The organism is Acinetobacter sp. TW_SC_4 (assembly GCF_054861205.1).
In genome coordinates this window covers 1-57671 of sequence record NZ_JBSLRK010000003.1, presented here as the reverse complement: position 1 = coordinate 57671, position 57671 = coordinate 1, and the positions used below count along the sequence as shown (strand labels likewise).

The 57671-nt window shown below is 38.9% G+C and carries 56 protein-coding genes and 7 pseudogenes (1 of these 63 running past the window's edge); 46 read left to right on the top strand and 17 right to left on the bottom strand.

Going from position 1 to position 57671, the window contains the following annotated elements:
* The 3 genes and pseudogenes from ACWM1W_RS16735 to ACWM1W_RS16725 form a co-directional block, all read left to right on the top strand.
* On the top strand, nucleotides 1-1332 hold the 3' portion of the coding sequence (locus tag ACWM1W_RS16735; RefSeq protein WP_461603327.1) for a copper resistance system multicopper oxidase. 522 nt of this gene lie to the left of the window's left edge; the window shows 1332 of its 1854 coding nt (coding positions 523-1854); its start codon lies off the left edge, out of view; its stop codon occupies nucleotides 1330-1332.
* On the top strand, nucleotides 1319-2239 hold the full coding sequence (locus ACWM1W_RS16730; protein WP_004733213.1) for a copper resistance protein B: 921 nt from the start codon (nucleotides 1319-1321) through the stop codon (nucleotides 2237-2239). Before ACWM1W_RS16735 ends, ACWM1W_RS16730 begins: the two co-directional genes overlap by 14 nt.
* Nucleotides 2240-2284: 45 nt before the next feature.
* Nucleotides 2285-2549, top strand: a pseudogene (locus ACWM1W_RS16725) (hypothetical protein); the annotation flags it as partial.
* 53 nt (nucleotides 2550-2602) lie between these two features.
* On the opposite strand, the gene ACWM1W_RS16720 reads toward ACWM1W_RS16725, so the two are convergent.
* Nucleotides 2603-3307 (bottom strand): IS6-like element IS1008 family transposase, encoded by a 705-nt coding sequence (locus ACWM1W_RS16720; RefSeq protein WP_001067783.1) that lies wholly within the window; start codon nucleotides 3305-3307, stop codon nucleotides 2603-2605.
* A 70-nt stretch (nucleotides 3308-3377) separates the two neighbouring features.
* Between ACWM1W_RS16720 and ACWM1W_RS16715 the strand changes: the two genes are divergently transcribed.
* From ACWM1W_RS16715 to ACWM1W_RS16690, 6 genes are all read left to right on the top strand, one after another.
* Complete coding sequence (locus ACWM1W_RS16715; RefSeq protein WP_004282172.1) at nucleotides 3378-3944, top strand: recombinase family protein; 567 nt, start codon at nucleotides 3378-3380, stop codon at nucleotides 3942-3944.
* A 745-nt stretch (nucleotides 3945-4689) separates the two neighbouring features.
* Nucleotides 4690-6609: a multicopper oxidase domain-containing protein gene (locus ACWM1W_RS16710; RefSeq protein ID WP_179994454.1), complete on the top strand. Its 1920-nt coding sequence runs from the start codon at nucleotides 4690-4692 to the stop codon at nucleotides 6607-6609.
* Nucleotides 6596-6934: a hypothetical protein gene (locus tag ACWM1W_RS16705; protein ID WP_004897649.1), complete on the top strand. Its 339-nt coding sequence runs from the start codon at nucleotides 6596-6598 to the stop codon at nucleotides 6932-6934. The genes ACWM1W_RS16710 and ACWM1W_RS16705 overlap by 14 nt, the downstream gene beginning before the upstream one ends.
* Nucleotides 6921-7865 (top strand): copper resistance protein B, encoded by a 945-nt coding sequence (locus ACWM1W_RS16700; RefSeq protein WP_004668309.1) that lies wholly within the window; start codon nucleotides 6921-6923, stop codon nucleotides 7863-7865. The genes ACWM1W_RS16705 and ACWM1W_RS16700 overlap by 14 nt, the downstream gene beginning before the upstream one ends.
* A gap of 179 nt (nucleotides 7866-8044) precedes the next feature.
* Nucleotides 8045-8290, top strand: a complete 246-nt coding sequence (locus ACWM1W_RS16695) for a type II toxin-antitoxin system RelB/DinJ family antitoxin (RefSeq protein ID WP_000246755.1) — start codon at nucleotides 8045-8047, stop codon at nucleotides 8288-8290.
* Nucleotides 8280-8573, top strand: coding sequence for a type II toxin-antitoxin system RelE family toxin (locus ACWM1W_RS16690; RefSeq protein WP_000221358.1), 294 nt, complete (start codon nucleotides 8280-8282; stop codon nucleotides 8571-8573). Before ACWM1W_RS16695 ends, ACWM1W_RS16690 begins: the two co-directional genes overlap by 11 nt.
* 128 nt (nucleotides 8574-8701) lie before the next feature.
* Here the strand turns inward: ACWM1W_RS16690 and ACWM1W_RS16685 are convergent, their stop codons facing one another.
* Complete coding sequence (locus ACWM1W_RS16685) at nucleotides 8702-9031, bottom strand: four-helix bundle copper-binding protein (protein WP_004641881.1); 330 nt, start codon at nucleotides 9029-9031, stop codon at nucleotides 8702-8704.
* 355 nt (nucleotides 9032-9386) lie between these two features.
* Here ACWM1W_RS16685 and ACWM1W_RS16680 point away from each other — a divergent pair, with 355 nt between their 5' ends.
* Together ACWM1W_RS16680 and ACWM1W_RS16675 are read left to right on the top strand one after the other, a co-directional pair.
* A complete protein-coding gene (locus tag ACWM1W_RS16680) occupies nucleotides 9387-9683 on the top strand; it encodes a type II toxin-antitoxin system RelE/ParE family toxin (protein ID WP_180087573.1) in 297 nt (98 codons plus the stop codon).
* A 1-nt stretch (nucleotide 9684) separates the two neighbouring features.
* Nucleotides 9685-9975, top strand: a complete 291-nt coding sequence (locus ACWM1W_RS16675; RefSeq protein WP_060875721.1) for an addiction module antidote protein — start codon at nucleotides 9685-9687, stop codon at nucleotides 9973-9975.
* A gap of 136 nt (nucleotides 9976-10111) precedes the next feature.
* On the opposite strand, the gene ACWM1W_RS16670 is transcribed toward ACWM1W_RS16675, so the two are convergent.
* Complete coding sequence (locus ACWM1W_RS16670; protein WP_005264140.1) at nucleotides 10112-10543, bottom strand: MarR family winged helix-turn-helix transcriptional regulator; 432 nt, start codon at nucleotides 10541-10543, stop codon at nucleotides 10112-10114.
* Nucleotides 10544-10550: 7 nt separating this feature from the next.
* Nucleotides 10551-10979 carry an organic hydroperoxide resistance protein gene (locus ACWM1W_RS16665; RefSeq protein WP_180087572.1) on the bottom strand — a complete coding sequence of 143 codons (429 nt, stop codon included), beginning with the start codon at nucleotides 10977-10979 and terminating at the stop codon, nucleotides 10551-10553.
* Between the two features lie 401 nt (nucleotides 10980-11380).
* Between ACWM1W_RS16665 and ACWM1W_RS16660 the strand changes: the two are divergent.
* The 11 genes and pseudogenes from ACWM1W_RS16660 to ACWM1W_RS16610 all read left to right on the top strand — a co-directional run.
* Nucleotides 11381-11473 (top strand): annotated as a pseudogene (locus ACWM1W_RS16660) (IS5/IS1182 family transposase); the annotation flags it as partial.
* Nucleotides 11474-11532: 59 nt separating this feature from the next.
* Complete coding sequence (locus ACWM1W_RS16655) at nucleotides 11533-11982, top strand: BLUF domain-containing protein (RefSeq protein WP_375726240.1); 450 nt, start codon at nucleotides 11533-11535, stop codon at nucleotides 11980-11982.
* Between the two features lie 207 nt (nucleotides 11983-12189).
* Nucleotides 12190-13524 (top strand): ISNCY family transposase, encoded by a 1335-nt coding sequence (locus tag ACWM1W_RS16650; protein ID WP_461603325.1) that lies wholly within the window; start codon nucleotides 12190-12192, stop codon nucleotides 13522-13524.
* Nucleotides 13525-14155: 631 nt separating this feature from the next.
* A complete protein-coding gene (locus ACWM1W_RS16645) occupies nucleotides 14156-14767 on the top strand; it encodes a recombinase family protein (protein ID WP_284880653.1) in 612 nt (203 codons plus the stop codon).
* Between the two features lie 647 nt (nucleotides 14768-15414).
* Complete coding sequence (gene pqqA, locus ACWM1W_RS16640; RefSeq protein WP_075107140.1) at nucleotides 15415-15489, top strand: pyrroloquinoline quinone precursor peptide PqqA; 75 nt, start codon at nucleotides 15415-15417, stop codon at nucleotides 15487-15489.
* Nucleotides 15490-15559: 70 nt separating this feature from the next.
* A complete protein-coding gene (gene pqqB / locus ACWM1W_RS16635; protein ID WP_004781092.1) occupies nucleotides 15560-16471 on the top strand; it encodes a pyrroloquinoline quinone biosynthesis protein PqqB in 912 nt (303 codons plus the stop codon).
* 9 nt (nucleotides 16472-16480) lie between these two features.
* On the top strand, nucleotides 16481-17239 hold the full coding sequence (pqqC, locus tag ACWM1W_RS16630) for a pyrroloquinoline-quinone synthase PqqC (protein WP_005254635.1): 759 nt from the start codon (nucleotides 16481-16483) through the stop codon (nucleotides 17237-17239).
* Nucleotides 17236-17520 carry a pyrroloquinoline quinone biosynthesis peptide chaperone PqqD gene (gene pqqD / locus ACWM1W_RS16625; protein WP_004781094.1) on the top strand — a complete coding sequence of 95 codons (285 nt, stop codon included), beginning with the start codon at nucleotides 17236-17238 and terminating at the stop codon, nucleotides 17518-17520. Before pqqC ends, pqqD begins: the two co-directional genes overlap by 4 nt.
* The gene (pqqE, locus tag ACWM1W_RS16620) at nucleotides 17517-18668 is read left to right on the top strand and encodes a pyrroloquinoline quinone biosynthesis protein PqqE (protein ID WP_004781095.1); all 1152 of its coding nucleotides are present in this window, start codon (nucleotides 17517-17519) and stop codon (nucleotides 18666-18668) included. Before pqqD ends, pqqE begins: the two co-directional genes overlap by 4 nt.
* Before the next feature lie 17 nt (nucleotides 18669-18685).
* The gene (locus ACWM1W_RS16615; RefSeq protein WP_125279788.1) at nucleotides 18686-19732 is read left to right on the top strand and encodes a dipeptidase; all 1047 of its coding nucleotides are present in this window, start codon (nucleotides 18686-18688) and stop codon (nucleotides 19730-19732) included.
* Between the two features lie 309 nt (nucleotides 19733-20041).
* The gene (locus tag ACWM1W_RS16610; protein ID WP_004282105.1) at nucleotides 20042-20239 is read left to right on the top strand and encodes a hypothetical protein; all 198 of its coding nucleotides are present in this window, start codon (nucleotides 20042-20044) and stop codon (nucleotides 20237-20239) included.
* 66 nt (nucleotides 20240-20305) lie between these two features.
* Here ACWM1W_RS16610 and ACWM1W_RS16605 read toward each other — a convergent pair whose 3' ends face one another.
* Nucleotides 20306-22183, bottom strand: a complete 1878-nt coding sequence (locus tag ACWM1W_RS16605) for a potassium transporter Kup (RefSeq protein WP_125279789.1) — start codon at nucleotides 22181-22183, stop codon at nucleotides 20306-20308.
* 664 nt (nucleotides 22184-22847) lie between these two features.
* On the opposite strand from ACWM1W_RS16605, the gene ACWM1W_RS16600 reads away from it, so the two are divergent.
* Nucleotides 22848-23414, top strand: coding sequence for a recombinase family protein (locus ACWM1W_RS16600; protein WP_213687804.1), 567 nt, complete (start codon nucleotides 22848-22850; stop codon nucleotides 23412-23414).
* A gap of 599 nt (nucleotides 23415-24013) precedes the next feature.
* On the opposite strand, the gene ACWM1W_RS16595 is transcribed toward ACWM1W_RS16600, so the two are convergent.
* A protein-coding gene (locus tag ACWM1W_RS16595; protein ID WP_085064288.1) for an IS5 family transposase occupies nucleotides 24014-24836 on the bottom strand; the annotation gives its coding sequence in 2 pieces (ribosomal slippage) (nucleotides 24014-24454 and nucleotides 24456-24836; 822 coding nt in all).
* 434 nt (nucleotides 24837-25270) lie between these two features.
* Here ACWM1W_RS16595 and ACWM1W_RS16590 point away from each other — a divergent pair.
* Both ACWM1W_RS16590 and ACWM1W_RS16585 read left to right on the top strand, forming a co-directional pair.
* Nucleotides 25271-25410: pseudogene (locus ACWM1W_RS16590) on the top strand (cation diffusion facilitator family transporter); the annotation flags it as partial.
* Between the two features lie 177 nt (nucleotides 25411-25587).
* A complete protein-coding gene (locus tag ACWM1W_RS16585; RefSeq protein WP_004281236.1) occupies nucleotides 25588-26202 on the top strand; it encodes a thiol:disulfide interchange protein DsbA/DsbL in 615 nt (204 codons plus the stop codon).
* A gap of 306 nt (nucleotides 26203-26508) precedes the next feature.
* On the opposite strand, the pseudogene dmeF reads toward ACWM1W_RS16585, so the two are convergent.
* Nucleotides 26509-27447, bottom strand: a pseudogene (gene dmeF / locus ACWM1W_RS16580) (CDF family Co(II)/Ni(II) efflux transporter DmeF); the annotation flags it as partial.
* An 80-nt stretch (nucleotides 27448-27527) separates the two neighbouring features.
* Here dmeF and ACWM1W_RS16575 point away from each other — a divergent pair.
* Nucleotides 27528-27794, top strand: coding sequence for a metal/formaldehyde-sensitive transcriptional repressor (locus ACWM1W_RS16575; RefSeq protein WP_005006352.1), 267 nt, complete (start codon nucleotides 27528-27530; stop codon nucleotides 27792-27794).
* Nucleotides 27795-27838: 44 nt separating this feature from the next.
* Here ACWM1W_RS16575 and ACWM1W_RS16570 read toward each other — a convergent pair whose 3' ends face one another.
* The 7 genes from ACWM1W_RS16570 to ACWM1W_RS16540 form a co-directional block, all read right to left on the bottom strand.
* The gene (locus tag ACWM1W_RS16570; RefSeq protein WP_094148905.1) at nucleotides 27839-27964 is read right to left on the bottom strand and encodes a YHYH domain-containing protein; all 126 of its coding nucleotides are present in this window, start codon (nucleotides 27962-27964) and stop codon (nucleotides 27839-27841) included.
* Between the two features lie 124 nt (nucleotides 27965-28088).
* Nucleotides 28089-30566: a heavy metal translocating P-type ATPase gene (locus ACWM1W_RS16565; RefSeq protein WP_213687777.1), complete on the bottom strand. Its 2478-nt coding sequence runs from the start codon at nucleotides 30564-30566 to the stop codon at nucleotides 28089-28091.
* Between the two features lie 244 nt (nucleotides 30567-30810).
* Nucleotides 30811-31584 carry an IS21-like element ISAba8 family helper ATPase IstB gene (gene istB / locus ACWM1W_RS16560; RefSeq protein ID WP_075167882.1) on the bottom strand — a complete coding sequence of 258 codons (774 nt, stop codon included), beginning with the start codon at nucleotides 31582-31584 and terminating at the stop codon, nucleotides 30811-30813.
* Entirely contained in the window at nucleotides 31584-32603 is a 1020-nt protein-coding gene (istA, locus tag ACWM1W_RS16555; protein ID WP_286716026.1) for an IS21 family transposase, read from the bottom strand. Before istA ends, istB begins: the two co-directional genes overlap by 1 nt.
* Before the next feature lie 100 nt (nucleotides 32604-32703).
* Entirely contained in the window at nucleotides 32704-32898 is a 195-nt protein-coding gene (locus ACWM1W_RS16550; protein WP_004281879.1) for a heavy-metal-associated domain-containing protein, read from the bottom strand.
* A 469-nt stretch (nucleotides 32899-33367) separates the two neighbouring features.
* Nucleotides 33368-34249, bottom strand: coding sequence for a copper resistance D family protein (locus tag ACWM1W_RS16545; protein WP_253139180.1), 882 nt, complete (start codon nucleotides 34247-34249; stop codon nucleotides 33368-33370).
* A 64-nt stretch (nucleotides 34250-34313) separates the two neighbouring features.
* The gene (locus ACWM1W_RS16540; RefSeq protein ID WP_004681441.1) at nucleotides 34314-34694 is read right to left on the bottom strand and encodes a copper resistance CopC family protein; all 381 of its coding nucleotides are present in this window, start codon (nucleotides 34692-34694) and stop codon (nucleotides 34314-34316) included.
* Nucleotides 34695-35045: 351 nt separating this feature from the next.
* Between ACWM1W_RS16540 and ACWM1W_RS16535 the strand changes: the two genes are divergently transcribed.
* The 13 genes and pseudogenes from ACWM1W_RS16535 to ACWM1W_RS16475 all read left to right on the top strand — a co-directional run bounded on the left by ACWM1W_RS16535 (nucleotide 35046) and on the right by ACWM1W_RS16475 (nucleotide 45616).
* Nucleotides 35046-35288: a DUF2789 family protein gene (locus ACWM1W_RS16535; protein ID WP_004281876.1), complete on the top strand. Its 243-nt coding sequence runs from the start codon at nucleotides 35046-35048 to the stop codon at nucleotides 35286-35288.
* Nucleotides 35289-35879: 591 nt separating this feature from the next.
* Entirely contained in the window at nucleotides 35880-36311 is a 432-nt protein-coding gene (locus ACWM1W_RS16530) for a hypothetical protein (RefSeq protein WP_004695737.1), read from the top strand.
* Nucleotides 36312-36337: 26 nt separating this feature from the next.
* On the top strand, nucleotides 36338-36586 hold the full coding sequence (locus ACWM1W_RS16525; protein ID WP_004695740.1) for a DUF2933 domain-containing protein: 249 nt from the start codon (nucleotides 36338-36340) through the stop codon (nucleotides 36584-36586).
* Nucleotides 36587-36606: 20 nt separating this feature from the next.
* Complete coding sequence (locus ACWM1W_RS16520; RefSeq protein ID WP_004281871.1) at nucleotides 36607-37257, top strand: methyltransferase family protein; 651 nt, start codon at nucleotides 36607-36609, stop codon at nucleotides 37255-37257.
* A gap of 11 nt (nucleotides 37258-37268) precedes the next feature.
* A complete protein-coding gene (locus tag ACWM1W_RS16515; protein WP_375726238.1) occupies nucleotides 37269-39644 on the top strand; it encodes a heavy metal translocating P-type ATPase in 2376 nt (791 codons plus the stop codon).
* A pseudogene (locus ACWM1W_RS16510) lies at nucleotides 39641-40786 on the top strand (MgtC/SapB family protein); the annotation flags it as partial. The gene ACWM1W_RS16515 and the pseudogene ACWM1W_RS16510, both read left to right, overlap by 4 nt.
* A gap of 64 nt (nucleotides 40787-40850) precedes the next feature.
* Nucleotides 40851-41555 carry an IS6-like element IS1008 family transposase gene (locus tag ACWM1W_RS16505; protein WP_001067790.1) on the top strand — a complete coding sequence of 235 codons (705 nt, stop codon included), beginning with the start codon at nucleotides 40851-40853 and terminating at the stop codon, nucleotides 41553-41555.
* Between the two features lie 51 nt (nucleotides 41556-41606).
* Nucleotides 41607-41759 (top strand): annotated as a pseudogene (locus tag ACWM1W_RS16500) (thioredoxin domain-containing protein); the annotation flags it as partial.
* 44 nt (nucleotides 41760-41803) lie between these two features.
* The gene (locus ACWM1W_RS16495) at nucleotides 41804-42127 is read left to right on the top strand and encodes a metalloregulator ArsR/SmtB family transcription factor (RefSeq protein WP_004644742.1); all 324 of its coding nucleotides are present in this window, start codon (nucleotides 41804-41806) and stop codon (nucleotides 42125-42127) included.
* A 4-nt stretch (nucleotides 42128-42131) separates the two neighbouring features.
* The gene (locus ACWM1W_RS16490; protein ID WP_375726186.1) at nucleotides 42132-42605 is read left to right on the top strand and encodes an arsenate reductase ArsC; all 474 of its coding nucleotides are present in this window, start codon (nucleotides 42132-42134) and stop codon (nucleotides 42603-42605) included.
* A gap of 5 nt (nucleotides 42606-42610) precedes the next feature.
* Nucleotides 42611-43651, top strand: a complete 1041-nt coding sequence (gene arsB, locus ACWM1W_RS16485) for an ACR3 family arsenite efflux transporter (protein WP_004644740.1) — start codon at nucleotides 42611-42613, stop codon at nucleotides 43649-43651.
* A 4-nt stretch (nucleotides 43652-43655) separates the two neighbouring features.
* Complete coding sequence (gene arsH / locus ACWM1W_RS16480) at nucleotides 43656-44360, top strand: arsenical resistance protein ArsH (RefSeq protein WP_004644739.1); 705 nt, start codon at nucleotides 43656-43658, stop codon at nucleotides 44358-44360.
* Between the two features lie 167 nt (nucleotides 44361-44527).
* Nucleotides 44528-45616: an ArsO family NAD(P)H-dependent flavin-containing monooxygenase gene (locus ACWM1W_RS16475; protein ID WP_026444402.1), complete on the top strand. Its 1089-nt coding sequence runs from the start codon at nucleotides 44528-44530 to the stop codon at nucleotides 45614-45616.
* A gap of 327 nt (nucleotides 45617-45943) precedes the next feature.
* Here ACWM1W_RS16475 and feoB read toward each other — a convergent pair whose 3' ends face one another.
* From feoB to ACWM1W_RS16460, 3 genes are read right to left on the bottom strand one after another with little or no spacing between them, the layout of a single operon-like run.
* Entirely contained in the window at nucleotides 45944-47773 is a 1830-nt protein-coding gene (gene feoB, locus ACWM1W_RS16470; protein ID WP_316273456.1) for a ferrous iron transporter B, read from the bottom strand.
* A complete protein-coding gene (locus ACWM1W_RS16465) occupies nucleotides 47763-48023 on the bottom strand; it encodes a FeoA family protein (RefSeq protein WP_004665962.1) in 261 nt (86 codons plus the stop codon). The genes feoB and ACWM1W_RS16465 overlap by 11 nt, the downstream gene beginning before the upstream one ends.
* 11 nt (nucleotides 48024-48034) lie before the next feature.
* The gene (locus ACWM1W_RS16460) at nucleotides 48035-49315 is read right to left on the bottom strand and encodes a cation transporter (RefSeq protein ID WP_375726187.1); all 1281 of its coding nucleotides are present in this window, start codon (nucleotides 49313-49315) and stop codon (nucleotides 48035-48037) included.
* 90 nt (nucleotides 49316-49405) lie between these two features.
* Between ACWM1W_RS16460 and cadR the strand changes: the two genes are divergently transcribed.
* The 7 genes and pseudogenes from cadR to ACWM1W_RS16425 all read left to right on the top strand — a co-directional run.
* Nucleotides 49406-49798, top strand: coding sequence for a Cd(II)/Pb(II)-responsive transcriptional regulator (gene cadR, locus ACWM1W_RS16455; RefSeq protein ID WP_004281856.1), 393 nt, complete (start codon nucleotides 49406-49408; stop codon nucleotides 49796-49798).
* A 142-nt stretch (nucleotides 49799-49940) separates the two neighbouring features.
* On the top strand, nucleotides 49941-50351 hold the full coding sequence (locus ACWM1W_RS16450; RefSeq protein WP_005407477.1) for a hypothetical protein: 411 nt from the start codon (nucleotides 49941-49943) through the stop codon (nucleotides 50349-50351).
* A 49-nt stretch (nucleotides 50352-50400) separates the two neighbouring features.
* On the top strand, nucleotides 50401-51768 hold the full coding sequence (locus ACWM1W_RS16445) for a TolC family protein (RefSeq protein ID WP_004281854.1): 1368 nt from the start codon (nucleotides 50401-50403) through the stop codon (nucleotides 51766-51768).
* Nucleotide 51769: 1 nt separating this feature from the next.
* Nucleotides 51770-53005 (top strand): efflux RND transporter periplasmic adaptor subunit, encoded by a 1236-nt coding sequence (locus ACWM1W_RS16440; protein ID WP_004281853.1) that lies wholly within the window; start codon nucleotides 51770-51772, stop codon nucleotides 53003-53005.
* A complete protein-coding gene (locus ACWM1W_RS16435) occupies nucleotides 52995-56153 on the top strand; it encodes an efflux RND transporter permease subunit (RefSeq protein ID WP_005407475.1) in 3159 nt (1052 codons plus the stop codon). The genes ACWM1W_RS16440 and ACWM1W_RS16435 overlap by 11 nt, the downstream gene beginning before the upstream one ends.
* 86 nt (nucleotides 56154-56239) lie before the next feature.
* A complete protein-coding gene (locus ACWM1W_RS16430; RefSeq protein ID WP_004733183.1) occupies nucleotides 56240-57139 on the top strand; it encodes a cation diffusion facilitator family transporter in 900 nt (299 codons plus the stop codon).
* Nucleotides 57140-57296: 157 nt separating this feature from the next.
* Nucleotides 57297-57671: pseudogene (locus ACWM1W_RS16425) on the top strand (IS6-like element IS1006 family transposase); the annotation flags it as partial.

Genomic DNA, 57671 nt, shown 5'->3' with positions numbered 1-57671 from the left:
ATTATGAAAAATCTTAAAAAAGAAGCAGATTACTATCAGAACCGTCGCGAAACAGTATTCGATGTATTAAAACAAGTTAAACGTGATGGATTAAAGGCAACTTGGCAAGACCGCTCTATGTGGAATCAGATGCGGATGTTGAAAACAGATATGTCCGATGTGACTGGTTATACATTTTTAATGAATGGCAAAACACCTCAGCAAAACTGGACCGGTAACTTCAAAGCTGGTGAAAAAGTTCGCCTTCGTTTTATTAATGCTTCCGCTATGTCATTCTTTGATGTACGCATTCCAACCCTAAAAATGACTGTAGTCAGTGCTGATGGTCAACCTGTAAAGCCCGTTCCTGTAGATGAGTTCCGTATTGGTACTGCTGAAACCTATGATGTCATTGTGGAACCAAAACAAGCACATTACCAAATTGAAGCTGAATCTATTGATCGTACCGGTTTTTCAGTGGGAACATTACATGAAGAAAGCAGCCCAGCAGTCAAACAAATTGAGATGCCTAAATCTCGCCCTCGTGCTTTATTAACTATGGAAGATATGGGGATGAGCCATGACATGTCATCTATGAAAGATATGAATCACGATATGTCTTCTATGAAAGGCATGAATCACGATATGTCTTCTATGAAAGGTATGGATCATGATATGTCTTCTATGAAAGGCATGAATCACGATATGTCTTCTATGAAAGGTATGGATCATGATATGTCTTCTATGAAAGGTATGGATCATGATATGCCGATGAATAGCGCTACTGTTAAGGCGGCTTCAGACAAGAATGATAATACCGTATTTGGATGGGCAAATGCTTCAACACCTGAAGGTAATAAAGCATTGCAATATAGTGATTTGCAATCGTTAGATCCTCAAAAAGACACTCGTGCAGCTGAACGTGAAATAGAGATCCGTCTTGGTGGAAACATGGAGCGTTATATTTGGACAATAAATGGTAAAAAATTTAATGAAGCCGACCCACTAGTGGTGAAGTATGGTGAACGTATTCGCTTAAAATTTGTCAATGACAGTATGATGGCTCACCCAATGCACTTACATGGCATGTTTATGCAGCTTGAGAATGGTCAGGATCCAAGCAATATGCCAAACAAACATACGGTAATTGTTCCACCTGGGAAAACGATAACCACTCTACTCACAGCTGATGAGTTAGGTGAGTGGGCTATTCATTGTCACCTGCTTTACCATATGAGTGCAGGAATGATGAATAAACTCATTGTAGCTCAAGTGGAAGATGGTAATTCTACAAAGACTGTTCCTCAGTCCCAAGTAAATGAGAAGGGAGTAAATCCACATGCAAATCACTAAGAATTTCTTCTCAAAAACAGTCTTATCAATTGCATTAATAAGTATATCAAACTTAACTTTTGCTAATAGCAGCACTTCGGAACAAGAAAGTAATATTACAAATGGTATGAGAGTCTTATTACAGGAGTCTGGTGGCTTAAGATATAGCCCCCAAGAATTGTATCCAGAATATTATTCAATGGAAAATGCAAATGGGGGAGATAATATTATTTTGACTGCAAGAAAGACATCAGACGGATCTCACGATGATCATCTTAAAGAACATGGCGGACAAATTTATCAAGTAACAAGACTTGAAAATGCATGGATGGTTGATGAAGACGGTAAGGGCAACCTAGGAACAAAGCTTGAAACTTTGATTGGAACAGATGAAAATCGTCTATTTATTGAAGCCAATTCGGAAAAGTCAGAAAGTAATGATCCAAAATATGCTGTATCAGCACTTTATAGCCGTAACGTAGCCCCATTTTGGGATATACAAGCTGGTGTAAGATATAGCGAAGATAAAAATAGCAGCAACAGTGATCGAGTTGATGGTGTTATTGGTGTATTAGGATTAGCTCCTTATTTCTTTGAAACACAAGCATATCTTTATGGCGGTGAGAATAATTTTTGGGGAGCAAGTTTTGAATTAGAACGTGATTTGCTTTTAACTCAGAAACTTATTACTCAACCTTATATCGAAGCAGATGTAATATTTAGCGATGATTCTAACTATGCTGCAAAATCAGGTTTATCAGAACTTAAAACTGGTATCAAAACCCGATATGAGATTACTAAGCGAATTAAACCTTTCATTGATGTTGCTTACCAATATGAAAAAGGACAGAAAGCCACTTCTATGCAAGAGGCAACAGAGTCTGAAAAGGGATGGAAATATGGTGCAGGTATCGAATTAGTTTTTTAAAATAATATGACTTGGAATCATGAATGGTAGCTTCGGCTACTATTCATGAAATTGTTGTCATTTCCTTTCGAATCTGTAAAACTAAAAAAGCTTAAATTTTGGTCTTATCTCTATGCAGTGGTTAAAAACATGCCTATCGCTGTTTTTATCGTTTGCTATCCTTTTAGTAGGATCGGCTGCTGCTGCTTCGTCTGTACATAAGCGGTGTTTAATGCCATCTGAACAGATGAAATCCATGCAAATGGAAGCATCTCAAAACCAGGATATGATGCATACCGACTGTATGAAAGTTGAAGCAAAGGTCAAAAAAAGGCACTGTTGCAAATAGAGATTTGAGTCGATGAAGTTCCTTTTTAAAAGTGCTTAGAGACCGAAAACCCTGTTGATTAGACACACTTCACCTTGAGGCTGACCATAATAAAATGACGATGCTTGTCCTTTACGTAGTGCACGCATGACTTCAATACCTTTAATTGTGGCATAAGCCGTCTTCATAGATTTGAATCCTAATGTGGCCCTGATGATCCGCTTTAACTTACCATGATCACATTCAATGACATTATTTTTATACTTAATCTGCCTGTGCTCAATATCTACTGGACATTTTCCTTCTCGCTTTAACCGTGATAAAGCATGGCCATAGGTCGCTGCTTTATCTGTATTGATGACCCGTGGAATTTGCCATTTTTTCACCGTATTGAAGATCTTTCCTAGAAAACTATAGGCTGATTTACTGTTCCGTCTAGCGGAAAGGTAAAAGTCAATCGTATGACCCCGTTGATCAACTGCACGATACAGGTAAGTCCATCGCCCCTTCACTTTGATATAAGTCTCATCCATATGCCATGAATGTAAATCTGTAGGATTACGCCAATACCAGCGTAACCGTTTTTCCATTTCTGGAGCATAACGCTGAACCCAACGATAAATTGTACTGTGATCCACATTTATGCCTCGTTCAGCGAGCATTTCTTGAAGTTCACGATAGCTGATGCCATATTTACAATACCAACGAACAGCCCAAAGAATGATTTCACCTTGAAAGTGCCGACCGTGGAAGGGATTCATCTGCTGTATCTCGAAATAAATAAGATATTTAGCTTATCATGTCAGCCTATTTGCAACAGTGCCTGAAAAATTGAAAGGCCAAAAAGTAGGGTATATCCGGGTAAGTTCTGTCGAGCAAAACACTGGACGTCAACTTGAGGGAATTGAAGTCGACCGGATTTTTGTTGACCGTGCTTCAGGTAAAAATACTGACCGACCTAAATTTCAGGAAATGTTGAACTATGTCCGGGAAGGGGACAGGGTGATTGTACATTCCATGGATCGTTTTGCGCGAAGCCTGAAAGATTTGGTCACTGAAGTAGATAAACTGGTCAAACGAGGGATTGCCATCCAGTTTGTAAAAGAAAATATTACTTTTACGGCCGAATCCACCCCGATGGATAATTTGATGCTGCAATTGATGGGTGCTTTTGCACAGTTCGAACGTGAGATCATTTTAGAGCGGCAAAAGGAAGGAATAAAACTCGCCTCTGCTCAGGGGAAGTACAAAGGTCGGGTGCATAAACTAAAGCCTGACCAAGCTGAAGCTTTACGACAAGCATGGAGGGAAGGGAAGTATCCATCAAAAATGGCATTAGGAAAAGCTTTTGGGATTAGTCGTCAGGCGGTATACCGATATTTACAAGTTAGTGAATAGCTTATTGGGATTGGCAACTAAATTTAGTTTAACTTATAAAAATCATGAAACATTGTTCGAATTTTAAGCGTGGAACATAAATAATCAATAAAAAGCCGCTCTGGTACCCTATGCCCCACAACGGCTTGATCTAATATACTGAAATTTAAAGATAAATAAAGAGAATTTCGTATAAGGTGTATTATGTTATTTTTAGAGAAACTACTAAATTATATTGGGTTGTAAATATTTGAAATTCCGTTAAGATATTTTGGATTAAATTCTATTCCTAGATAGCATTCGTGTTGACTCATCTCTCCAAAAAACTTTGGTTTTGTTTTCTTATGGTTTTTGCCATAGGATGGAGTAGTGTGTCTGTTGCATCAGTAAAGATAATGCATATCAATATGCAAACTGAAATGAGCCAAGATCATTGTTTAGATCAAGCACAGCAAGTCACTCAACATGGTATTAATCACGAAGTACAGACGAATACCGATTGCCATAATCATTTAGCTCTTAATCAGAATATAGATCACAAAAAGTGTCAGGAATGTTCTAGCTTATCCTGCCAGACACAGATCTCATGTCTTCATTCTTTGCAAAGCTCGCTAGATCCCCTATATACCTTCTATTCTATAGATCAGCCTAATTTTTATTACCCCAACCAATATCTAAATGGGTATTGGCAAGAAATTTCACGTCCTCCTAAAACTTAACCAATTTTTTTAAAATTTATTTATTTTTCAAAAATTAAGGTTAAGTTATGTCTCATAAAATTAGTTCGTACCTATTAGCAGGTATTTGTTTTGCATCGTCGCCTTTGGTTTTTGCCGAAGTGCGTGAATATCAGCTTGTTATTGATGAAGCAGTGGTCAGCCCAACTGGAAAGCCTGTAAAGCGCATTACCGTAAATGGTCAATTTCCTGCGCCTTTGCTTGAGTTTGAAGAGGGTGATGAAGCCATCATTCGCGTGAAAAATAATTTAAAAAACCAAGATTCTTCTATTCATTGGCACGGACTGTTGTTGCCGGGCATTATGGATGGTGTACCGGGATTTAATGGTTTTAACGGTATTAAGCCTCAAAGCGAGTATGTTTATAAATTCAAGATTCGCCAAAGCGGGACTTATTGGTATCACGCTCATTCTAAAGGACAGGAACAGGACGGCTTATATGGTTCTTTTGTGATTTATCCAAAAGGTAAAACACCATTGGCAGCACATGAAAAAGCTGAACGTGACTATGTGGTGATGTTGTCAGATTTTCATGAAAAAACCAGTGATCAAATTCAGAAAGATCTTAAAATTTCAGCTGAATATTATCAAGATCAGCGTGAAACCTTGGGTGATGTTTGGAAGCAGGTTAAACGTGATGGCATAAAAGCGACATGGTCTGACCGCAAAATGTGGAATCAGATGCGTATGCTAAAAACCGACATGTCGGATGTTACAGGTTATACCTTCCTCATTAATGGCAAAACACCTGAACAAAATTGGACAGGAATGTTTAAACCGAATGAAAAAATTCGCCTACGTTTTGTGAATGCATCTGCGATGTCTTTCTACGATGTCCGTATTCCTAACTTGAAAATGACTGTGGTCAGTGCTGATGGTCAGCCTGTAAAACCTGTTGCTGTGGATGAGTTTCGTATTGGCACAGCTGAAACTTATGATGTGATTGTGGAGCCCAAAGGCGGACATTATCAAATTGAAGCTGAGTCAATTGACCGTGCAGGCTATGCGATTGGTACACTGCACAATGAATTAAATCCTATGACACATGGCATTCATATGCCTGCACCACGTCCACGCTCACTTTTGACCATGGAAGATATGGGACATGGTGGCGGTGATCATGCAGGAATGGATCATTCGAAAATGAACCACGGCAATATGCAAGGCATGGATCACTCGAAAATGGATCATTCAAAAATGAACCATGGCGATATGCAAGGCATGGATCACTCGAAAATGGATCATTCAAAAATGAACCATGGCGATATGCAAGGCATGGATCACTCGAAAATGGATCATTCAAAAATGAACCATGGCGATATGCAAGGCATGGATCACTCGAAAATGGATCATTCACAGCATGGCACAGCAAAACCACAAGAAAATGATCAAGTGGTTTATGGTTGGGCAAATGCATCTACACCTGCGGGCAATAAAGCCTTGCAATATAGTGATTTAAAATCTTTAGAACCGCAAAAAGATACTCGTGAAGCTAGCAGTGAATTAGTAGTGCGTTTGGGCGGTACTATGGAGCGTTATATTTGGACGATTAACGGTAAAAAATTCAGCGATGCTGAGCCATTAAAAGTGAAGTATGGCGAGCGTATCCGTATCAAATTTATTAATGACAGTATGATGGCGCACCCCATGCATTTACATGGCATGTTTATGCAGTTGGAGAATGGTCAAGAGTCGGTAGATATGCCGAATAAACACACATTGATTGTACCACCGGGTAAAACAGTGACTGCTTTATTAACTGCGGATGAGTTGGGCGAATGGGCAATCCATTGTCATTTGTTGTATCACATGAGTGCAGGAATGATGAACAAGTTGATCGTGGCAAATGTTAGCGATGAACAAGTGTCTACAACGCCAATTCAAGGTACAAATTCGACTCAAACTCACCAAGTAACTGAGCAAAAAGGAGCTGGACATGCACATCACTAATTTTGTATTTAAAGCGTTTTTTTCTGTTGCGGTATTGAGTTTAACAAGCTTAAGTTTGGCGCACGAAGGGCATCATTCAACTGCTCAGACTGATGGAAAAAATGTACCATCAATGAATCATCAAGCGATGTCTGAGATGGATCATTCACAGCATTCTCCACAAGAGCATGCACAACACATGCAGATGATGGGGAAAATGAATCATGCTGCACATTCAGCACCGATGAACCATCAACATGCAGGTCATCAGCCAATGCATCACAAATCAACAGAGAAACAGCAAGATCAAAAAGTACAGAAAGGAGATCAACATGCGCACCATTAATCTTTTTTCTAAAACTGTTTTAGCAAGCTCTTTGTTGATGGTCAGTGCAGTGAGTTTGGCACATAATGGTGAAGATCATAGTGCGCCTGAAAAAATGACAGTTGCTACATCTTCTAGTCAAAATCAGCCGATGCAAATGGATCGCTCTCAAATGAACCATAGCCAAATGAATCAGGCACAACATCAGGCAACATCTACGGTTAATCATTTACATCATGTACCAGATGCGAATGCTCAGCAGAGTTCGCATTATGATCATCGCTCAGAACACGGTGCGCAAATTTATGCGATTACGACAGTGGACAATAAGTGGCTTGTCAATGAAGATGGCACAGGTGATTTAAAGTCAGAGTTTGAAACCCGTATTGGCACAGATGAAAATAAGGTTTTTATTAAAATTCATGCCGATAAAGAAGAATCGCATGATGCACATTATGATGCCAAACTTTTATATAGCCGTATGATTTCAGACTTTTGGGATGCACAGATTGGTGCACGTTATCGTAGTGAAAAAGTTGAACTCAATGATCATCGCAAAGACACCGAAGAAAATGTTGATGCGGTGATTGGCTTACATGGTATGGCGCCATATTTCTTTGAAACTGATGCTTATCTCTATGCGGGAGAAGACAATTATGCGGGCTTTAGCCTAGAAACGGAACGTGATTTTCTGATTACGCAAAAGTTGATTATTCAACCTTATTTAGAGTTGGATGCTATCTTTAGTGATGACTCTAAATATGCGAAAAAAACTGGTTTAAGCAGTGCAACCGCAGGGTTTGAAACTCGCTATGAAATCAGTAAAAAGATCATGCCGTATATCGACATTGCCTATGAGTATTCAAAAGGTAATGATGAAACGTCGTGGCAAATAGAATCAAACTCTGAGAAAGGTTGGTTATATGGAGCTGGTGTTAGATTTAGATTTTAATTAATTTAATGATTACTAAATAGCTTTATTTAAATAAAACTCTAGCTTAATGTGGCCGGAAGCAAAATGTTAACTTATTTTGCTTCCTTCCATTTAACATAATGGCTGTTATGCGAAGTCGACTTGTAATGCAATTTGCATTACAATATTCCTAGTACATTAAATACTTGGGAAATATGATGGCTACTGTTAACTTCAGGATCGATGAAGCCCTTAAAGAAAAATCTTATTCAATCCTTAAAGAGCAAGGTATTGCACCTACGGATTTCTTCACTAGTATTCTTGAGTATGTTGCTACGACTGGGAAACTGCCTGTCAAAAAAGCTTTGCTTTCAGAAGAAGATGAAGAATTATTAGCTCTTGTCCGTAAGCGCATTAATGATCCTAAAGAGATGTTTGAGGAAGTCACATTAGATGACTTATAAGCTTTTACGTCACAAGGACTTTACAGCAGAATGGGAAAAACTCCCTGTTGCTATACGAGATCAATTTAAAAAGAAACTAGCCAAAGTCATAGAGCAGCCACATATTCCAAAGAATATGCTTAGAGGCGATCTTGCAGGTTGCTATAAAATCAAATTATTAAAAGCTGGTGTCCGACTTGTCTATCAAGTTAAAGATGATCAGGTAGTTATCCTGCTCATTACCGTCGGAAAACGAGCTGATAGCATAGTTTATGACGAAGCGAAAAAGCGAATTAAAGACTAAAAATGGGAGCTTAAAGCTCCCATTTTTGGCTTCGTATAAGGTGTATTATGTTAATTTTAGGAAAGGCTCTAGACTAGCAGAATGATTATGTTAGTCTAGAGCCATATAATTAACATTATTGAAGTATTTTACATGGCAATTTTTCGACATTCTTCTGCACACTGACGGCAAGCCTCAGCACATTTTTTACAATGATCATGTGAATGTTTTTCACACTCTTCCGCACAATATTCACAGATCTTAGCACAAAGCTCACAAATCTCTTTGAGGAAAGGTGAGTTATGTTGTTGCATACGCACACATAACTGACAAATATCTGCACATTCTAGACAACGTTGAATACATTCACGCATCATCTCTAAATCTTTTTCTTTTAAACAAGAAGTTGCACATTCAGTACAAATAAGTGAACAGTTTGTACATGCAGAAATACACTCTGAAAATTCCGTATTAATCATTTTTTACTCTCAATTTATATAATCAAAGAAATAATTAAAACATAATTTTTTTCTACTAATTATTTTAAATTATTAGTAAATGTAATACATAATTTTAATTTATATGAATAATGTTAATTTTAACTAAATCTTATTTATATTCCAAATTATTAAAAAACAGTTTTTAATTAGGATAGATGATCAAGTATCAAAAGCAGCTATTCTTAAAATAACTACAATAATTTTATCACTTTAAAAATAGATTTTCCCTCTATTTAACATAATGGTTGTTATACGAAATTAATGGATGTTCGTATAGATTACTTGCATATTGTATTCGATCGAATACAATATAGTGAGAAGATAAGGAATCCTCATGATTGAAATTAAACGTCTGCCAGAATTTGATGAATGGTTGGATGGCATTAAAGACAATATGACCCGTATTCGCCTGAATCGTAGATTAGATAAGGTTCAACGTGGAAATTGGGGAGACATTAAACCTCTCCAAGATGGCGTTTGGGAAATGAGAGAATTCTTCGGTGCTGGATGGAGAATGTATTACATCCAACATGGTGATGTAGTGATTGTAATGCTTGGTGGAGGAGATAAATCGACTCAACAACAAGACATCGATCGTGCAATCAAATTATCGAAAACATTGGAGGATTAAAATGGTTAAAGTCGCTGATTTACCAAGTTTTGATATGGCTGAGTCACTCAAAACTGAAGAAGACATTGTGATGTATCTTAATATGGTTCTTGAAGATAATGATCCAGCTGAATTAGCCCATGCACTTGGTGTTATTGCTAAAGCTCGTGGCATGACTCAAATTGCTAAAGAAGCAGGGATTGGGCGTGAGGCACTCTACAAAGCCCTACGTCATGATTCAGCACCACGTTTTGATACAATTAATCGCGTAGTAAATGCGTTAGGCTTAAAACTCACTGTACAACACGCCTAAAACTTTAAAAAATATAGTAAAAATGGGAGCTAAAGGCTCCCATTTTTAGATTAATATAACGTGTATTATGTTAATTTAAGGAAAACTAATTGATTCTTAAAAGTAAACGGTTTCTATTATCAGATATTAAGAGGTATTAAACTCTCTCTGACAATAGATTGACTAATACTTTTAATTCATCTCGTAATTGACTTAAGTTATCAAACTCAATGTTTTTGGTAAGCTCTTTAGGAATATTTTCAGCCTCAGCAGATAAGTCTCGCCCTTTGTCTGTTAAGGAGATTAGAACTCGTCTTTCATCATGAGGATCACGAGATCGATTAATCAGAACAGATGTCTCCATTCTTTTTAATAATGGCGTTAATGTTCCACTATCAAGATGTAAAATTTGTCCAAGATCACCCACACTTACACATTTTTTTTCCCACAAGACCAACATCACTAAATATTGAGGATAAGTGAGCCCAAGAGGTGCAAGAAAAGGGCGATAAGCTTTCACAATTAAATTAGATGCAGCATAAATAGGAAAACATAGTTGCTCATCTAAGCAAAGCTGATTCTTGGACATAGTTTTTTTATTTGGTATAGACAGTGGTAGACACCTGTATATTACCTCGAATAGCATTGGAATAAGGACATACTTGATGCGTTTGTTCCACGATTTTCTCTGCATCAGCTTGTGAAATACCTGAAAGCGTGACATCTAAGTGTACTGTCAAGGCAAATCCGCCATTGCCATTAGCAACCATTCCAACAGTACTCAAAACTTCTACATCATTATCACGTATTTTATGTTCTTTATTGCTACGAGTTAAATGGATCACTGCATTCCCAAAACAGGCTGCATAGCCAGCAGCAAATAATTGCTCAGGATTTGTTGCATCACCTTTCCCACCTAATTCTTTAGGTAGAGCCAATTTTAATTCTAAAAGACCGTCTTCACTACTAATTGTTCCAGAACGTCCACCGACTGCTTTGACTTGAGTTGAATAGAGGTTACTCATTGATATTACCTTGTTTAGACTTATATTGTGCAAAATATAATTGCACACAATATAAAATAGGTCAATTATTTCTACTAATTTTTCTCATTTAACATAATGGCGCTTATACGAAGTACACTTGTATATTAATTTAAATATCAATTACTTAAATAATTAATCCTGATCATAAAAACCGCAAAAAGCCGATTTTGAAACAAGTCGGCTTTTTTATGAGCGGTTTTGATACTTCTTGCCAATAAAATTGTTTAAAAAATAGTCAATTTTAGCATTTTTCCAATGTTCTCAATTCTTCCAGGTTGAAAACTATCCCCAATTGCTGGGGATAAAATTTAGGCTATTTTGTACGCTTTGGCTCACATATAACTCGGCCCTTTGCGGCTATCCAGGATAAGTGAATTTTACGATATGATAAGCTAAAGTGTAGCTATGAGGGGGCAGTTGCATTAGCTTGTATATTTATTTGGCTACCTTTATCGGGTAAATTCTATACTTGAAATGTCAACAGACCCTAATCGTATTAAAAATTTTTAAAATTTTCATTAAGGCAAAAGCTATGAATGACTTTAGACTACTATATGTAAGTAAGATCAAAAGTAATATTAATCCGATAAATGATCTATATGATATTTTGACAGAAGCCGTAGCTTTTAATAGCCTAAATGAAATTTATGGTGTTCTTTATTATGGAAACGATTACTTTATTCAATGCTTAGAAGGTCAGAAAGATAAAGTAGAATATCTATTTTATGAAAAAATTTTAAAAGATCCACGTCATAAAAACTGTGAAGTTTTATCTTTCGAAAATATCGAAAAATTTTTATTTTCTGCATGGCATATGAAATATGCCATGATTCATAAAGAAGTTATTGATTTCTTTAAGCATTATCATAATGATGAATTTAATCCTTATTTACTGAATAGCTCTACTATTCCAGCTTTTATAGAGCTGTTAAGCACACATGGAGATAGCTTTTCTATCTTAAAAAGTAAAGCTTTAACTTAACCAGTACAAAAATTATTTAGAATAAAATTAATATAATAAAGTGCTTTCAAAAGACTTATGAATTAAGTCTTTTGATCATGCATTTAACATAAAATCTCTTATACGAACACAATCTGTTAGAAACCATTTAAAGTGTCTATATTCTCACCAATAAAAATGTCTAGTTTATGATGGTTTTTACCATCATGGACTGGATATAAATTAGAGATGTTGATCACTATGTCTGACAAGGAAATTCAACGTCTTGCAGTTCTGCAAGACGTTCGAGATCATCGTATTACCCAGGTCCGTGCTGCTGAAATCCTGAATCTTTCCACTCGTCAAATTACCCGGTTATTGCAGAAACTCAATCAAGACGGTGTTTCAGGTCTGGCACATGCCAGTCGTGGTCAACCTGGCCATCATCGCCATGATGAGTTATTAAAATCAAAATGTCTTTCCATTATTTCTGAACATCTGCTGGGCTTTGGACCTACCTTGGCGCATGAGAAGCTCAGCAGCATATTTGACCTGAATATCCCGGTAGAAACGGTTCGGCGCTGGATGATGGCCAATGACCTCTGGATTCCGCGATCCAAGCGCCTTAAACGTCCATATCAGCCACGTTATAACCGGGATTGCTTCGGTGAGCTGATCCAGATTGATGGCTCATATCATGACTGGTTCGAAGGACGCGCTGCTAAGTGCTGTTTATTGGTGTATATCGATGATGCCACTGGAAAGCTGTTGCATCTACGCTTCTGTGAGGCGGAAACCACCTTCGACTATATGCTTTCAACCCGAGCCTACATTGAACAATACGGCAAACCTCTGGCCTTTTATAGCGACAAACATTCGGTATTCAGAGTTAATCAGAAATCCAGGAAAGACAGCAAAATCACGCAATTTGGGCGGATTCTGAACGAGTTAAATATTGATATTATCTTTGCCAACTCACCACAGGCTAAAGGTCGCGTAGAACGCGCGAATAGAACCCTTCAAGACCGTTTGATCAAGGAGATGCGTCTGGAAGGCATCAGTTCAATTGCCGAAGCCAATGCATGGCTACCCTGCTTCATTGAGCACTTCAATCAGAAGTTTGCCAAGTGTGCGAGAAACTTGAAGAATTTACATCGATCTTTAACGGAATCTGATGCTGAGCTGGAGGATATATTCACTTGGCAGGAACCGCGTAAGGTCACGAAGAACCTAACCATCACCTATGACAAGTGTATTTATCTGCTTGAACCGACAGAGCTGAATCATAAGCTTGTTGGGCAATACATTTCATTTCTGGAGTACCCGGATGGCACTGTGGCCCTCATGCATGAAGGACGGAAGATCAACTATAGCGTCTTCAATAAACTGGCTGGACTACAGCAGAATGAAGTGGTTGAGAATAAAAGATTAGGCTCAGTTCTGGCGCATATCCAGCAACAACATGAAGAGTTGGAGAAACAGAATAAACGTTCCCGTCTCAAGAAAAGTATGCCGAGTCGTAAAGCTCAGAAAGCTGTTATTGAACAAAGAAAGTTAAATCCTGTGCTTGACTCTTGTGGTTAAAAACAGGACATTTTAAATGGTTTATCACATAGACATTTTAATTGGTGAATAACAATACTAATTTCGTATAACCACCATTATGTTAAATGGGGAATAAAATACGATCATATATTTATCATCTGATTCTTTTTTTGATAGAAAGAACCATTCTTTCTTTATTTAAATATCTGATACAGTGGCACTTATATAAAATATTATAACTTAGGTGGTCCATGCCTAGCCTAACTCTCAAAGCGACATCAAAAAGATGCTTCGAGCCTAAAGTTCTAATGATTCTAATTGAGTGTCTGCCTTATGAACAAAGGCCTCCTATCAAAGAGTTATTAACCTCTTATCCTGTAGAAATTAAACTAAATTTAACTCCAGAAGTCTTAGAGCCCACTATCGAAAAAATACTAAAACGATTAGGCAAAGTATTTATTATCAGTAAGTAGATCAGTTCTGAAGTGTTCTTAAAATTAACATAATACATGTTATACGAATTCCCAAGGCATGGCTTTTAGTCATGCTTTTTTTATCAAAAGAGTATAGCTGAATGATAGCGAGCCAAATCGCATACAATATCTATCATTAGACTTAATGTAATAATTAAATGATAGTGTTATCATTAATCTAATAGAATTAAGATTAAATGATAGAAATGAATACACGTATTTATCTACGAGCTTCAACTAAAGATCAAGATGCAGAAAGGGCTTTGCAGATTCTTCAGGATCTAAACCAAAACTTGAATTTGGGTAAAACCATTGTGTACGTGGAAAACTATAGTGGTACGAAGTTAGACCGACCTGAATTGAATAAGCTACTGTCAGAAGCAAATCAAGGTGACACCTTGTTGGTTGAAAGTATTGACCGATTATCACGCCTAACCCAACAGGATTTTCAAGAGCTGAAGCGCAGGATTCAGGAGAAAGGACTTCGATTAATTGTGGCAGATCTTCCTACTACCTACCAAATGATTCAAACCAGTGACAGCATTACTCATTCAATCTTGGAACTCATCAACAATATGTTGATTGATCTCCTGGCAACAATGGCCCGCCTAGACAATGAGAAACGTATAGAACGTATTAAGCAGGGCTTAGCGCGTTCGGGTTACAAGCCAACAGGTAAGAAAGCCAATGAGGCTAAGCACAAACGAATAAAAGAATTGCTAGCAGCTGGCAATATGACTAAGGAAGAAATTGCCAAAGCAGTGAATTGTGGAGTTGCAACTGTTTATCGAGTTGCTAAGGCCATTTAAAAAATGGTTTGTATCAGTGCTACCCTTATGTCATATCTATTTGTAGTGGGAAAAGGCATTCTTAAAGATTAGAAGAAGGTATTAATAATGATAAAGCATTTGATTTTCCTGGTTTTTATTTTAACTCTAGTTGTTAAGATCAATAATGATCATAAAAAAAGGGCAAGTATTAAATTAAAAGACCGGCCTATTTTCAAGCCGGTCTTTTATATCGTCGAGCATCATGACTTTATCATAGATATATGAATATTAAGATAAATAAAAAGCCCTATAGTCTCTCCCGTTACTATAAGGCTTATAAATCTCTGCAACTTTTTTCTTAACTACCTACTTTTCCGATGTAGGTTGTGAATATATTTTACCTATTGGTAAAATACAAAGCTATAAGACAAAAGATTAATATGCTAGGAATTTCGCATAACCACAATTATGTTAAATGAATGTGTAATTTCATAGAAATTTCCACTATTTAAATGAGGTAATAAAAGCTTTAAAGCTAGTTTATAAACGATTCATATGTTACACCCTACTTAAAATTATAGTAGTTTCTTAAATAAGGTATATATCTTAATTGACTAGGAATATAATACATCTGACAATTTCCTTTATTCATCTTAACGTTATTAAGATCCTTTTGGAGCATTCCCATGCAATGGACTAAACCAGCTTTTCAAGATATCCGCATTGGTTTTGAAATCACAATGTATTTCGAAGCACGCTAAGGTTTAAGAGACTTAAATCAAATAAAAGCTCTAGACGACTAGGGCTTTTATTTTTTGGAAAGAGTGATCTATGTATATTCATGTTTTAGGTTCAGCAGCGGGCGGTGGTTTCCCACAATGGAACTGCAATTGCCACAATTGTCATGGTCTTCGTCAAGGCACGATTCAAGCTAAAGCACGCACCCAGTCTTCAATCGCTATTTCTGAAAATGGTATCGATTGGATTCTATGCAATGCGTCTCCTGATATTCGTCAGCAGCTTTTTGATTTTAAAGCGGCACAACCTGCACGCAAATTACGTGATACAGGCATCACCAATGTGGTGTTGATGGACAGTCAACTTGACCATACCACAGGTCTATTAACGCTTCGTGAAGGCTGCCCGATTAAAGTGTGGTGTACGGACATGGTGCATCAAGATTTGACTACAGGATTCCCGATTTTTAATATGTTAAAACATTGGAATGGTGGATTTGAATATCGTCAAATTGATCCAAAATCTTCTTTTAAAATTGAAGGATTTGAACATTTAGAGTTCACGCCTTTAATCATTCGAAGTGCTGCGCCACCTTATTCTCCCCACCGTCACGATCCACATGATGGCGATAATATTGCACTGATTGTGAAAGATCTAAAAACCCATAAGCAGCTCTTCTATGCACCGGGTTTAGGCAAAATTGATGATCAAGTGATGCAAATCATGCAAGCTTCAGATTGCGTCATGATTGATGGCACCTTGTGGACTGATACTGAAATGCAAGAATACGGTGTTGGTAAAAAAACGGGTCAAGAAATGGGTCATTTACACATTAGTGGTGAGGGGGGGTCTCTATCTTATTTAGATCAACTCGAAAATACGCGTAATGTGCTGATTCATATCAATAACACCAATCCGATCTTAAATGAACAGTCTCAACAAGCTGCAGAATTAAAAGCGCACGGGGTTGAAGTGGCTTTCGATGGTATGCAGATCGATTTATAAGGTGACATGATGCAACAGATTACAGAAGCCTTAAGTCCAGAAGCGTTTAAAGAAGCGATTCTTGCCAAAGGTCAGTATTATCATATTTACCACCCTTTTCACATTATGATGCATGAAGGGAAAGCGACACAAAAGCAAATTCAGGCTTGGGTGGCAAACCGTTACTATTACCAAATTAATATCCCACTGAAAGATGCGGCCATTATGGCCAATTGTCCTGATCAACGTGTGCGTCAAGAGTGGATTCAACGCATGATCGATCAAGATGGTATTTATCCTGATGGCGGTGGTCGTGAAGCGTGGTTAAGCTTGGCAGAAGCAGTGGGATTAACCCGCGAACAGGTGGTTTCTGAAGAATTGGTATTGCCTGGTGTACGTTTTGCCGTAGATGCTTATGTTAATTTTGCGCGTCGTACCACTTGGCGTGAAGCAGCAAGTAGTTCCTTAACTGAATTATTCGCACCACAAATTCATCAGTCTCGTTTAGAGTCTTGGCCGAAACATTATCCTTGGATTCAAGAACAGGGTTATACCTACTTCCGTTCTCGTCTAAGTCAAGCACGCCGCGATGTAGAACATGGTCTGACCATCACCTTAGATTCGTTTAAAACGGTTGAAGAACAAGAGCGTATGCTCGAAATCTTACAATTTAAATTGGATATTCTTTGGACCATTTTAGATGCTTTGACTTTGGCCTATGTGCATAACCAAGCGCCTTATCATAGTGTCACCGCTGATCATGTTTGGCATAAGGGATTATTCAAATGAGTTTACCTGAATTAGATTTATCGATTATTCCAACATGGCGTCAAGGTTATCGTTTTCAGTTTGAACCGGCTCAAAATGCGTATGTTCTCCTGTACCCTGAAGGTATGATCAAATTGAATGAAAGCGCGAGTGAAATTGGTCAGTATATCGATGGACAAACCACGATTGCTGATATTATTCAAAAAGTCACCGCAAAATTTGGTGATATCCCTGAAATCAAACAGGACATTATTGAATATATGTTGGTTGCTCAACGTGAACATTGGATTGATTTAGCATGAAAGCAACTGTAGGGCTGCCACTGTGGTTATTGGCTGAATTGACTTATCGTTGCCCTTTACAATGTCCTTATTGTTCTAATCCTCTTGATTATGCTTTGCATAATCAAGAGTTGAGCACACAGGAATGGTTTAATGTTTTTGACCAAGCACGCCAAATGGGAGCCGTTCAACTGGGTTTCTCAGGGGGTGAACCTTTAGTTCGTCAAGATCTTGAAGAATTGGTGGCGTATGCACATCAAAAAGGTTTCTATACCAATTTGATTACCTCAGGTATGGGCTTAAACGAAGCACGGATTGCAGGGTTAAAACAAGCAGGTTTGCAACATATTCAAATCAGCTTTCAAGCCAGTGATCCCGTCGTGAATAATGCCCTTGCTGGCTCTAAACATGCATTTCAGCAAAAGTATGATATGTCACGTCTGGTGAAACAGTACGGTTATCCTATGGTGCTGAATTTCGTTATTCATCGGCATAATATTGATCAAATTGATCAAATCATTGAGCTCTGTTTGGAGTTGGAAGCGGATACCGTTGAATTGGCGATTTGCCAATTTTATGGTTGGGCCTATGAGAACCGTCAAGGCTTATTACCGACCAAAGAACAATTAGTTCGTGCTGAACGCATTACTAATGAATATCGTCAAAAAATTCAGGAACAAAATATCAAGTGTAAATTGATTTTTGTGGTCCCGGATTATTATGAAGAACGTCCAAAAGCCTGCATGGACGGATGGGGTAAAATCTTTTTAACAGTCTCTCCAGATGGGACTGCCCTACCTTGTCATGCGGCACGTCAGCTCCCCATTCAATTCCCAAATGTTAAAGAGAGTCAACTTTCCGAGATTTGGTATGACTCACTGAGCTTTAATGAATTCCGTGGTGATGACTGGATGCCAGACATGTGCCAAAGCTGCTCAGATAAAGATCGAGATTATGGCGGTTGTCGTTGTCAGGCATTTATGATGACGGGTGATGCTAAAAATGCTGATCCTGTTTGTGGTAAATCACCTGATCATTATAAGATTTTAAATGCTCGAATCGAAAGTGAAACCCCGATTCCTTTTGATCAACTGGTGTTTAGAAATCCTAAAAATTCTAGACAACTCAGTCAAAAACAATTGATTCCAACACGTACCGTGAGCGACTAATCAGGACACTTGAAGACATGATCTTTGATGGACATAATGACCTATTGACCAGTCTATGGCTCAGTTCTGCCAAAGATCCAGTGCATGAATTCCTTCATGGTACGTTGCCTGGACATTTAGATTTCAAACGTTGTCAGGAAGCACAATGGATGGGAGGATTATTTTCAATTTTTCTCCCCCCTTACGGCTATTTGCAAAAGCATCATCCGGAAAAAATTAAAGATCGCACTGCAACGGATTTTAGTGAAGAACAGATCATTGAGATTTGCACTGCTCAGTTGGAAATGGCTCAGCAGTTGCAATTACGTTCTGAAGGCAAAATTCAGATTTGCACATCTTTAGAACAAGTGAAGACCTGTTTTCAGCATCAGCAATTGGCGATTGTGCTGCATTTAGAAGGTGCCGAGGTTTTAGAATGCGAACCTAAACTTTTGGATACTTTTTATGAAAAAGGTTTACGGAGTATCGGGCCACTTTGGAATCGGAAAAGTCGGTTTGGGGATGGTCTGAATGCATCTTTCCCGCATTCGCCAGACACTGGATCAGGTTTAACGGAACAAGGCAAAGAATTAGTACGCATCTGTGAAAACAAAGGCATGATCATTGATGTCTCTCATATGAATGAGCGCGCTTTTTGGGATACTGCGGATATCCTTAAAGGCTTTAATCAGCCGATTGTCGCTACCCATTCCAACGTGCATGCCTTGTGTGCTCAAGCGCGAAATCTCACAGATTCGCAATTACAAGCCATTCAACGAAGTCATGGCATGGTCGGTATTAATTTTGATGTGGCTTTTTTAAGAAGCGATGGACAGCGTGATCCGAACACCTCAATTGACACCATTATCGATCATCTCAGTTATTTACTTGAACATTTGGGAGAAGATCATATTGGGTTTGGTTCAGATTTTGACGGTTGTTTGCTGCCATTGGAGTTGGGTGATGTGACATATATGCCTTACCTACTTGAACGTATGCAGCAACGTGGTTTTTCTGAAGCGCTGATCGAGAAAATCAGTTCTCAAAATTGGTTTAACTTTTTAAATCAAATATTGAAGGCATAATTGTGTTTTCTTTAGAATACTTAAAATTAACATAACACACGTTATGCGAAATTAGAAAAATGAGTTTATTGCACTGATATTTATCTGTTTTTTAAATTTTAAACCTGGGTTGGTGCCCAGGTTTTTTTATTGTGTATAACAACCATTATGTTAAATGGAACCTTCTTTGTTGAATATTCATACTTTCAATGGAGCAAAACTTGCAGAATCTTGTCTAATTTGTAATCCTTGCAGCCAAGGGTGTCTAGCTGAGCTAAGGCAGGTATTTGTTGTAGTCGGGCCGCTATAATATTGATAAAGAGCGCCTGTATGTTTAATTTCAAGATTTTTAATAAAGTCTCTACGGAAGTGTTGACGATAAAAAATGACCTTCAGCTTAATTCTGAAATTCAACTTATAACAAAATATAAGACCTCTACTTCTGAAGATTATAAAAAAGCAATTATTTTGATCTTTAAAGAACGTGGTTATTCAGCTTTAGAGATTGGTCAACTATTGGAAAATTAAAGTAAAAGATTTATTCTGATCAGATAGGCACCCTTATTTAAAGGTGCCTATTCATTTTAGAAATTCTTAAATTTCAATCTGACTACCTAGCTCTACCACCCGGTTAGAAGGGATTTTATAAAAATCACTGACAGGGCTGGTATTTTTTTGCATTGCGACAAATAACTTTTCACGCCATGTAGACATCTTGCTGGACAGACTTGGAATTAATCTTTCTCTAGAAACAAAGAAGCTGATATTCATTAAGTCATACTCAAGATCCAGTACTGAAAAAGCTTGTTTCAATGAATGAGGCACATTAGGCTCTTCTTTAAATCCATAATGGATCGTTATTCTGAAAAAACCATTCTCTAGTACTTCAGTAACGATTCGCTTAGCTTCATCAACATACGGGATTTCAGAAGTCTTGATTGTCACCAAAAAATTACGTTCATGCAGAACTTTATTATGCTTTAAATTATGTAAAAGCGCATGGGGTACGACTTGAGGCGTTCCAGTTAAAAATACGGCATTTCCACTCACTTTCTGACCTGTCTGTTCAAGGTGCTCAAGAAACACATTCAGTGGAAGCGTTTCCTTCTGCAGTTTGTCCTGAAGAATCTCTCTGCCTTTTTTCCAGGTCATCATGAGGGTAAAAACAATAACCGCAATAACGACTGGTACCCAGCCTCCAATCAGTACTTTTAATAGGTTTGAACTCAGCAAAACCAGATCAATAAAGGCGAATGGAATAATGAACAGTAAGACTTTCCATGTTTTCCATTTCCAGTAACTATAAGCCAGAAAAGCTACTAACAGTGTGTCACAGAACATGGTCACAGTGACGGCCAGACCATAAGCACCTGCCAACTTGCTGCTACTTTCAAATATTAAGATCAAGATGGTGATAGAGATAAACAGGAGCCAGTTCAGTAATGGAATATAAATTTGTCCAATTTCCGAAGCGGAGGTATGTAAAACTGTAAGCCTAGGTAGATATCCCAACTGTATTGCCTGTTTAGCCATAGAGAATACCCCACTGATTAAAGCCTGTGAGGCAATCACTGCAGCTGCAGTAGCCAGAATAATCATAGGATATAGAAGGGCTGAAGGCAGAAGCAGGTAAAAAGGATTGGTGATAGCCGAAGGATCTCTTAACAGTAATGCTCCTTGTCCAGCATAATTCAGCATCAGACATGGCAGTACAATTAAAAACCAGCCTAACTTGATCGGTAAAATACCAAAATGTCCCATATCCGCATATAAGGCTTCACCACCTGTTACTGTTAAAACCACAGCTCCCATCACAAAAAATGAAATAAGAGGATTGTTAATAACGAATAAAAAAGCCCAGTGTGGGCTGAATAATGCAAGAACAAATGGACTTTGAATAATACTCATAATGCCAATGGCACCAATAGATAGGAACCATAACAGGGTAATAGGACCAAAAAACTTCCCCATCATTGCAGTCCCATGTTTTTGAACGGCAAAGAGAGCTATAAGAATTCCAATACTGATTGGAATAATGAAGCGATCAAATGACGGGGCAGCAACAGAAAGTCCCTCAACTGCAGATAAAACAGAAATAGCAGGGGTGATGATACCGTCACCGAAGAATAAGGATGCTCCAATGAAACCTAAGATAATGATTGCCAGTCTTTTTCCACGGGACAATCCTTTTTGCCTAAGGTTTAAGGCGAGTAATGCCATGATACCCCCTTCACCATTGTTATCAGCTCTCATGATCACCAAAACATATTTAAGCGAAACAATTAAGGTAATGGTCCAAAAGATTAAAGAGAGAATTCCCAGGATATTAAGTTCATTAATAGGTAGCCCGCGTGTCGCATGAAAGCTTTCTTTTAATGCATATAATGGACTCGTTCCTATATCGCCGAATACTACTCCTAGTGCAGCCAGTGTTAATGCTGGTACTGCCGGCTTACTCACATTATTTTGCATATATTTGATTTACAAAATTGGGGAGCCTCGAATTTTATCATCTGGCTTCTCATAAAATTGCCTTGTACATAAAAACCCATACTTTCTTAGAGTGTTATAGTTTTTCTAGCTAAGCCTGCACTATATAGGTGCTATTTCACTTATAAGTAATCCAAAAATATATGATTCTTTAATAGATAATTTTAAGTTTTTTCTAAAATTAACATAATACACCTTATACGAAATGCGTTATAATTCTATTGAAAATTCAACGCTGTAGTTTCTTTTTTGCCCAACCTCCCCAAGGTGGGCTTTTTTTTATGATTTTTTCACGTTCCACGACCTCTAAATGATCAATGTTCCACGATTTTAATAAGCCTTGGTAAACAGTAAGATCAGCCATGAAGTTTAAAGAAACGGCTCTAAAAGCCTCTTTTTTCGGATTCTGGTTCAACTTGTTCAGGGGTAGCAATCTGTTTAGGTGAACCGTACTGGGTTTATTGGAGAGAAATTTTTAATATCTAAATTTATGTAACTATAGAGTATACCCTAAAGTGACAATCTAAAAGTTCGTAAAAGCATGTCTCATTTAAATGATTTTTAATCATAAGTAACATGTAACTTTGGTATTAAAGATTTATAATTTACGAAATTGTTCATTTTTATCCAATTGGGGCATGAAAAAGTGAAAGGTCAAAAAGTAGGTTATGTCCGGGTCAGTTCAGTCGAGCAAAATATGGGACGTCAACTTGAGGGAATTGAAGTCGATCGAATTTTTGTTGATCGCGCTTCAGGTAAAAATACCGATCGACCTAAATTTCAGGAAATGTTGAACTATGTCAGGGAAGGCGATCAAGTTGTTGTACATTCCATGGATCGTTTTGCGCGAAGCCTAAAAGATTTGGTCACTGAAGTAGATAAACTGGTCAAACGAGGGATCGCCATCCAGTTTGTAAAAGAAAATATTACTTTTACGGCCCAATCCACTCCGATGGATAATTTGATGCTGCAACTGATGGGTGCTTTTGCACAGTTCGAACGTGAGATCATTTTAGAACGGCAAAAGGAAGGAATTAAACTAGCCTCTACTCAAGGAAAGTACAAAGGCCGGGTACATAAATTAAAACCCGACCAAGCTGAAGCTTTACGGCAGGCATGGAAGGAGGGGAAGTACCCTTCAAAAATGGCATTAGGCCAGGCATTTGGAATTAGTCGCCAGGCGGTATACCGCTATTTAAAAGACAGTGAGTAACTCATTGAAATTTGCGAATAGACTTAGTTTCACGATGAAAATCGTGAAACATTGATTAAATAATAAGTGCAGAAAGCAAATAATCACAAAGTTTCCGGCCTATAAATTTTTGATTTAGCAATAATTAAATCCATTACAATTCAAATTTTTCAGCAACGACTTATCTTTGTTAAAATAGTATTAATTTATTTTTTTTAGGACAAACCTTAACAAAATTACAAATTTGTAATTTGGTTGTCATTTAGGTGTATATATCTAGGAATTAGTATATGAAGAAATTATTTTTTGGTCCAAGATATGATTAGATTCAATAATATATATATGAAGATTGTTTTAGTTATTTTTACTATAGTTTTTTCAACCAGTAGTTTTGCTGATGGGGGACTTCGTTTCTTAGAGAAAAATTTAGAAATAATTAACAATGAAAAAAGCAAAGGGTGTGAAGAGAATTAATTCAAAATTATAATGAAGCACATATAACTAGGAAAACTAAAAATTAGTTATTTTTAGTATGGTGTAACTAAGATTAATTAATTTTTTTAAATCGAATGATAAATATATTTATTGTTTTTAATTTATTAGATCTCTTGCGAAAGTCGTTATTGCAAGTTCATCCGGTTTACCAGTGCAGCGATTAAGTTAATGCGTAAACCGAATCTTTTCCGTCTATTTCGATAGCGTTCACTTAGTATTCTAAATCTTTTCAATTGACTGTTAATGTGTTCGATTACAACTCGTATTTTTCCAATCATTTTATTGTAATTTTTCTCAGCATCAAATAAGGGTAAATTCTTCTTTTTCTTTATTGGCATCAATAATTTAAAGCCATCTTGCTCTAACCCATAGTACCCTAAATCGGTCATAACATAGTCACAATGTTTGAATTTCTTAACTGTTTTTCTTGCCAATTTAATATCATGCTGACTGCCAGACGATATATCTACTCCTATGATTTGTTTGCTCTTCGGATGATAGATCACTTGGGCTTTTAACGTATGTTTCTTCTTTTTACCACTGTAGAACTTACTCTGATTTTTTTTTCGGGCGTTCTATTAAACATTCTGTCGCATCAATAATTACCCAGTTAAATTGTTCGTCTGCTGTGGTAATGCTTCGTTTTGGCAGGGTAAAACGTCTTGATTTCATTAATGCATCTTCAACCTTTTTAATAGTTCGATTCACATTACTTTCAGCGATATGGTAATTTGCCGCCAATTCCAATTGGGTGTTGTAGCTCCGTAAGTAATTGAGTGTTAATAATAATTGATCCTCTATAGCTAAAGTATGAGGACGCCCTAATTTCTTTTTAAGTGATTCTGCTTCTTTTAAAACTTCGACCATTTCACTAAAAACTGCTCGAGGTACACCAACCAAGCGCTGGAATTCAGAATCTGAAAAACGATTTAATTTCTGATATTTCATGAAATCTATATTGAGGCAGTTTTTACTTTCGCAAGAGGTCTATTCTTTACCATTTTCAAATTTTTAAATAATCCGAAAAGACTATTTTAAACTTTAGGGTCACATATGCTCCTATACATAGGCAGGAATAAATATGCAACTTAGTATATTTGCAACAATAGTACTGGAAAGATTCATGTAATAATGCTTAAAACTCTCTAATTAGTTAGGGAGGCATTGGAATTGGAGAAAAAGTAAAGTGCCCACTAGCGAATGTGGTTATTGGAGGAATTATCTCATCAACCCTTCTTATGTTGGTTTTATTACCAATATTGTCCCGGTGGATAAATGAAAAGAAAGCTTCTTGACCAATTATAGTAAGCAATTTTTAGCAGAAATATTGAGGCTTACTCAAGTCTCTCAGCTAATCGTAAATAGAATAAGGAAACTATTGTATGTCAGAAGATCATTCTCAGAGCCACGCGGCTGTTACTGAAGAGAATAGTAAGAAGTTAATATTTACTGTAGGTTTGACCACTACGTTTTAATCGTAGAAATTATAACCGTTTTTATTACTCAAAGTTTAACTTTTGTGATTATCTAAAAACACATAGCGGTCGAATGGCCATATTAACTGACTTAAAATCAGTCGCATACTTTAATGTAGCGGTTCTGATAGCACAAAAGTTCGCAGCATGAAAACGGAACCGGCATAATTGATTTATAGTGAACCCATACACTAAGCATAATGATTTAGAGGACGATAATCCCAATGAAAAAATTCCTTTTAGGAGCTGTTGCCGCATCTGTTTTGGCCTTTTCAGGCAATGCTATGGCCAATTTTGTGGCAGGTCAGGACTATCAGGTGGTTGCAAAACCAGTCAAAGTCGAAAAACCGGGCAGAATTGAGGTACGTGAATTCTTCTGGTACGGCTGTGGTCACTGTTTCGCGCTTGAACCACATATGCAGGGCTGGTTGAAAAAATTACCAAAAGATGTACGTTTTGTACGTACGCCGGCTGCAATGAATCCACTCTGGGAGCAGGCAGCGCGTGCTTATTATGTGTCTGAAGCATTGGGTGTGCGTCAAAAAGCACATTTACAATTATTCCATGATATTCATGATAAGCAACGTCCAATTTTAGAACAGGCGCAATTGGCCAAGTTCTATACCCGCTATGGTATTCCTGAAGCGAAATTTAACAGCACTTATAAATCTTTCCCGATCACTTCGAAAATTGCCCAAGCCAAAAATCTGGCTGCTCAGTATCAGTTAAGTGGTGTTCCGGCAGTGACCGTGAATGGTAAATATATTGTGCAGGGTAATGATGCCAAAGTCATTCAGGTGGTGAATTACCTGATCGAGAAAGAGCGTAAAGCCAAATAAGACGCGATTGATTATCTCTAAAAAAAACCTGCATCGAATCTGCAGGTTTTTTTATTTAAACTGGAGGAATGGTTATTTACGTCCTGACTGCCGGATCTGGTGTTTCTATCGGCGGGCGATACCAGTGTAAAATTCCTCGGAATAAGAGCTGCATCTGCAACACGCTTTGCGCTTTAAAGTAATGAATTTTCCTTTCTATTTCAACACGCAGAATTGCCGAGGCGCCCCGACGCTCTACAACAAACAAATTCTAATCTAAGATTTACATAAATAGACTGATAAAGTTTAAAAGGAATAAATATTAATTTAAACAACATGGAAATTCTTGTTAATTTCAACAGAAATATGAACAATCTCTTCATGAATTGACAAAGCTTTACGAACTACCTCTGCTGTTAAGGAGTCATTAACTGTATTTAGGGATAAAATACATGAAAATTTACTTCTACCTACTTTCCAGACATGCAGATCAGTAATCGTAATTTGGTTATCTAATTCCTCTACAACTTCCTGAATCTCCTTTACTACAGGATGTTCCATCTCTGCATCAAGCAATGTTTTACCTGTTTCTCTAATCAATCCCCAAGACCATTGTGCTACAAGCACTGCACCTACGATCCCTAGAATTGCATCTAAAAAATCCCATCCAAAATACTTCCCTGCGAAAAGTGCAATAATCGCTAATACAGAAGTTACTGCATCTGCTACTACATGAAGAAAAGCGGCTTTCTGGTTTAAGTCATGGTCATCATGAGAGTGATGATGATCGTGGTGGTGGTCATGGTCATCATGAGAGTGATGATGGTGGTGGTGACCATTTTCACGTAGTAACCAGGCACAAATAAAATTAACGATCAAGCCAACAATCGCAATTGAAATTGCCTCGTTGTAGTGAATATTCACAGGATTGAATAAACGTTCTATCGATTGAACACCCATGAATACAGCAACAACCATCAATAAAATGGCACTCGAATATCCAGCTAAGATTTCTATCTTCCATGTACCGAAACAGAATCTCTGATCACGAGCATATTTTCGAGCCATTTTATAGGCAAAATAAGCTAAGCCCAATGCCAACATATGAGAACTCATATGCCATCCATCAGCCAATAAAGCCATGGAATTAAAGAACCATCCTCCAAAAATTTCAAACACCATCATTACACCAGTGAGGATGGTTGCGATTAAAATTTTCTTTTGTGCTAAAGGATTTCCTTCGTCAAATTGATGCGAATGGTCACTTTTAACATTATTTAGATATTACATTTTATTGCACCACAATTAATACTCCCCCATAGTATATGTTCTTGAGGTTGAATAGTATGTCTCACTTAAATCAGAACAAAAAAATTTTAAATCGGATTAGACGAATTCAAGGTCAAACTAATGCCCTTGAACAGAATATTTTAAATTCTGAAAATTCTTGTATTGAGGTATTACAGCAAGTTGCAGCAATTAAAGGTGCGATAAATGGCTTAATGAATGAGTTAATAGAACTTCATCTTAGAGAACATGTACTCGGTGATACTGAGAAAATAAAGGAAAAAGAACTAAATGAATTTTTAGCTTTAGTTAAACGCTACTTATAACTTTAAAGCACAGTCTTTTAAATAAAAAACTGTGTGCGCACCTATTAATGACAGTGGTAATCACCAGTTTTACTGTTGGTATGACAACCCTGTGAGTTCGTTCCCCCAGAATGAGCATTCGCATAGGTAAATGACATGCCTATAAAGCATATTAATAAAATTCTTTTCATCTTAATCCCTCTCAAATAATTAGAATATCAACTGTATGATATTTAATAAAAGCCAACATGGCTTAGACTATTTCCAAATATATAAAGTAAAGCCAACAAAACTTTAAATGTATATAAAAAATGGTTAAATAATTGCAAGGGGGGCTTTAAAACGTTTTAATCGTAAAGCATTTCCTAGTACAAATATTGACGAGAGAGCCATTGCACCAGCAGCAAATACAGGAGAAAGTAGCAGTCCAAATTGCGGATAAAGTACACCTGCTGCAATAGGAATCAGAGCTGCATTGTAAACAAATGCCCAAAATAAATTTTCACGAATATTGGTTATAGTCGCTTTGCTTAAAGCGATAGCATTTGGCACTCCTTTCAGGTTGCCAGACATCAAAACCACATCAGCAGCTTCAATAGCTACGTCTGTACCTGTACCTATTGCTAAACCAATATCTGCTTCTGCAAGTGCAGGGGCATCATTAATGCCATCTCCAACATATGCGAGTTTACCATATTGATTTTTTAATTTTTTAACGGCCTCTATTTTACCTTCTGGTAAGACTTCTGCAATAACCTCATCAATACCTAGTTTTTTTGCAATCGCTTGAGCTGTATGACGGTTATCACCTGTAATCATGGCAACCTTTAAACCTAACTGATGTAACGCTTCAATTGCAGCAAATGTTGATTCTTTAATTGGATCTGCTACAGCAATAATGGCAGCAAGTTTCTGGTCAATCGCAACATAGAGAGGGGTTTTTCCTTCTTCTCCCAAACGATCCGAAAATTGAGAAAAAACAGTAGGATTCAAACCTAGTTTTTCCATATATCGATCTGCACCAATATGAACCAAATGCTCAGAAACCTTCGCTTCTATTCCGTAGCCGGTCACTGATTTAAAATCAGCAACAGGAGACAGGATTAATTCCTTATCTATAGCGGCTTGTACAATTGCTCGAGCAATAGGGTGCTCAGACTTTGATTCAACGGCTGCCATCAGTGAAAGTACGGTATTGTATTCAAAACCTTCTAAGACATGCAGATCGGTTAAAATTGGTTTCCCTTCAGTCAGAGTCCCTGTTTTATCAACTGCAACCACTTTAGTTTCTTTGAGCAGCTGTAAAGCTTCACCTTTACGAAATAAAACCCCCATTTCAGCACCCCGCCCAGTTCCCACCATGATTGATGTAGGCGTTGCAAGTCCCATCGCACAAGGACATGCAATAATGAGTACCGCAACTGCATTAACTAAGCTAAACGTTAGGGCTGGCTCAGGGCCGAAGATAAACCAAGTAATAAAAGTTAAAAGAGAGAGACCCATTACTACAGGTACAAACCACATGGTAATTTTATCAACCAATGCCTGAATAGGCAGCTTGGAACCCTGTGCCTGTTCAACCATTCGGATGATTTGAGAAAGCACTGATGAACTACCAACAGAGGTGGCTTTGATATTTAAGCTGCCACTTTGGTTAATTGTTCCTCCTACCACAGTAGAGCCTATCGTTTTTTCAACGGGCATAGGCTCGCCAGTAATCATGGATTCATCAATAAAACTTTGGCCGTGAATAACTTCACCATCGACAGGGATACGCTCGCCTGGTCTAATCTCTACAATCGTTCCTGTTTGAACTTCGGCAATCGGAACTTCTATCACCTGATTATTGAGCTGTATTCTGGCAACTTTAGGCTGCATTCCAACTAGATGTTGAATTGCTAAAGACGTTCGGCCTTTTGCCTTGGCTTCAAAAAATCTACCTAATAGAATTAAAGTGATAATAACCGCTGCAGCTTCATAATAAACATTGACCGTGCCTTGTGGCAGGACACTTGGAAAGAAAGTAGCAACCACTGAATAAAGATAAGCAGCCAATGTTCCTACAGCCACCAAGGAATTCATGTCTGGTGCTAAGCGGAATAAACTTGGGATGCCCTTTTTGAAGAAGCGTCGGCCTGGAAAAATTAATGCTACTGTGGTCAAGAAAAATTGCATTAACCAGCTATTTTGTTGGCCAATGTTATCCATCATAAACGTATGAAAGGCGGGAATCAGGTGTGATCCCATTTCTAAAATAAAAACGGGTAGAGTCAATAAGACTGACAAAATTAAATCTTTTTTAAGTTTTTCTAATTCAATATTTTTTTTATCTTGAAAGCTTTCCGTAGTTTGATGAACTGACTTTGCTTCAAACCCTGCTTTGGTGACAGCCTGAATTAACGAGTCACGAGTGACAGATGAGCTTGCCTGAATAGTCGCTTTTTCAGTAGCCAGATTTACATGAGCTGATTCCACACCCTCAACAGATTTTAAGGCCTTTTCTACTCGACCTACACAAGAAGCACATGACATACCCTCAATCGTAAGCTCTATTGGTTGCAGCGCTTCCACTTCGTAGCCTGCTTTTTCTACGGCTTTAATTAAAGTAGCGCGATCAAGTGGTTGATGCGCATAAATGACTGCTTTTTCGGTAGCCAGATTTACATGAGCCGATTCAACACCCTCAACAGATTTTAAAGCTTTTTCCACACGGCCTACACAAGAAGCACATGTCATCCCCTCAATCTCTAATGTTTCACTGTAGTGTGGCGTATCAGTCATTTCGGTACTCATATACGATCTCTATCATTTAGATATGCTGAGTTCTATATGCGAAGATCAGCTCGAACCAAGATTAGGGGGAATTCAGGGATTACTTTTATTTCAAGCAAGTACAGGTTTTATCTGTACGATGAGGAAAATAAGAGAGAGTAAAAGTGGTAAGGAATTCCCACTGTTACTCTTGTCAACGGCATTCTAAAATTGACCCCTTTTACCTTACAAATGGCAAAGTAAAATTGACCCCTTTGATCTCGTATTAAGTTTCAACCTGGGGCTGAATCCCAATTCTTTTTTTACCCTTCAAACGATAACTCTCACCCGATATTTGTACCACATGACAGTGATGTAATAGCCGATCTAACATCGCAGCGGTCAACGTGACATCATCCGCAAATGACTTAGACCATTGGCTAAAGGGTAAGTTACTCGTCAATATCGTACTGCCTTTTTCATAACGCTTGGCAATCACGTTAAAGAACAGATTCGCTTCTTCACGTCCAAATGGTAAATAACCAATTTCATCGATAATCAGTAACTTTGGTCCCAGTACCGCACGCTGCATATAGGTTTTCAATTTACCTTGCTGATAGGCTGTACTCAGTTGCAGCATTAAATCCGCTGCGGTAATGAACTTGATCTTAATGTTGTTCATGATGGCCTTATAGCCTAATGCCATAGATAAGTGCGTTTTTCCTACTCCGCTAGCCCCCAGAAACACCACATTTTCTGCTCTAGCAATAAAGCTCAGATTGAACAGTTCAATCACCTGTGATTTAGGGGCCCCTAGGGCATAATTAAAATCATAGTCTTCCAGGGTTTTGACTTGAGGCAGGCCTGAGAGTTTCATCAGTACCTGCTGACTGCGCTGTTGCCTGGCAGCATATTCATGCGTCAAGATTGCTTCAACAAAGTCGGCATAACTTCCATCCTGACCTAATGTTTGTTGTGCATGATGTGACCATTGTGATGCGATGGCAGGCAGATTGAGCTTTTGGCAAAGCTGCTCTATACGGTCGTATTGCAGATTCATCAGGAAACTCCTAGCAACTGATCATATACCGATAAGGGATGCTGCAAACTCTCGTAGGGCATGATATGCTGTGCTGCTGCAACAGGTACAGTGCCAGAACCTGTATCTGATTGCGGTAATGGCGTAAATTTTTGCTGCTCCTGTTGCAGTCGAACAGCCGGTTTTTCTTGCGTGGTGGCATGAATCCGCTGATTGGCGGTTTCATGCAGCCACCGGCCAATGTGGGCATTGGCGACATCAACATTTAACAGTAAACCCGAAGTCTTCAGGCTTGCTTTCAATGGCACAATAAAGCTTGATTTGAGGTATCCATTAAAGCGTTCAACTTTGCCTTTGGTCTGTGCACGGTAGGGCTTACATACGCGAGGACGAAAGCTGTATTTCTTGGCGCAGTCGAGCAGTTTGGGGTTCCATTTATGCTGCCCCTCCTGATAGGCATCCCGTTCAATCATGATCGTTTTAGCGTTATCAAACAGGATTTCTTGAGGTACTCCTGCAAAGAACTGAAATGCATTTTCTAGACCATCGATCCATGCATCGGTACGTTCATGATCATAAAATTTCACGAAAGTCGCTCTGGAATACCCTAATGTTGCGACAAAGGCTTTCAAAGTCGTGTTGTTGCGTCGAATCGTGGTGAAATCCACCTGCATTTGTTGGCCAGGTTGGGTTTCAAAACGAATGATCGGTTCCGGTTTAGCAACTGGTTTTAATGTTGCGAGATATTCCCTCAAGATCCTGATCTTTCCTGGATATCCCAACCTTAAAATTTCCTGGTAGAGCACAACAGCAGGAATCCATTCAGGATGAGCTGCGTTTACACGTTTGAGTAAATAGGGTTTATATGGATCAAGAATACTTGTTCTAGGTTGTGTACGCCGATACTGAGGTGTTTCCTTCTGCCGTAAATATTTACGTACGGTATTTCGGGACACCCCCAGTTCACGACTAATGGCTTTAATGGATTTACCTTGCTGATGAAGTATTTGGATTGTCACTGCTTGCTCCAAAGTTAACATGTTGAGCAGTCCAAAATGACCGCTATATTAACCAAGGGGGTCAGTTTTTAAATGCCGTTAGGGGGTCATTTTTACACTGCCGCTAACACTCTAACAGAGATTAAGCAGGATCAGCTGTAAATCCACGCTCACTGAGAGTGGCAATGACTTGATCCTGACTCACCGTTGTGTTGATTTCAACAATACGGTTTTGTAAATCAATATCGAGTGAGGCATTCGAGTCGAGCTCTTTAATTGCGGTAGTAATGCCGCGTGCACAACCACCACAAGTCATATTAGCGATGTGAAATTTCATATGTTGCTCCTTTTTAACAAAACATTTGTTTAAAACATTAGAACAGTAACTCTAAACTTTCACCATACAACCAGCCTTTTTCTGAATCAGTTACTCGCTGTAACTTGGTCTGTTTACAACCTTACAGTTTTCTTCAGAGTATTCCAAAGAAGAGTGTTCTAATGACTACAGTAAAAGTACTTAACCAACATTAATGTGACTTTAAAATGACATTTTTGTCATCTACGATCACTCTGAAATTTATAAGATTAGTTATTTCAATCAATGGTAGTGAACTGAATAGATGAGACCGTTATGGGTTGAAGATAAGCTAAAAACCGGTGACTACCTTTATGTATAATGCCTCATGATGCGATTTTACTGTTCTGATTGTCGTAAGTTGACAGTCCAGTAGAAACTTTATTGCTCAGCTACAAAAGATAAATGCAGTAATGTTAAATTTCCTCAATTCCCTTATTTTGAAATTCTCTTATTCAATACCCACGACAGTGGTTATATAGCCTGTTGTTAATAGAATTGATAGACCTAATAACATCTCAAATAAAATGGCATGACTAAGGTGTTTAGCGAATTTAGGATGTTGAAGACGCGGGGTGAAATACCATTTGTTGAAGGCAGCTAAAAGTAGAATACTTATAACAAAAAACATTTTAACCATGAAACCATAGCCATATGCAGTATTGATTAAGGTATTAAAATCTTTAATTAAAAGAAGAGCTACACTAGCGCCACAGGCGATTAATATCCCAACAATGAAAGCAGCAATACGTCCAAATACATGCATGCGATCTTTTAAAGGTAAACCACTTATTTCCCGGCTGGTTTTCCATAACGGATATAAAGACCCCATCCATAACGACATAACTAGAATATGGATTGATAATAAAATTTGAGCAAGTAAGGTTAAATTAGCGACATGTCCGAGCTGGGAAAAACTAAAAATAATCGGGATAAGTAAAATACAAAATATTGAACTTTCAATTATAGAAAAATGACCTTTGTTCCTGTTAAGTTTAACCACCATGAGAAGAAGTAAAAGAGCAAAACTAATAGAACGAAGAACGTTTATATACCCCGTCGGAGTATTAACCAATATATTAATATACGTGGGGTCCACCATACCTGTAATACCAGTATTGGCAAAACTACCAATCAGAATAAAAAATCCCAAGGTACTGGAAATTAGGCCTAATCCAGCGCCAATTGTAATATATTTAAGAATCGATTCTTTTAGTTCAAGATATTGTCTAAGTAAAAAATAGCAAAAGGCTCCACCAACGACAAAAGCTACACTTAAATATAAAATAACCTTAGTTAACCAAGTGGCCCACATCCAATATTCAGAAATCATTATTTTTGTCCATTCTAGAACAACATGCCAGCACCTCACTGACATGTTGAAAGGTAATCAATTCTTATTTAGTTGATTTGATAGTGAAACTATATTCACCATTCATGTTGTGACCATCTTTCCCCATTGTTGTCCAGACAACGGTATATTTACCTTTTTTCAGTTTCGGAAGAGCGACATCAAAGGATTTCTTTAAGTCATGAGTAACTTTATATTTTAAAGGAACATCTCTTCGCTGAGCATCCAGTAACTTAATATTCATCAACATAACCTCTGCACCAAAGTTAAGGGTCAAGTTCTTTGGTTGACTAAGGATAGATGCATTTTCCGCAGGAATCGCACTCACTAAACTCACATGTGCGAACGTAGTTGTAGTAGCCACAATCATCGTTGCAGCTACTACAACATTACGTAGAGCAGTCATTTTATTTTGAAATAATTTCATTTACGTTTCCTCTTGATTCGTTAGTTCATTAGAGATGACTTTATAAAATCTATATTTAATGAGACCACATCATCTCCTCTTATATTTCAATTATTAGTGAGAGACAGAAACAGAGCGATGACTTCAAAATTACATTTTTGTCATTTTTAAAATTTAAAATCTTTAACTATTAAAATAATCTTATTGAAAAATAATGATCATTTAACAAACAAATTATGTAGGTGGTTGATTTATGAAATGTAGTAATCATTTTGTCTAAGAAAATAGTAGCTATTTAATTTTTTATATTTTAGTTTAAATATAAACATGTTATGTTTAATTTGATCTAATATAAATTTGTGGGCTAAGCACATGACTCAAACACGTCCAAGAATGACCAAATTATTTGAACAGCTTGGTTTAGCTTCTACTGAAGAAGCAATTGCAAAATTCATAGAGAGCCATCAGCTAGCTGGAGATGTTTTTTTAACACAAGCAATTTTTTGGACTGATGCTCAACGTCATTTTTTAGAAGAAAAACTACACTCTGATGGTGAATGGACGACAGTGATTGATCAATTAAATGAGTCTTTACATGAAAATTCAGTAAAATAATTTTCCGTTAGTATTAAGGATCTACATTCTTCCCTGCATTGAATACAACTCATTCATACAGTAGTACTGTTTTGGAGATGGAATCTCTATTATATAAGTAGTAGATTCCTTACTCTGAAATTTGGATTATAAACCCTAATATTAAAAATAATCTTCTTTACCTTCTATCTAATAAATATACCAATAAGTTTAATAATTAAATTATCCACCCTTTTTTCTATAAAAAACTATTTTGATCAACTGTATTTTTTCTTTAAAGGAATAACAGTGTAAATTAGTCTCTAACTAGCCTTGGAGTCATCTAATCATTTCATTTTTATTTTTTTAAGCACATAAAATCATAACAACTTTAATAGTTTTAAAAGATTAATATTAAATAAAATTTTTGTCATCTCAGCATAGACTATATATTTCGAGAAGATCTCAAAATTACATTTTTGTCATTTTTAAAAATAATTAATTAATAGTGCTAAAATTTTTAAGAGAGACAGAGAATAACCAAAAATTTCATCAGTTTAGTAGTCAAATTCCTAGACTCTGTTCAGTACTAAAACATAGCTTTTACTTCCAAATTATTTAAAGGAAAAAATTATGATGAAATTCAAAAACATTTTTTTGGGCTTATGTATCGCAGCCGCGTCATTGAATACATTTGCACAGCAATCCGATGAACACAAAGATCACCACCCTGAAAAAACAGCACCATCTGCAGTAACAATTAAGCAAACAGTTACCAGCACCACTGCTACAGATAAAATGGCTGCAATGGATCAACACATGAAGGCGATGCAAGCCATGCATGAGAAGATGATGGCTGCAAAAACCCCACAAGAACGTCAGAAACTTATGGCTGAGCACATGAAACTCATGCAAGGAGGTATGAGTATGATGAAACAGATGGGCAGCCAAAGCATGAATGCAAATATGGCTGACCGTCAGCAGATGATGGAAAAACGTATGGACATGATGCAATCCATGATGCAGATGATGATGGACTGTATGCCTCCGTCAGCAACTAAATAGTTACCCATGAATTAGGGGAAAGCACCATGAATCACCAACACCAAGAAAATAATTCAGTACCTAACTTTTGGTCTACACGTTATGCCATTGGTCTAATCGTGCTGGGTGGTATCGCAGCTTATTTTCTATTAACGGAACATTTAGCCCACGTTATCGGTGCTTTGCCTTATTTATTCCTTTTAGCGTGTCCACTGATGCATATTTTTATGCATGGTGGTCATGGGCATAACCACTCGCAGCAAAAAAAATCCGATATATCTGATAACAAAAAATAGCTCTTATCAGGAGATCCATCATGAATCATGCGGAATCGGCTTATGGTTTATGGACGCTGGTTATCATTAACTCAGCAGTTTTTATCATGTTCGCTTTCAGTTTTTTTAGACCTTCCACTGCGCGCGATTGGCGTACATTTGGGGCCTTTTCGGCTTTTATCATTGCTCTATTTGTCGAAATGTATGGTTTTCCTTTAACCATTTACCTGTTATCTGGTTGGCTTCAAACTCGCTTCCCTCAACTTGACTTACTTTCTCATAATGCAGGTCACTTGTGGTCAACGCTATTAGGTGAAAAAGGTGATCCACATTTTGGCATTTTGCATATCGCCAGTTACGTTTTCTTGGGCTATGGATTTTACCTGTTATCAACGTCATGGCACGTGCTGTACAACGCGCAACGTCAGCATTCTTTAGCGATCACAGGCCCTTATGCACGTATACGTCACCCACAATACGTGGCTTTTGTGATGATCTTGCTGGGTTTTTTATTGCAATGGCCAACTTTACTGACACTGATAATGTTTCCAATCCTACTCTTAATGTACAGCCGCTTGGCAATTAAGGAAGAGGCTGAAATGAGTAAACAGTTTGGCGCTGTCTATGACAGCTATGCTCAACAGACTCCGAGATTTATTCCAAAATTCGGCCATAAAACCACTTTACCATAAGAGAATTATTTATGTCAGATCAAAAAAATCATAACCAGGACCATATGGCACAGGCTACAACAGACGTACTGAAAGACCCAGTCTGTGGTATGACCGTCACTGAAGAATCGAAATACCATGAGGAATTTAAGGGGAAAACTTACTTTTTTTGCAGTGATAAATGTCAATCAAAGTTTCATAGCAGCCCGGTGCAATATATCGCTAAACCCGCAACGACGACTGCCGATGCACATACACAGCATCATCAGACTGTTCAACACGTTAATGCGGCAAGCACAACAGGTACGACCATCTATACATGCCCAATGCATCCAGAAATCAGGCAAGATCATCCTGGAAACTGTCCTAAATGCGGAATGACACTGGAGCCACTCATTCCTGAATTAGAGGAAGATGAGAATCCGGAGTTACGTGATTTCCGCCGACGCTTCTGGTGGACACTGCCATTGACCATCATCGTGACTTTTTTGGCGATGTTTGGTCATCAAATGAACCTGTTCAATATGGCTGTTCAGAGCTGGATTGAACTGGTGTTGTCACTCCCAATTGTACTTTGGGCAGGTTGGCCATTTTTTTCCCGGGGTTGGCAATCGGTTGTGAATCGCAGCCCGAACATGTGGACGCTGATTGGTTTGGGCACTGGAGCTGCATTTATTTATAGTGTGGTCGCAACCATTGCACCGCAAATCTTCCCAGACTCATTTATTTCCATGGGTCGTGTCGCTGTTTACTTTGAAGCTTCAGCGGTCATCATTTCATTGACCCTACTGGGACAAATATTGGAGTTAAAAGCACGTTCGCAAACTTCTGCTGCAATTAAATCACTCCTTGGGCTCGCTCCTAAAACAGCTCGCCGAATCCTGCCTGATGGAACTGAAGAAGATGTTCCTCTAACGCATGTCCATGTAGGAGATTTACTCAGAATTCGCCCAGGTGAAAAAGTGCCTGTGGATGGTGTAATCACTGAAGGAAGTAGTTCAGTGGATGAATCGATGCTGACAGGTGAACCTTTACCGATCACTAAACGCATCGGTGATAAAGTCATTGGTGCTACCCTGAATACCAATGGTTCCCTAATCATGCGTTCAGAGAAAATTGGTTCAAGTACCATGTTATCCCAGATCGTACAGATGGTGGCGCAAGCTCAACGATCGAGAGCACCAATGCAACGCATGGCTGATCAGGTTGCAGGTTGGTTTGTCATGGCTGTAGTAGCCATTGCCTTGCTTACCTTCTTTGGATGGGGACTGTTCGGCCCAGAAGAGTCGAGCTGGGTTTATGCATTAATCAATGCTGTGGCAGTACTCATTATTGCCTGTCCTTGTGCACTAGGCTTGGCAACTCCAATGTCTATCATGGTTGCAACGGGTCAAGGTGCTACTCATGGTGTGTTGTTCCGCGATGCAGCAGCCATTGAGAATCTACGCAAGATTGACACACTAATCATCGATAAAACAGGTACGTTAACTGAAGGACGCCCTGTATTCGATCGTGTGGTTGCCGCATCAGGTTTCGATGAATCTGAAGTATTACGTTTAGCCGCCAGTCTTGATCAAGGCAGTGAACACCCGCTAGCCGAAGCGATTGTAAACGCAGCACACGAACGTGGCCTGCCTCTTGAAACACCAGATAATTTTGAATCAGGCTCAGGGATTGGTGTTCGAGGTCAAGTGGGCGATCGTCAGTTAGCTTTGGGCAACACAGCACTGATGGAGCAATTAGGTATCTCGGTACAATCTCTGATTCCGCAAGCCGAAGAGCTGCGTTCAGAAGGTGCAAGTGTGATGCATCTAGCCATCAATGGTGAATTGGCCGGCCTGCTTGCAGTATCCGATCCCATCAAAAAAAGTACCCCTGAAGCACTTGCCACCCTGAAGGAAGCTGGACTACGTATCGTGATGGCAACAGGAGATGGTCTCACCACTGCCCGTTCAGTCGCATCACGTCTGGGTATTGATGAGGTACATGGTGAAGTTAAACCCGCAGATAAACTCGAACTTGTCAGCAAATTGCAGAAGCAAGGTCGCATCGTGGCAATGGCCGGTGATGGAATCAATGATGCACCAGCACTAGCCAAGGCTGATGTCGGTATCGCTATGGGGACCGGAACTGATGTCGCAATGAATAGTGCTCAAGTTACCTTGGTCAAGGGAGATTTACGCGGTATCGCGGTTGCCCGTTCACTTTCGGAAGCTACTGTTGGCAACATGAAACAGAACCTCATGTTTGCTTTCCTTTACAATGCTTTGGGTATCCCTATCGCGGCTGGCGTACTATATCCATTTACCGGTTGGTTGTTGTCACCGATGATTGCCGCCTTGGCTATGAGTTTGAGTTCAGCTTCAGTCATCACGAATGCCCTTCGCCTGCGAAATAAAAAGTTATGATAGAGAGTTCTTTTCTTCCACCAGATGTACCAGGTCTTATTGCAGCACTTGCCATCGGCCTGCTCATTGGTTTAGAACGAGGATGGCACGATCGTGAATTGCCCGAGGGCAGCCGAGTAGCAGGCCTACGTACCTTCACATTGACAGGATTGCTCGGAGGAGTGCTCGGTCATTTACAACCAAACTTCGGGCCTTGGCCGCTGGTCGCGGCCGTATTAGGGCTTTCCTTATTATTAACAGTGTCCTACGCGCGTACCGCAAAACTTTCCGGTAATCTAAGCGCTACCACGACGATCGCGATGCTGTTGACATTAGTTTTAGGTGCATATGCATCCCATGGTAATGTTACTTTAGCATTAACCGCGGCTGTAATCGTCGCTGTATTTTTGGATCTCAAGCCAACCTTACACGGTTGGCTACGCTTGATAGAGCATCGTGAATTAACCGCATCCCTGCAGTTGCTGGTACTTTCTGTCGTTATATTACCCTACTTACCCAATACGGGTCTGGGACCTTTTGCTGCATTAAATCCTTACCAGTTATGGTGGGCAGTGATCCTGATTGCCGGACTCTCTCTGGCAGGTCATTTTGCCATGCGGCTTACCGGTTCAGAAAGAGGCATATTCTGGACAGGTCTATTGGGTGGTTTGGCATCTTCTACAGCTGCAACTGTCGCACTGGCACGCTATACACGCCAGCACCCCGTCATGGTCAGTGCTGCTATTTCTGGAACATTGGCTGCCTGTGGCATCATGTTTTTTCGTATGGTTGTGCTGATAGGCGTCATTGAGCCAGCATTGCTAAGCACTTTTGGTGGTGCAATGATGATTGCGGGAATCCTTCTGCTGGGTATGGCATTGTGGAGACAACGCCAAATTACCAGCGCTGAAAACAACGATCGAACAATAGAAGCAATGGCTCCTTTTGATCTTGGGACAGCATTCAGCTTCGCTGCTTTCCTGGCTGTCATGGCAGTCTTGGTCCCGGCAGCAAAACAATGGTTGGGCACCAGCGGCATCTTCGTATTATCGACTATTTCTGGGCTAGCAGACGTAGATGCTATTTTAGTCTCACTTGCCCGCCTGCATAGTACTGAAGGCTTAACAACAAATGTGGCTGCTGTCGCGCTAGGGCTGGCCACACGGCACTGTTGCAAATAGGCTGACATGATAAGCTAAATATCTTATTTATTTCGAGATACAGCAGATGAATCCCTTCCATGGTCGGCACTTTCAAGGTGAAATCATTCTTTGGGCTGTTCGTTGGTATTGTAAATATGGCATCAGCTATCGTGAACTTCAAGAAATGCTCGCTGAACGGGGTGTGAATGTTGACCACACCACAATTTATCGTTGGGTTCAGCGTTATGCTCCAGAAATGGAAAAACGCTTACGCTGGTATTGGCGTAATCCTACAGATTTACATTCATGGCATATGGATGAGACTTATATCAAAGTGAAGGGGCGATGGACTTACCTGTATCGTGCAGTTGATCAACGTGGTCATACGATTGACTTTTACCTTTCCGCTAGACGGAACAGTAAATCAGCCTATTGTTTTTTAGGAAAAATCTTCAATACGGTGAAAAAATGGCAAATTCCACGGGTCATCAATACAGATAAAGCAGCGACCTATGGCCATGCTTTATCACGGTTAAAGCGAGAAGGAAAATGTCCAGTAGATATTGAGCACAGGCAGATTAAGTATAAAAATAATGTCATTGAATGTGATCATGGTAAGTTAAAGAGAATCATCAGGGCCACATTAGGATTCAAATCTATGAAGACGGCTTATGCCACAATTAAAGGTATTGAAGTCATGCGTGCACTACGTAAAGGACAAGCATCGTCATTTTATTATGGTCAGCCTCAAGGTGAAGTGTGTCTAATCAACAGGGTTTTCGGTCTCTAAGCACTTTTAAAAAGGAACTTCATCGACTCAAATCTCTATTTGCAACAGTGCCTTAACCGCCCATTCGTTGTTACGGATTTAGGTACACGTTTGTGTCGTCCTTCTGAAGTTGTTTTGGATATTCTCCCGTTTCCTCAGAAAGGCGCATTTAGCAAAGAAGATGGTGAAAAAATTATTGATGAAAATGGCCAAAGAATTAAATAGTACTTTCTCATCTCTTGAATGGAAAGAATGTGAAGGAGATTTATATGGATCAAGTTAATTTTTTTAAATGCTTATCAGATGAAACACGTCTCAATATAGTGACATTAATTGTTGAAAATAAAGAACTATGTGTATGTGATTTGACTGAAAAACTACAACTCAGTCAACCGAAAATTTCAAGACATTTAGCCCTTTTACGTGCTTCAGGGCTACTTCAAGATCGCAGACAAGGCCAATGGGTTTACTACAGTATCAATCCAAAATTGGCCAACTGGTGTTATGAAATTTTAGATATTTTGAAGACGGTTCAATCTCAATCAAAGCTGGATGATCAACACCCCCTTTCTGTAAATAGTTATTGTGAGTAATTCAATGAAATTTTTATTTTTATGTACTGGAAATAGCTGCCGTAGCATTTTGTCTGAAGTTTTGTTTAATAGCCGAGCACCAGAAGGTTGGAAAGCCTATAGTGCTGGGAGTAAGCCTTCAGGTCAAGTTCACCCGCTAACTTTAGAAACCCTTGAAAACTTAGGATTATCTACCGAAGGTTTATGGAGTAAAACGATTAATGATTGTGAACAATATCAACCTGATGTTGTGATCACAGTATGTGATTCTGCTGCTCAAGAAGCATGTCCACTTTATTTGGGTGGAGCAATCAAGGCACATTGGGGCTTGGCTGATCCTTCACACTTAGACGTGAATAAAGAAGAAAAAATGAAAGCCTTTATGAGCACTGTTGAACATATCAATCGTCGCTTAGATGCTTTATTTAAACTTAATGTAGATAAACTATCTCGCTCAGAATTGATTGGAGCAATTAATCAAATTTCGAACGTTGAGTAAGTGAAATGTCTGAAAAACGCTTATCTTTTTTAGATCGCAACCTGACGCTATGGATTTTTATTGCCATGGCCTTAGGCATTGCCATCGGAAACTTCTTTCCTCAGGCTTCTGTCGCACTCGATAAATTAAGCATTGATTCAGTGAATATTCCAATCGCGATTGGTCTTATTCTAATGATGTATCCACCACTGGCAAAAGTGAACTATGCGACTTTGCCACAAGTGTTTAAGGATAAGAAAACCCTTACTTTGTCCTTAGTACAAAACTGGCTGATCGCGCCAGTACTCATGTTTGCCCTGGCAATCATATTTTTACATAGTTATCCAGAATATATGACCGGTGTCATCCTGATTGGTCTTGCTCGATGTATTGCCATGGTTCTGGTGTGGAATGGCTTGGCCTGTGGTGATAATCAATATGTTGCAGCATTAGTTGCCTTTAACAGCATCTTCCAGATTCTATTTTTCAGTACCTATGCCTGGTTATTCCTGACCTTCCTTCCACCCTATTTTGGTGTCGCTTCGCAGGTCATTAATGTCGATTTCTGGACCATCACCCATGCTGTTCTGGTTTATCTTGGTATTCCGTTCTTATTAGGTTTCTTAACGCGATGGATTTTGGTGAAACAGAAAGGCGTGGAATGGTATGAAACCAAGTTCATTCCGAAAATCAGTCCGCTGAGTTTAATGGCTTTGCTGTTCACCATTCTGGCCATGTTTAGCCTAAAAGGCGGTGATGTCGTGAGTCTTCCGCTTGAAGTTTTACGCATCGCGATTCCTTTAACCATTTACTTCGTTTTAATGTTCTTCATCAGCTTCTTTATGAGTAAATGGATGGGCAATGACTATCCTAAGACCACAGCAATTGCATTTACCGCAGCGGGGAATAATTTTGAATTATCACTTGCAGTAGCGATTGCAACTTTTGGTATCGCTTCGCCTGTTGCTTTTACCACGATTATTGGCCCACTGGTCGAAGTTCCTGTGTTGATTGCCTTGGTGAGTGTTTCACTCTGGCTGAGAAAGAAAGTTTTTAAAGAGGCCTAACTCTATGAATCTCCCAAATGTAGATCTAAATCTTCTTGAGCAACCCACCTTTGAAAAAGTTCAAGCCAAAGAACTTGCTCATCCTCCGCGAATTTTGCTGCTGTATGGCTCTAATCGAGAACGTTCTTACAGTCGCCTTGCAGTTCTTGAAGCCGGTCGAATCCTTGAGCATTTTGGGGCGGAAATAAAAATCTTTCATCCTAAAGGGCTTCCTTTACCAGAAGATGCGGATACTGAGCATCCAAAAGTAAAAGAACTGCATGAGCTTTTAGCATGGTCAGAAGGCATGGTCTGGTGTTCACCTGAACGCCATGGTTCTATGAGTTCAATCTTTAAATCTCAAATCGACTGGATTCCACTGGCAGGAGGGGCAATCCGTGCTACCCAAGGTAAAACTCTTGCCTTGATGCAAGTCAGTGGCGGATCACAGTCATTTAACAGCCTGAACCAGATGCGTATTTTGGGGCGGTGGATGCGGATGATCACCATTCCAAATCAGTCTTCAGTTCCAAAAGCTTTTTTGGAGTTTGAAGAAGATGGACGAATGAAACCTTCGGCTTTCTATGACCGGATTGTGGATGTGATGGAAGAGTTATTTAAGTTCACCCTACTGACTCGTGGACAAAGCAAATACCTGACAGATCGTTATTCTGAACGCAAGGAATCGGCTGAAGAGTTGTCCAAGCGTGTAAATCAGCGCAGTTTATAAATGCTGGATGGTATTAAATACTGCGCCTCATTGCCAGGTCAGTAACACTTTTATGCTGTACCGATGAAGTGCTGTTAAAGGTACAATGAATATTGTAAAAACCCAGTCTTCATGATTGGGTTTTTACATTAAAGAAGTCAGAGATAAATAAGGAAAAGGTGAAGGCTTTGAACCAGAAACAGACTGAAACTGATGTGATCATTATCGGTGGTGGGCAGGCCGCTTTATCTACCGCTTATTTTTTAAAGCGCAAGAAAATCCCATTCATTATATTGGATGAGCAAAATCAAGCGGGGGGTGCCTGGCTGCATACCTGGGAGTCATTGCGTCTTTTTTCTCCTAATACCTGGAGTTCTCTATCCGGTTGGATGATGCCCATCACTGAACAGACCTATCCAACACGAAATGAGGTGATCCAGTATTTATCGGCTTATGAACAGAGATATCAATTTTCGATTGTTCGTCCAGTACATGTCGATCGTGTGGAATCGAAGGGAAAGTATTTAGACGTATATGCTGGAGAAAAGTTTTGGCGAGCCAAGGTGGTGGTCAGTGCAACAGGGACATGGCGCCAGCCGTTTATTCCTGATTATCCGGGACAGGAAAACTTTCAAGGCACGCAGTTACATTCAGCCCATTACCTGAATGCAGATTCATTTAAAGATAAGAAAGTCATCGTGGTGGGTGGGGGGAATTCGGGCGCGCAAATACTCGCTGAGGTTTCACAAGTTGCTGAAACCATTTGGGTCACAAAAACTCCGCCTCAATTTTTACCTGATGATGTCGATGGTCGAGTACTGTTTTTAAGAGCAACTGAGCGTTTAAAAGTACAACAAGAAGGAAGAAAAGTTGACCAGCCAATAGGTGGCCTAGGTGATATTGTGATGATCGATAGTGTCAAAGAGGCAAGGAATAGAGGAGTCTTACATAGCCGTCCACCTTTTCAATCTTTAGCTACAGATGCAGTTATTTGGCCAGATGGAAAAAAAGAGAAAATTGATGTGATTATTTGGTGTACTGGATTTAAGGCTTCATTAAATCATCTAAAAAGTATAGATATAGTAGAGCGAGATAACTTTGTAGAAGTTCAAAATGGAAGGTCTATTAAGTTACCTAACTTGTGGTTAGTTGGATATGGAGATTGGACAGGTATGGCATCTGCAACATTAATTGGCGTTTCTAGAACAGCGAGAGCTACAGTAGATGAGATCTTCACTTATCTACAAGAAATTAATACTAAAAAATTTTCAGAATAATTATCCATATCGAGTATAAGAATTTTAGAATCGGTTTTGTGTCTAGGCTACTGGGAGCATTCCAATATTTTGATTATTATTTCACTAAAAGTGTCTACAAGATCATGCTCTTCATTAAGCCATAATTTTTGATATTTAAACCTAATTTCATGAATTGCACTAAAAAGAGGGAACTCTTTCATAATTTATAATTAAATTAGAAGTTTTCTTAGGAAGCTGTTTAATATTATTGATATCTATACAGTTTTTCTTGTAAAAGCGCTTCATTTATAGTGAGTATTTCAATAAAATAAGGGAGCTAGCTCCCTTATTTTATTCATTTGCTAATTAAAAATTACTCGCAACTTGATATGTGATGAATGAAAAGATGTAGGCTAATGCAAACAAATAAGTTGCCATAATGATGGGCTGTTTCCAGCTGCCAGTTTCTCGTCTAATTGTTGCTAACGTAGCAAGACAATGGGGAGCAAAAATAAACCATACCAATAATGATAAACCTGTGGCTAACCCCCATCCATCCGGGCCTGAAATTTGACTTAACAGACTTTGAGTTACTGTATCTTCATCACCTGACATCGCATAAATCACCCCAAGAGCAGCAATTACAACTTCCCTTGCTGCCATAGCAGGAATGAGTGCAATACATATTTCCCATGTAAACCCAATAGGCGCAAATATAGGATGAATTAAATGCCCTAACTGACCAGCTAAACTATAGTTAATGGCCGGCATGGTTGCATTATCTGGTGGTTGAGGGAACGTGACTAGCACCCATAACAAGATAGACAGCGCAACGATAATGCCACCAACTCGTTTTAAGAAAATAGTTGCCCTATCATATAAGCCTAATGCAATATTTCTAATATCTGGAATTCGGTATGTGGGAAGTTCAAAAATAAAAATACTTTCAGTTTTATCTTTTCGAACCAACTTCAGAAAGACTGAAACTAATAACGCTGAGACTATTCCCGACATATAAAGACCAAAAAGGACTAATCCTTGCAGACTTAACCAGCCGTAGATTAATTGGTTCGGAATAAATGCCGCGATCAATAAAGCATATACTGGCAATCTTGCTGAACAGGTCATCAAGGGTGCAATCATAATTGTTGCTAATCGGTCCCGTTCAGAGCTGATACTTCTGGTTGCCATAATTCCGGGAATGGCACAAGCAAAACTGGATAGCAGAGGAATAAATGAACGGCCGCTAAGCCCGGCTTTAGACATTAATTTATCTAAAAGAAATGCTGCCCGGGGTAAATAGCCTGACTCTTCAAGCATTAAAATGAAGAAGAATAAAATCAAAATCTGAGGCATATATGCAAGCACGCTACCTGCACCAGCAATTACCCCATCCACAACCAAGCTTTTTAATAGAGGATGTTGGATTAGTGGTCCAATAAAATCACTGAGCCATGCGACAAAATTTTCAATGAATTCAATAAAAGGCGTTGCCCATATAAATACCGCCTGGAACATCACAAACATGGTTAAAGTTAAGATTACTAAACCCAATACAGGATGTAGAAAAATTTTATCTAGAAATGCGGTTCTTTTATCACCACTGTCATTATTTAAAATAACTTGTTTGGTGATTTGTTTGACCTGTTCAAAATGACTTAATTCAGAATGATAAGGAGTAATAAAAAGATTTTTTTGATCTAATTGATTAATTAAATCTTGAATTCCTTTTGTTTTAACTGCGACAGCTTCAACTACAGGGATACCTAACAGTTGAGACAGTTTATCCTTATCAATGGAAATATCACGCTTTTTGACCTCATCCATCATATTTAATACAAGAATCATAGGGCGATTTAGAGCACGAACTTCGAGAACCAAGCTCAAATGTAAGCTTAAATTTGTGGCATCTACAACGCATATAAAAATATCGGGTAGAATTTCACCTTTTAGCTCGCCCAAACAAACTGCCCTGGTGACTTCTTCATCTAAACTACTAGGTTTTAAACTGTAAGTTCCGGGTAAGTCCAATACTCGTATTGCATCACCAGAAGGTAATTTAAAAGAACCTTCTTTTCTTTCTACGGTAACCCCAGCATAGTTGGCAACTTTTTGTCGCGTACCAGTAAGCGTATTAAATAAAGAGGTTTTTCCGCAATTTGGATTACCGACTAATGCAATGTTCTTAATCTTCATTGGATACTAACTCTACAAAAATTCTTTCAGCTTCATTCTTTCTTAATGCGAATCTTGAAGTTTCAATTTGAACTAAAACAGGATCTCCGCCAAAAACACCTTTAGCGAGTACTTGTAGAGTTTCACCCTCTCTAAAACCTAATAGTTGGAGCCGTTCCAATACGGGATCAGTGGTATGACTGTATTGATTACCTTTTTTGAGATCTCTAATTTTGACGATCTGATTTTGTTTAACTTGAAATAGATTCATTTTCGATACTCTTACTTCAAAGCCAAAATCTTTCGAGCACCATTAAGCACGAATAAAGAAACCAGGATGCCAATGATTAAGTCTGGGTAAGCTGATCCCGTCCACGCCACGAGTACACCGGCAAATATAACGCCCATATTTACCACAACGTCATTCGCCGAGAAAATCCAACTGGCTTTCATATGTGCGCCATCTTCTCGATGACCAGAAATAAGATATAAGCATGTCACGTTAGCTATAAGTGCGAGCAGGCCAATAACAATCATGAGCGTTGATTCTGGCTCGCTTCCAAACATGAATCGTCTAATGACATCAATAATCACGATGACAGCAAGTAATAACTGAATCCAACCTGCGAAATGGGCTGCTTTCACTTGATATTTCGCAGCTTTTCCGACGGCATATAGCGCAATACCATAAACGGCTGCATCGGCAAACATATCTAGAGAATCAGCAATCAATCCTGTAGACGCAGCAATAATTCCGCTGATGAATTCTATAAAGAACAGTAGAGCATTAATGCCTAATAACAATTTAAGTACTTTAGCTTGTCTCACAGGATCAGGTTCATTAGGTATATCGCCTGTAGAAAGCTGTGTTTCATCAAGTTTCGCCCCAAAACCCAGTCCTTCAAGTTTGGCCGTAATTTGCTGACTCCCTTCATTATGGAAGACTTTCAGTTTTCGATTGGGAAGATCAAAAGTAAGACCTTTAACTGCTTCAATATCTGCAAGAGCCATACGGACCATTTGCTCTTCAGCAGAGCAATCCATTTTAGGAATGGTATAGGTACTTGTTTGCTTAGCCTGTTGATTGCTTATATAAGTTTCAGTCTTCACAAGCTTTGCACCAAAACCCAAAGCTTCAAGTTTGGTAGTTATATTTTCATCTTTTTGATTATGTAGAACCTTTAAAGACCGGTTAGGTAAATCAAAGATGAGTTTTTGAACACCATCAATTGAAGATAGCGCCATACGAACCATCTGTTCTTCCGCAGAACAATCCATTTTGGGAACTAAGTATTCACTCATGTAGTGCGAATCTTTTAAAACGTCTTCAGTGCTTAAATTTTCTTTGGGATCAGAACCACAACAGGATTGAGCGGTATCTTCACAACTGTTTGAAGTGTTACAGCAAGGAGATGAAGATTTTTTTTCTTCCTCTTCACCACAACAGCTAAGCGTATTATCACAATTCTTTGAATTGTTTGCTTCTGCAATTGATGGATGATTTTCTTGTTGAGATTTCTTATCTTTGCATGGTGTTTCTTTACTACATCCACAACCACTCATAATTATACCCATTAAAAAAATTTATAAACTTTGAATATTAGAATCCCTATAGTTACTATAGAGTCAAGATTTTTTGGAAATACCAACTCAATGCATTTAAAAATTGGTGAACTCTCTAAAAAAACCTCATGTTCAGTATTAACAATTAGGTTTTATGAAAAGGAAGGTTTAATTCCGGAACCCGAAAGAACGGAAGGAAATTACCGCCTTTACGATATAGGCTATGTTGAGCGAATTAAGTTTATTTTGAATTGCCGAACTTTAAATATGAGTTTGAATGAAATTCGTCAATTACTCACCTATAAAGATAATCCCAAGAAAAATTGTTCAGATGTGAATGAATTAATTGACTTACATGTCAGTGCTATCAGAGAAAATATAATCAAGCAACAAAAGCTTATTGAACAATTATCTGATTTAAGAGGTACTTGTGATGGTTTATGTACAATTGACCAATGTGGAGTTCTAAAAAATCTAGCTTGATTATCTAGACCTATGCTTTTTTCAAAAACTCTGTATATCTTTACTTAAGGCTGCAAAAAGATTAAGGTGACTTAAATTTTGTGATCAGATCTTAGATAGCTTTGGTTAGCTTCCGATTGGTGTTTTAAATACAGATTTGTGTATGAAGAGAAAAACATTTCTAATCCAGATATTGGTACTCTTATTCACATTCCAGAATATTTGGAGTGTGGCAGAGGCTGCTTGTCTGCATGAAATGCCAAACATACCCAATTCAATACTCTCTAATCCAATCGATTTAGACGAAAAGAGTGATAGTCCTCGTCAAGCACTTTATTCCCTAGAAAACTATAAAGAAATCTATGACTATTGTCAGAAGGTTTGTTTTAACGAAAAGTGCAGTCATTTCTCAAATACAATCGTGATTCAGATTGACCCACCCGATGATCTGAAGCTTAAAGCTAATTTTGAGACCGGCATTACCCCAACTTATTTGGGAATAACTTTTTATAAATCCCCTTATCTGGATCAATTAACCCCGCCTCCCGATTTGCCCCTACTATTGGTGGGGTAGTCTTATAAAAGCCCACCACTCCTAATTTCATTATGCGTGGGGCATTTTCATGTCAAAAAACAAATTACATCAGGATACCTCCATCCTGAATTTATCCTGGTCAGCCTTAGGTAGCGGTATCTTGCTATCTGCAATGATCAGCTTCAGTACTTCCGTAGTCGCCAGTACTCAAGATTTAACGCTGCAGCAAGCTATTGAGCAGGTTAACCAATATCAAGCGTCCCAAAATTTCTGGGAAACGCAAAACAGCATTAATGCCACGAATCTTCAGCAAAGTAAGCTGTTTAAAAATCCTGAACTGTCAGTTGAACAAACGGGATTTGGTTCAAATAATGAAAAAGAGCTTACCATTGGCATATCACAACCCTTGGATATTTTTGGTGAGCGAAGAGCAAACCAAAAATTAGCCAGTCTCTCTACAGATAAAACAGCGCTGAAACAGAAGATTTATCAAGCACAAATTGAGCTTGCAGTGAAATATGTATGGTCACAACTGGCCATTGCTGAACTTGAAAAAAACATTGTCAATGAACAACTTCGGGTGAGCCAAGAAAACCTTCAAGCAATCGAAAAGCGCTTTAATGCAGGCAGTATTGCCCAAGTAGATGTAAATCGCGCACGTTTAAGCCATGCTGAAAATATCCGTCTTTTTAGACAGGCAGACTTACAGGTACAAGTGGCCACCCAACAATTATCAAATTTATGGGGTACGTCTGATAAGTCATTGCAGGTAAACCTCTCTTCACAAAAGCTCTGGCCAAAATCGACTCATGAACAGGTTCAAGAATATTTAGCGGAAAACTACGTTGAGAAATATCGAGCTTTACTGGTATTAGAGTCTCAAGCAACGGTTGATCAACTAAGGGCAAAGGCACGTCCTAACCCCACTTTAAACCTAGGTGTCAACCGCACCCAATCCTTGGAAAACTCCACACAAAATCAATTAGTAGTCGGAGTCAGTGTACCGCTTAATATTTTCGATCGTCAGCAAAATGGCATAAAAATCGCGCAAGAAAAAATGAACTTATTAGAGCGTCAGAAAGAGTTTTATCTGAAGCAAAATGCGCTGCAAATAGGCACAATTTTAACCGAGTTGCAGGGTTTAGAGCTGCAATTCAAAGTCGTTGACGAGACTCAAATTCCTTTGGCGACTCAAGTTCAAAGTAAGACGCTACAAGGTTTCTTGGCAGGCAAGTTTGCTTTAACCGATGTTCAGCAAGCCACGCTTCAATTACAAGACATCCGTCTGCGTAAAGTCCAGTTGTTACGGGATGGCTGGCAAAAGGCCATTGAAGCAGAAAGTTTGAGCTTAGGCATTAGCCCAAGTGAAGTCATGTCGAAAGATGCTATTGCACAAATCAATCAAAACTTATGGCAAGACATACAGGCCATGCCTGTCATTGGTGGGGGAAATTAACATGTTCGATCTTAAAAACAGCTTAAAAAAACAGAGCGGAAAAATCTCTCAACCTCTACTGATTAGTTTGGTTATCGGCGCTACCGTACTCCTCAGTATTTTTTTGATCTTAACGGGTAAGAATAAATCGGAAACATCAGATGAACATGCAGAGGAAGAAAGCGGAGAAGAACATGGCGGTGAAACCGAAGAGCATGCAGAAGGTGTGAGCCTGACTGCCAAGCAACTGGTGGAACAGGGCATACAATTATCAGCGGTCGATCAAGGCCCGGTGGTTAAATTAAGTTCTTATCCTGCCAAACTGAATGTGAATACTGACCAGCAAGCGCACGTCTCACCGAGTTTTAGTGGTCATGTAGAAAATGTCTATGTAGAACTCGGTCAAAAAGTTCAGAAAGGACAGCCTTTGGCTGCGTTGCTTGTTCCTGATCTAGTTGATCAGCAGGCCAATCTTAAAATTGAACAAACCAACCTTGAACTGGCGAAACAAGACTATGATCGTGAGCGTCAGCTTTGGTCACAGGGCATTTCAGCAAAACAGGACTATCAACGTGCTTATAACAGCTATAAACGGGCACAAATTCAGGTTCAAGCGGCCCAATCACGTTTAAGTGCATTTGGTGCAGTGAATGCCAGTAACGGACGCTATATTTTGAAAGCTCCCATTTCTGGCGTGATCAGTAAAAAGGATTTGGTTCTCGGGGAAAATGTTCAGTTAGCCGATCAACTCTTTACGATAGACCGGTTAGATCAACTCTGGCTTGAGTTTATTGTTCCAAATTCTGAAATTATGGGCTTAGCCCCGAATCAAAAGATCGAATTTAAATCCTTGCAAACAGAAAAGGTTTATCAAGCTGTTATTCAGACTTTAAATACTGAAGCGGATATTCAAACAGGTCGTCTTCAGGTGCGAGCAAAAGTTGAATCGAATGCAACCGAATTACGTCCAAACTTGATGGTGAACGTACAGTTGCAACAACGGAGTGAAAGTACCGCATTACGGGTACTTAAGTCCGCAGTTCAGAATGTCGATGGAAAAGATGTGGTTTTTGTCGCCACTCAGCATGGACAAAAAGTTGAATTCAGTCCGCAACCTGTGAAATTAGGGCAATCATCTGGGGAGAGCCAATGGATTGAAGTGGTGAGTGGGCTTAGTCAGGGACAAAAATATGCCGCTCAAGGCAGTTTTTTACTGAAATCCGAGCTGGAAAAAGGAGAGGCTTCACATGAGCACTGAAACTCCTCAAATTCCAGACCACGAATCGGTAAAACCTGAAGGACTGTTTGATCGACTGATCCAGTTTTCTATCCATAACGCAATCTGGGTCATGCTGTTTATTGCGGCTTGGATTGCTATTGGTATTTATAGTTATCAAAAGTTACCGATTGATGCTGTACCAGATATTACCAATACTCAGGTGCAGATTAACACTTCAGCCAATGGTTTTACGGCTTTAGAAATGGAACAGCGGATTACATATCCAATCGAGAATGCCATGTCAGGCATGCCGAAAATGGAACAAACCCGTTCTATTTCACGCTACGGCTTATCGCAAGTGACCATCATTTTTGAAGATGGCACGGATATTTACTGGGCCAGACAGCTTATCAACCAGCGCTTGCAAGAAGCAATGGGAGAAATGCCTGAAGATGTGCAACCTAACATGTCACCTATTTCGACAGGTTTAGGTGAAATCTATCAATGGGTGATTAAAGCCGAACCAAATGCTAAAAAACCGGATGGGACCGCTTATTCGGCTATGGATTTACGTGAAATTCAGGATTGGATTGTAAGGCCACAATTACAGCGCGTAAAAGGCGTTGCGGAGATCAACAGCATTGGTGGCTTTAATAAAACCTATGTGGTTGCCCCGGATCTGAACCGATTGCAACAATTGCAAATTCCTTTGTCTGATTTACAAACTGCCTTAACAGAGAATAATGAAAACCGTGGTGCTGGCTATATTGAGAAAAATGGACAACAGCTAACGGTTCGTGTTCCCGGCACTTTAAACACGATTGAAGATATCCAGAACATCAGTATTGCCAATAAAAACGGCTATCCGATTCGGGTGGCAGATGTCGCCAATGTCTCAATTGGTCATGACTTGAGAACAGGGGCTGCAACCTATAATGGTGAAGAAACTGTATTGGGTATTGCCATGATGATGATGGGAGAAAATAGCCGTACCGTTGCTCAAGCCATTGATGAAAAGGTGCAATCGATCCAGCAATCGCTACCTAAAGGTGTGGTGATTGAGACTGTGTATGACCGTACGCATTTGGTTGATCGGGCGATCAAAACCGTTCAGAAAAATTTGATTGAGGGTGCAATCCTCGTCATTGTTATTTTATTTCTCTTTCTAGGTAATTTCCGTGCTGCGCTGATCACGGCTTGCGTTATTCCACTGTCAATGCTGTTTACCTTGACGGGAATGGCAGAGCAGAAGATTAGTGCAAATCTGATGAGTTTAGGGGCACTGGACTTCGGTATTATTATTGATGGTGCAGTGGTTATTGTAGAAAACTGTATCCGTCGGCTAGCAGAAGCTCAGAAGCTGAAAGGTGGTTTACTTAGCCGTTCTGAAAGATTTAAAGAAGTCTTCTTGGCTGCAAAACAGGCGCGTCGTCCTCTGATTTTTGGACAGTTAATTATTTTGGTGGTTTATCTACCTATCTTTACCCTGACGGGTGTAGAAGCCAAACTTTTCCATCCTATGGCAATGACTGTTGTACTGGCTTTAATTGGGGCCATGATTTTATCTGTCACTTTTGTGCCAGCCGCAGTTGCCCTATTTGTCACTGGAGAAGTCAAGGAAACCGAAAGTCGCTGGATGCATTGGCTTAAAACCAAATATGAACTGCTTTTAGATAAAGCCTATGAGCTTCGTTTATTTGTGACTATTGTGGCTGCCTGTATTTTAGTGCTTACGGGCGTGCTAGCCACTCAAACAGGTAGCGAGTTTGCACCTCAACTGGGTGAAGGTGATTTTGCTGTTCAGCAAATGCGTTCCCCAAGTACAGGGTTAGAACAGTCACTGAGAATGCAGGAAAATACTGAAAAGTTACTGTTGAAAGAATTTCCTGAAATTAAAGCGATCTTTGCCCGTACCGGTACAGCAGAAGTGGCCACAGATGTTATGCCACCCAACATTTCAGATGGCGTGGTACTGTTAAAACCTCATGATGAATGGCCTGATCCAAAACAAACGATTGATGAGCTTCGCCAAAGAATGATTACTTTCTTAGCGACATTGCCGGGAAATAACAGTGAGTTCTCGCAACCCATTGAACTGCGCTTTAACGAGTTAATTTCAGGGGTGCGAAGTGATGTGGGTGTCAAATTATTTGGTGATGACATGGAGATTCTAAATCGCGAAGCGAATAAAATTTCTCAAAAAATTAACTCAATTTCAGGCGCGACAGCCGTTAATGTAGAACAGACCAGTGGCTTACCCTTGTTGAATGTAGAGGTGGATAAGTCCAGAGCTGCACAATATGGCTTGTCGGTAAGAGCAATTCAGGATCTGGTAGCTACAAGTGTCGGTGGCCAGAATGTTGGAACAATTTTACAGGGAGACAAGCGTTTTGATTTTGTCATCCGTCTAGATGAATCCCAGCGTAGTCCTGAACAGTTAGCGGTACTTCCTATTCAATTGCCGAATGGTGGTTTAGTCCAACTGCAAGATGTGGCACGCGTTGAAAATATCCTGGGTATTAATCAGGTCAGCCGTGAAAATGGTAAACGTCGAGTGGTTATTACTGCAAATGTAGAAGGACGTGATTTAGGCTCATTCGTAACAGAGCTTCAGAGCACGTTATCCAAACAGGAATTACCAAGCGGTTATTGGATAGATTATGGCGGTCAATTTCAAAATCTGATGTCTGCAAAAGCGCGTATGCAATTGGTGGTTCCGCTCGCATTGTTGACGATCTTTATTTTATTGATGGCTGTATTCCATAATATCAAAGAAAGCTTACTGGTCTTTAGTGGTGTACCGTTTGCCTTATGTGGAGGCTTAATCGCGTTGTGGTTGCGTGACATTCCATTATCCATGTCAGCAGGGGTTGGCTTCATTGCACTATCGGGGGTGGCTGTACTGAATGGCTTAGTCATGCTTACCTTTATCAAAGAGTTGCGACAACAATATGACCTTTATTATGCAACGTGGCAGGGTGCAATTTTGCGTCTTAGACCTGTGCTGATGACAGCTTGTGTGGCGTCCCTTGGGTTTGTCCCGATGGCTTTGGCAACCGGAACTGGGGCAGAAGTACAGAGACCTTTAGCAACAGTGGTTATTGGAGGAATTATCTCCTCTACCCTGCTTACATTGGTTTTATTGCCCGTACTGTACCGCTGGATGAATGAAAAGAAAGTTTCTTAATCCAATAGATTAGTCGATTTACAGCAGAGATATTGGCTGTTATCCAATATCTCTGCTCATCATAAATAGAATAAGGAAAATATTTTATGTCAGAACATCATGATCATAGCCATGCGGTTGTTACTGAAGAAAATAGTAAGAAGTTAATGGTTGCCTTAGGTTTAACGACTACTTTTTTAATAGTAGAAGTTGTCGCTGCTTTTATTACCCAAAGTTTGGCTTTGTTATCTGATGCAGCTCATATGTTTACTGATGTAGCCGCTTTAGCTATTGCTCTTGCCGCTATCAAAATTGGTAAAAAAGCCGCAGATGATAAAAGAACTTTTGGCTATCAGCGATTTGAAATTTTAGCGGCTCTGTTTAATGCGGTGATGCTTTTTGTGGTAGCAATATATATTGTATATGAAGCTTATCAACGTTTTACGAACCCTGCTGAAATTCAAAGTGTTGAAATGATGATTGTCGCGGTCATTGGTTTGGTCGTAAATTTGATTTCAATGAAAATCCTTTCTGCGAGTGCTGAAGGAAGTCTAAATATAAAAGGTGCATATTTAGAAGTTCTTAGTGATGCTCTAGGATCGATAGGCGTGATTATCGGAGGAATAGTTATTTATTTTACCCAGTGGATGTGGGTTGATACCGTAATCGCTGTGTTAATTGGCTTCTGGGTCTTACCTCGAACTTGGATTTTATTAAAACAAAGTATTAATATTCTGCTTGAAGGAGTTCCTGATGAGATTGATATTGAGTCGTTAAGAAATGATTTATTGAAGCTAGAGGGCGTTGAAGGGATTCATCAGTTGAAAGTCTGGGCTATATCCTCAAAAAATATTCATTTAACTGCTCATTTGGTTGCTCCGAATAGCAATACAGATCAACTCTATCAAAAGGCCTTAGAAGTTCTAAAACATAATCATAATATTACTGAAATTACGTTACAAATAGAAAGTAAGGAATGTAATACATTGGAACAGCATAAACATTAAAGTGCTGCTCTTTCTACATAATGGACAGATGACTAGGCTGATAAACCTTACCATTTTCCTGTATTACACTTCTATTTATCACACGCACTTTAAACGGCACTGTTGCAAATAACCACGAATGGTAAGCTGAAGACTGTTTTAGCTAAAGGTGCAGCATATGAATCCTTTCCATGGTCGGCATTTTCAGGGCGAAATCATTCTTTGGGCTGTGCGCTGGTATTGTAAATATGGCATTAGCTATCGTGAACTGCAGGAAATGCTGGCCGAACGGGGTGTGAATGTTGATCACACGACTATTTACCGTTGGGTTCAACGTTATGCTCCTGAAATAGAAAAACGTTTACGCTGGTATTGGCGTAATCCTACAGATCTGAGCTCGTGGCATATTGATGAAACCTATGTAAAAGTGAATGGACGATGGTCTTATCTGTATCGTGCAGTCGATCAACGTGGCGATACCATTGATTTTTATCTTTCTTCTAGACGTAATACCAAATCAGCATATTGTTTTCTTGGAAAAATTTTAAATAAT

What these genes read in the sequence shown, in the direction of transcription:
- ACWM1W_RS16730 (WP_004733213.1), top strand. Translation starts at nt 1,319, where the DNA reads ATGCAAATCACTAAGAATTTCTTCTCAAAAACAGTCTTATCAATTGCA.
- ACWM1W_RS16720 (WP_001067783.1), bottom strand. Translation starts at nt 3,307, where the DNA reads ATGAATCCCTTCCACGGTCGGCACTTTCAAGGTGAAATCATTCTTTGG.
- ACWM1W_RS16710 (WP_179994454.1), top strand. Translation starts at nt 4,690, where the DNA reads ATGTCTCATAAAATTAGTTCGTACCTATTAGCAGGTATTTGTTTTGCA.
- ACWM1W_RS16705 (WP_004897649.1), top strand. Translation starts at nt 6,596, where the DNA reads ATGCACATCACTAATTTTGTATTTAAAGCGTTTTTTTCTGTTGCGGTA.
- ACWM1W_RS16700 (WP_004668309.1), top strand. Translation starts at nt 6,921, where the DNA reads ATGCGCACCATTAATCTTTTTTCTAAAACTGTTTTAGCAAGCTCTTTG.
- ACWM1W_RS16695 (WP_000246755.1), top strand. Translation starts at nt 8,045, where the DNA reads ATGGCTACTGTTAACTTCAGGATCGATGAAGCCCTTAAAGAAAAATCT.
- ACWM1W_RS16690 (WP_000221358.1), top strand. Translation starts at nt 8,280, where the DNA reads ATGACTTATAAGCTTTTACGTCACAAGGACTTTACAGCAGAATGGGAA.
- ACWM1W_RS16685 (WP_004641881.1), bottom strand. Translation starts at nt 9,031, where the DNA reads ATGATTAATACGGAATTTTCAGAGTGTATTTCTGCATGTACAAACTGT.
- ACWM1W_RS16680 (WP_180087573.1), top strand. Translation starts at nt 9,387, where the DNA reads ATGATTGAAATTAAACGTCTGCCAGAATTTGATGAATGGTTGGATGGC.
- ACWM1W_RS16675 (WP_060875721.1), top strand. Translation starts at nt 9,685, where the DNA reads ATGGTTAAAGTCGCTGATTTACCAAGTTTTGATATGGCTGAGTCACTC.
- ACWM1W_RS16670 (WP_005264140.1), bottom strand. Translation starts at nt 10,543, where the DNA reads ATGTCCAAGAATCAGCTTTGCTTAGATGAGCAACTATGTTTTCCTATT.
- ACWM1W_RS16665 (WP_180087572.1), bottom strand. Translation starts at nt 10,979, where the DNA reads ATGAGTAACCTCTATTCAACTCAAGTCAAAGCAGTCGGTGGACGTTCT.
- ACWM1W_RS16655 (WP_375726240.1), top strand. Translation starts at nt 11,533, where the DNA reads ATGAATGACTTTAGACTACTATATGTAAGTAAGATCAAAAGTAATATT.
- ACWM1W_RS16650 (WP_461603325.1), top strand. Translation starts at nt 12,190, where the DNA reads ATGTTGATCACTATGTCTGACAAGGAAATTCAACGTCTTGCAGTTCTG.
- ACWM1W_RS16645 (WP_284880653.1), top strand. Translation starts at nt 14,156, where the DNA reads ATGATAGAAATGAATACACGTATTTATCTACGAGCTTCAACTAAAGAT.
- pqqB (WP_004781092.1), top strand. Translation starts at nt 15,560, where the DNA reads ATGTATATTCATGTTTTAGGTTCAGCAGCGGGCGGTGGTTTCCCACAA.
- pqqC (WP_005254635.1), top strand. Translation starts at nt 16,481, where the DNA reads ATGCAACAGATTACAGAAGCCTTAAGTCCAGAAGCGTTTAAAGAAGCG.
- pqqD (WP_004781094.1), top strand. Translation starts at nt 17,236, where the DNA reads ATGAGTTTACCTGAATTAGATTTATCGATTATTCCAACATGGCGTCAA.
- pqqE (WP_004781095.1), top strand. Translation starts at nt 17,517, where the DNA reads ATGAAAGCAACTGTAGGGCTGCCACTGTGGTTATTGGCTGAATTGACT.
- ACWM1W_RS16615 (WP_125279788.1), top strand. Translation starts at nt 18,686, where the DNA reads ATGATCTTTGATGGACATAATGACCTATTGACCAGTCTATGGCTCAGT.
- ACWM1W_RS16610 (WP_004282105.1), top strand. Translation starts at nt 20,042, where the DNA reads ATGTTTAATTTCAAGATTTTTAATAAAGTCTCTACGGAAGTGTTGACG.
- ACWM1W_RS16605 (WP_125279789.1), bottom strand. Translation starts at nt 22,183, where the DNA reads ATGCAAAATAATGTGAGTAAGCCGGCAGTACCAGCATTAACACTGGCT.
- ACWM1W_RS16585 (WP_004281236.1), top strand. Translation starts at nt 25,588, where the DNA reads ATGAAAAAATTCCTTTTAGGAGCTGTTGCCGCATCTGTTTTGGCCTTT.
- ACWM1W_RS16575 (WP_005006352.1), top strand. Translation starts at nt 27,528, where the DNA reads ATGTCTCACTTAAATCAGAACAAAAAAATTTTAAATCGGATTAGACGA.
- ACWM1W_RS16570 (WP_094148905.1), bottom strand. Translation starts at nt 27,964, where the DNA reads ATGAAAAGAATTTTATTAATATGCTTTATAGGCATGTCATTTACCTAT.
- ACWM1W_RS16565 (WP_213687777.1), bottom strand. Translation starts at nt 30,566, where the DNA reads ATGAGTACCGAAATGACTGATACGCCACACTACAGTGAAACATTAGAG.
- istB (WP_075167882.1), bottom strand. Translation starts at nt 31,584, where the DNA reads ATGAATCTGCAATACGACCGTATAGAGCAGCTTTGCCAAAAGCTCAAT.
- istA (WP_286716026.1), bottom strand. Translation starts at nt 32,603, where the DNA reads ATGTTAACTTTGGAGCAAGCAGTGACAATCCAAATACTTCATCAGCAA.
- ACWM1W_RS16550 (WP_004281879.1), bottom strand. Translation starts at nt 32,898, where the DNA reads ATGAAATTTCACATCGCTAATATGACTTGTGGTGGTTGTGCACGCGGC.
- ACWM1W_RS16545 (WP_253139180.1), bottom strand. Translation starts at nt 34,249, where the DNA reads ATGATTTCTGAATATTGGATGTGGGCCACTTGGTTAACTAAGGTTATT.
- ACWM1W_RS16540 (WP_004681441.1), bottom strand. Translation starts at nt 34,694, where the DNA reads ATGAAATTATTTCAAAATAAAATGACTGCTCTACGTAATGTTGTAGTA.
- ACWM1W_RS16535 (WP_004281876.1), top strand. Translation starts at nt 35,046, where the DNA reads ATGACTCAAACACGTCCAAGAATGACCAAATTATTTGAACAGCTTGGT.
- ACWM1W_RS16530 (WP_004695737.1), top strand. Translation starts at nt 35,880, where the DNA reads ATGATGAAATTCAAAAACATTTTTTTGGGCTTATGTATCGCAGCCGCG.
- ACWM1W_RS16525 (WP_004695740.1), top strand. Translation starts at nt 36,338, where the DNA reads ATGAATCACCAACACCAAGAAAATAATTCAGTACCTAACTTTTGGTCT.
- ACWM1W_RS16520 (WP_004281871.1), top strand. Translation starts at nt 36,607, where the DNA reads ATGAATCATGCGGAATCGGCTTATGGTTTATGGACGCTGGTTATCATT.
- ACWM1W_RS16515 (WP_375726238.1), top strand. Translation starts at nt 37,269, where the DNA reads ATGTCAGATCAAAAAAATCATAACCAGGACCATATGGCACAGGCTACA.
- ACWM1W_RS16505 (WP_001067790.1), top strand. Translation starts at nt 40,851, where the DNA reads ATGAATCCCTTCCATGGTCGGCACTTTCAAGGTGAAATCATTCTTTGG.
- ACWM1W_RS16495 (WP_004644742.1), top strand. Translation starts at nt 41,804, where the DNA reads ATGGATCAAGTTAATTTTTTTAAATGCTTATCAGATGAAACACGTCTC.
- ACWM1W_RS16490 (WP_375726186.1), top strand. Translation starts at nt 42,132, where the DNA reads ATGAAATTTTTATTTTTATGTACTGGAAATAGCTGCCGTAGCATTTTG.
- arsB (WP_004644740.1), top strand. Translation starts at nt 42,611, where the DNA reads ATGTCTGAAAAACGCTTATCTTTTTTAGATCGCAACCTGACGCTATGG.
- arsH (WP_004644739.1), top strand. Translation starts at nt 43,656, where the DNA reads ATGAATCTCCCAAATGTAGATCTAAATCTTCTTGAGCAACCCACCTTT.
- feoB (WP_316273456.1), bottom strand. Translation starts at nt 47,773, where the DNA reads ATGAAGATTAAGAACATTGCATTAGTCGGTAATCCAAATTGCGGAAAA.
- ACWM1W_RS16465 (WP_004665962.1), bottom strand. Translation starts at nt 48,023, where the DNA reads ATGAATCTATTTCAAGTTAAACAAAATCAGATCGTCAAAATTAGAGAT.
- ACWM1W_RS16460 (WP_375726187.1), bottom strand. Translation starts at nt 49,315, where the DNA reads ATGAGTGGTTGTGGATGTAGTAAAGAAACACCATGCAAAGATAAGAAA.
- cadR (WP_004281856.1), top strand. Translation starts at nt 49,406, where the DNA reads ATGCATTTAAAAATTGGTGAACTCTCTAAAAAAACCTCATGTTCAGTA.
- ACWM1W_RS16450 (WP_005407477.1), top strand. Translation starts at nt 49,941, where the DNA reads ATGAAGAGAAAAACATTTCTAATCCAGATATTGGTACTCTTATTCACA.
- ACWM1W_RS16445 (WP_004281854.1), top strand. Translation starts at nt 50,401, where the DNA reads ATGTCAAAAAACAAATTACATCAGGATACCTCCATCCTGAATTTATCC.
- ACWM1W_RS16440 (WP_004281853.1), top strand. Translation starts at nt 51,770, where the DNA reads ATGTTCGATCTTAAAAACAGCTTAAAAAAACAGAGCGGAAAAATCTCT.
- ACWM1W_RS16435 (WP_005407475.1), top strand. Translation starts at nt 52,995, where the DNA reads ATGAGCACTGAAACTCCTCAAATTCCAGACCACGAATCGGTAAAACCT.
- ACWM1W_RS16430 (WP_004733183.1), top strand. Translation starts at nt 56,240, where the DNA reads ATGTCAGAACATCATGATCATAGCCATGCGGTTGTTACTGAAGAAAAT.